Origin of the sequence: Methylobacterium marchantiae, from assembly GCF_042679825.1 — a bacterium.
Lineage (GTDB): Bacteria > Pseudomonadota > Alphaproteobacteria > Rhizobiales > Beijerinckiaceae > Methylobacterium > Methylobacterium marchantiae.
Genome location: NZ_JBHTND010000011.1, coordinates 54,092 through 109,869 on the forward strand (window position 1 = coordinate 54,092; position 55,778 = coordinate 109,869).

A 55,778-nucleotide genomic window follows, 5' to 3' on the forward strand; every position below is an offset into this window, starting at 1 on the left:
CGCCCTCGACATGGTGGACCGGGCGAAGAAGGCCCTGGTGCCGCCCTTCGCCAACCACATCGTCGCCGATCCCGCCGGCTCCTTCACCACGGGGGCGGCCATGGTCGCGGAGGTGACCCGCGCGCTGAAGTCCAAGTTCGGCACCGACCTGAAGGGCAAGCGCATCGTCATCTTCGGCGGCGCCGGCGTCGTCGCCTACGTGGCGGCGGTGATCGGCGCGCTGGAAGGCGCCAAGACCGTCATCGTCGGCCATGACGGCGAGGAGCGCGTCTCGAAGATCGCCTTCACCATGAAATGGCGCTTCGGCATCGATGTCGGCGCCGTCGACGGCTCCACCGCGGAGGCCCGCTGCGCCGCCATCGCCGAGGCCGACGTGATCCTGTCCGCCGGCCCGGCCGGCATCCCGATCCTGTCGGCCCAGGATCTGGAATGCGCGCCGAACCTCCTCGTCGCCTCCGACGTGAACGCGGTGCCGCCCGCCGGAATCGCCGGAATCGACGTGAACGCCAAGGACGTGGCGCTCCCCACCGGCAAGGGCATCGGCATCGGCGCGCTCGCGGTCGGCAACGTCAAGTACCAGACCCAGTCGCGCCTGTTCCGCCAGATCCTCGAGGCCGACGAGCCGCTCTGCCTCGATTTCCGCGACGCCTACAAGGTCGCCGTCGACGTCGCCGGCTGACGGGCGCTCGCCCGTCCGCTCGATCCCACCCATGACCTCATCCTGAGGTGGGTTGGGAGGAGGGCGAGGGCGTGATCCGAAGCGATCGCCGCGATGGCAGCATCACCCGAATGGTCCCCGCCCCGGGGCGACGCGATCCTCATCGCCGCCCAGTCCGGGCGGGCGCTGGCCCAGGCCGCGCGCCGGGCGGGTCTTCGCCCCTACGTCCTCGACCTCTTCGGCGATGGCGACACGCTCGCCCTCGCCGAAGGCCATCGTCCCGCCCGGGGCCGCTTCGGCGATGGGCTGAGTGGGGAGGGCGTCCTCTCCGGCCTTGATGCCCTCGCCGTCATGGCGAAAACGCCGCCGATCGGGATCGTGCTCGGAAGCGGCTTCGAGAACGCCACGGACCTGATGGAGAGGATCGCCCGGCGCCACAGGCTTCTGGGCGCCGGGCCGGAAACGGTCCGGGCACTCAAGGACCCGCTCGCCTTCGCGGCGCTCTGCGCCCGCCTCGCGATCCCGCATCCGGACGTCACGCGCGAGGCCGTGGCGGAGAGATCGGGATGGCTCCTCAAGCGCGCAGGCGGTTCCGGCGGCAGCCATATCCGACCTGCCGGTGCGGGGAGGGCGCCATCGGGCGCCTATTTCCAGCGCCGGGTCGGCGGCAGGGCCCGCGCCGTCGCCTTCCTCGCCGACGGGCGCGAGGCAACGGTCCTGGCCGTCACCGAGCAATGGAGCGCGCCGTCGCCCCTGCGCCCCTTCCGCTATGCCGGCGCGCTCGAACGCGCGGCCCGCGAGGCGCCGATCCTGCCGGCCTCGACCCTCTCCCAGGTGACGGCGGCCATCGCGGGGATCGTCGCGGAGACCGGACTTCGCGGCCTCGCCAGCGCCGATCTCCTCGTCTCGGACGAGGGCTGGTGGCTCACCGAGATCAACCCGCGCCCGGGAGCCACCCTCGACATCCTCGACCGGCGCGAGACGCCGCTGCTGACCGCGCATATCGATGCGAGCCTCGGCGTTTTGCCGCTCGTCGAAGCCGCACCGGTGGATGCGGCGGCCTCGGAAATCTGTTACGCGGCAGCCGGCTACGCGCCGATGCCGCCCCTCGACTGGCCGGATTTCGTTCGCGACCGCCCACAATCCGGCGCCTGCGTGCCACGCGATGCTCCCCTCTGCACCGTGTTCGCCGCAGGTCCGGACTCGGCCGCCACCCGAGACCTATTGCGCGTCCGGGCCGCCACTCTGCGGACCCTGCTCGCCACGACGGAGGAAGCCAGATGACCACCCATCCCCCCGCCACGCTTCGGACCACGCCGAGCCTGAACGCCCTCGCCAATCCCCTCGTGGAGAAGCTCGTGGCCGATGCCGAGGCCCTGCGCCTCTCCGTCACCACCGAGAACGGCGCGCGCATGGTCGATGCCGGCGCCACCGTGCGCGGCTCCATCGAGGCCGGCCGGCGCATCGCCGAGATCTGCCTCGGCGGCCTCGGCACCGTGTCGATCGCCCCCACCGGCCCGATCGCGGCCTGGCCCTATTCCGTGGTGGTGCATTCCGCCGATCCGGTGCTGGCCTGCCTCGGCAGCCAGTATGCCGGCTGGTCGCTGGCCGACGAGACCGGCGATTCCGGCTTCTTCGCCCTCGGCTCCGGCCCCGGCCGCGCCGTCTCGGTGGTGGAAGACCTCTACAAGGAGCTCGGCTACCGCGACAGCGCCAGCCGGACGGCGCTGGTGCTCGAAGCCGCCGGCGGACCGCCCGCCTCCGTCATCGCCAAGGTCGCCGAGGCCTGCGGCGTGTCGGCGGATGCGCTGACCTTCATCTACGCGCCGACCCAGTCGCTCGCCGGCTCGACCCAGGTCGTCGCCCGCGTGCTGGAGGTCGCCCTGCACAAGGCCCATACCGTGGGCTTCGACCTGCACAAGATCGTGGACGGCATCGGCTCGGCCCCGCTCTCGCCGCAGCATCCCGACTTCATCCAGGCCATGGGCCGCACCAACGACGCCATCATCTATGGCGGCCGGGTGCAGCTCTTCGTCGAGGCCGACGAGGCGGATGCCAAGCAGCTCGCCGAGCAGCTGCCCTCCACCACCTCGGCCGACCACGGCGCTCCCTTCGCCGACATCTTCGGCCGGGTGAACGGCGATTTCTACAAGATCGACGGCGCGCTGTTCAGCCCGGCCGAGGTCATCGTCACCTCGGTGACCACCGGCAAGAGCTTTCGCGGAGGCCGGCTGATGCCGGAGCTGGTGGACGCGTCGTTCAGCTGAGCCACATCACGCGACCCTCCCCCTCTGCGGGGGAGGGTGGTCGCGGAGCGACCGGGAGAGGGAAAGCCCTGTCCGGAACCGGCGCTCCCCTCTCCCGACCCGCTTCGCGGGCCACCCTCTCCCGCAAGGGGGAGAGGGATCGACGTCGAGGTTGCGAACAACATGCGCATCGGGCTCGCGGCCGATAACGGCAACTGGCACAAGGCCCGTCTGAGGGCCGCCCTCGAAAGCCTCGGCGCCGAGCCGGTGCTGTTCTCCCTGGCCGACGTGGCGGTGGTGACCGGCGGCGGCGAACCCCTGCGCGTCCCCGGATTCGAAGACCGGCTGCCCGACGGCGTCCTCCTGCGCACCATCGCCGGCGGCACCTTCGAGGCCACCACCATGCGGCTCGGCGTGCTGCACGCCCTCGTCGCCTCCGGGGTCACGGTGTGGAACTCGCCCGGCGCCATCGAGCGCTCGGTGGACAAGGCGATGACGAGCCTCCTCGTCGCCAGGGCCGGCCTGCCGACCCCCGACACCTTCGTCTTCTCCGGGCGCGACGCGGCGGCGGCCTGCGTCGCCCGCGAGGCGCGCCCCGGTGCGCCACTGGTGCTCAAACCGCTGTTCGGCTCGCAGGGGGAGGGGCTGCAGCTGATCGAACGGCCCGACGACCTGCCCGACGAGGCGGCGGTGTCCCGCGTCTACTACCTGCAGCGCTACATCGCCCGGACCGACGGACTCTGGCGCGATTACCGCGTCTTCGTCTGCGAGGGCAGGGCCATCGCAGCCATGATCCGCGAGGGCGACGGCTGGATCACCAACGTCCATCGCGGGGGCCGTCCGCTGCCCTGGGCGATGCCGGCGAAGGCCGCCGAACTCGCCGAGCGCGCGGCGGCGGCGGTGGGCGTCGATTATACCGGCATCGACCTCGTGGAGGACGGGGAGGGCGGCTATCTCGTCCTCGAGGTCAATTCCATGCCGGCCTGGTCCGGCCTGCAGCAGGTCACCGAGGTGGACATCGCCGGGGCGGTGGCGCGCGGCTTCCTCAACGCCGTGCGGGCGGTCAGACCGCCCCGGCTCGTGGCCGCCCTGGGATGAGCGGCCTCTCGCCGGAGACCATCGCCGAGGCCTATCGGGCGAGCTGTCTCGCCGAACTCGATGCCCTGAAGCCCGGCAACGTCCACGTCTTCGGCGACGGTCACCGCATGGCGGTGTCGGATTTCGTCGCCAGCGCCGACATTTCCGCCCCCCATCTGGCGGCACGAGGGGCGCGGGTCGGTCGGCGCGTGCTCGCCGCCATGGAGGCGACGCTCCACGCGGTGGGCCAGAACACCAATCTCGGCATCCTGCTCCTCTGCGCGCCCCTGGCACTGGCGGCCGAGCGCGGCGGCGGGTTGCGCGCGACCCTGGCCGACATCCTCGACGATCTCGATCCCACGGATGCCGCCGAGGTCTTCGCCGCGATCCGCGCCGCCGATCCGGGCGGCCTCGGCAGGGCCGAGCGCCACGACGTCACCGGGGCGGAGGCACCGGCCTCGCTCCACGCGGCCATGGCGGAGGCCGCCCCGCGCGATCGGATCGCCCGCGCCTACGTCACGGGCTTTGCCGACATCTTCGCCATCGGCCTGCCGGCCCTGGCGGCCGCACGGGACGAGGGGCTCACTCCTCCCTGGAGCACCACGGCCGTGTTCCTCGGCTACCTCGCGTCCGTCCCCGACAGCCACGTGGCACGCAAGCACGGCCCGGAACGCGCCGAATCCCTGCGGGCCGAGGCGGTGGACCTGCTCTCCCTCGATCTCGGGTCGCGCCCCGTCGCCGAACTCCTGGCGCGGGACCGCGCGTGGAAGCGCGAGAATCTCAATCCGGGCACCAGCGCGGACATGACGGTGGCCACCCTCTTCGCCGACCGCCTGCTGGCGCGCGGGGCAGGCCTTCCCTGAATTCGGCGGCCCGGCGATACGTAACACGCGCCTTAATCGGCGTGACGGTAGGTTCAACCCCCCGTTAGGCAAAGATTTTGCACGATTACGCCCCCCCTGCAGGGTTGTTACGGCCGAGGCCCCAGAGTAGGGTCCGCGCCGCGATCCGGGCAAACCGGTCCGGTCTCTATGGGGCTGGACGCCGTGAACAAGGATAGCTGCCGGCCGCGCCCATAAGCTCGGGGGCGGTCACGTCTTTTCAAGACTCCTGGGAGAAACCCCACATGGCGAAGATCAACAAGGTTCTGGTCGGCGAGGCTCTCGTCGGCGACGGCAACGAGGTCGCCCACATCGATCTCATCATCGGACCGCGCGGTTCGCCGGCCGAAGCCGCTTTCTGCAACGGCCTCGTGAACAACAAGCACGGCTTCACCAGCCTGCTCGCGGTCATCGCGCCGAACCTGCCCTGCAAGCCGAACACCCTGATGTTCAACAAGGTCACCATCAACGACGCCCGTCAGGCCGTCCAGATGTTCGGCCCCGCCCAGCACGGCGTTGCCAAGGCCGTGCAGGATTGCGTTGCCGAAGGCACCATCCCGGCCGACGAAGCCGACGACCTGTTCATCCTGGTCGGCGTGTTCATCCACTGGGAAGCGGCCGACGACGCCAAGATCCAGAAGTACAACTACGACGCCGTGAAGCTCTCCATCGAGCGCGCCGTCAAGGGCGAGCCCACCGCTGCCACCGTCACCGAGCAGCGCAACTCCGCTTCGCACCCCTTCGCGTCGAACGCTTAGATCGGGGACAGTCCTGGGCAGAGCGCGCCTCCGCCCGCACCGCGGGGCCTGCTCCAGCGACTGGCTTCCATCTTCCTCGGACGATGAAACATGAAACGGGGCGGCTTCGGCCGCCTCGTTTTTTTATGGCTGATGCGGGTCACCCGCGCAGCGTCCCGTCGTGGATCGCGGAGGCCACCAGCGCCCCGGCGACGCCGATCGCCTGGAGCGCGGCGACATCCTCCGGCCCGCGCACCCCTCCCGCCGCGTAGAGCCGCGTCGCCGGGCTGATCGCCCGGACCTCCGACAGGCGGGACAGATCCGGCCCGGCCCCGGCTCCCACGCGGCTCAGGGTCATCACGATGACCTCGGAGGGCCAGTGCGCCGGCTCGTCGTGCAAGTCCGGCGGCCCCATCCGTTCCGCTCCCCTGGTATCGAGGGAGAAGACCGCGCGATTCCCCAGCGCCTTCACCAGACCGGCATCGTTCTGGCTCTCGCTGCCGATCACCGGGCGCCCCAGCCCCTCCCGCAGGAAGGCATCGACGCCGGAGGCCTTCGCGAACCCCGCATCGACCCAGAAGGCGACGCCCGGGCAGGCGAGCGCGATTCGCCTCAGGCTGTCGAGATCGGGCGGCGTGCCGTCGATGATGGCGTCGAGATCGGCCACGTAGAGGATGCCGGCGGCGGTGGCGTCGATGAGTCCCCGCGCGACGTCCCCGGGCGACGATCCCTTTGCCAAGGGCGTCACGATCGGGGCATAGGAGGCGCGGTCCCCGGCCCTGGCCCGCACCACCTGACCGTGGCGCAGGTCGATCACCGGAACGATCCGAAACCCGTCCTTCATCCCGTTCCTCCCTGTACGGACCTGCCCGTGACGCCTGCCGCATCCACGCACGACCCGGTGATCGGCTGGGATCTCGGAGGGGTCCATGTCAAGGCGGCCCTGGTCCGCGGCGGCCGTGTGGAGGCCGTCGTCCAGGCACCGTGCCGCCTCTGGCGCGGGCTGCCCGCCCTCGACGAGACCTTTTCGCAACTGCCGGACTGGGCGCGCGCGCAGGCCGACCACGTGGTCACCATGACCGGCGAACTCACCGACTGCTTCTCCGACCGCACCGACGGCGTGGCGCAGCTCTCGGCCTGGGCGGAGGCGCATCTCTCCGGTCCGGTGCGGATCTATGGCGGGCGTGCCGGGCTCCTCGCGCCCGACGCGGCGCAGGCATCCGCCCTCGACGTCGCCTCGGCCAATTGGCACGCCACCGCCGCCCTCATCGGCCGCCACGCGGCGAACGCGCTCCTCGTCGATATCGGCTCCACCACCGCCGACCTGATCCCCATCGTCGGAGGCCGCCCGGCGGCAGCCGGCTACAGCGACGCCGAGCGCCTTGAGACGGGCGAGCTCGTCTATTCCGGCGTGGTGCGCACGCCCGTCCTCGCCTTCACCGCCTCGGCACCGTTCAAGGGCAGGCGGACCGGAATGATGGCCGAGACCTTCGCCACCACGGCCGACGTCTACCGCCTCACCGGCGACCTGCCCGAGGGCGCCGACCAGCAGCACAGCGCCGACATGAAGGGCAAGTCGATCCCCGAGACCGAGATCCGCCTCGCCCGGATGATCGGCCGCGACCATGCGGAAGGTACCTCTGCCGATTGGCGGGCGCTCGCGGCGCATTTTTCCGAATGCCAGCTCCGCCCGCTCCACGACGCGGCGGCGATCCTGCTCTCGCGTCCCGACATCGCGGCGGACGCGCCGCTCGTCGTCTGCGGGGCGGGGCGGTTCCTCGCCGAGCGCCTGGCCCGGCGCCTGGGGCGCCCGTCCGTGGCGCTCACCGACCTCATCGCCCCGTTCCTCGCCGAGGACGGTGCCGACTGGGCCTCGACCTGCGGCCCCGCCGTCGCGGTGGCGCTGCTGGTCGCCGATCCCGCCCGACTCCAAGGAGCCCCGAAGGAGACCTCATGAGCGCCACGCACAAACTCGCCCGCATCCTCGCCACCCGCTCCGGTCAGGGGATCGAACTGGCCCTGGCCACGGAGAGCGGCCAGACCCTCAAGGTGCTGGCGAGCCAGGACCAGATCGACATGCTGGTGGACGAGTTGGAGGACATCCTGAATTCGCCCGTCGAGCCCGGCGACGACGAGCCGCCGGCGGCGGCGTGATCGTTCTGTGACCCTTCCCCATGGACCTTGGGCTTGCCGAACCTGATGTGGGGGAAGTGGTCGCGCAGCGACCGAGAGAGGGGACGGCCTCTCTCGCCTACCGCAAGAAGTCCCCGAAGGACCGTGGACCGTCCGGCACGGGGATGTCCTTGAGCGGCTTCAGCGTCGTCGCGTCGATGACGCCGAGCGTGTTGGTGCCCCAGTTCGTCACGTAGATGCGGCTGCCGTCGCGGGAGGCGGCAATGCCCTCCGGGTGGTCGCCGACATCGATGGCGGCGACGTTGGTGAGGGTCTTCAGGTTGAACACCGTGACGGTGTTCGAATACTGGTCGGTGACGAAGCCCCGCGTGTCGGTGAGCGCCACCACATAGGGCCGCTCGCCGGTGGTGACCCGGCCGAATTCGCGGCGCTCGGCCACATCGATGACGGACACGTCGTTCGAGGTGACGTTGGCGGTGTAGGCCCGCGTTCCCGTCGCATCGAGGGTGATCCCGAACGGATGCTCGCCGACGGGAATCTTCACCGTCTCGGTGGCGGTGGCGGCATCGACCACGGAGACGGAATTGCCCTCGCGGTTGGCCACCAGGATCGTGGCGCCGTCGGGCGTCACCGCGATGCCGGACGGCGAAGCGCCGACTTGGATCTCGGTCTCGATCTTGGCACCGTCGGGCGAGATCACGAAAATCCGGCTGCCATACCAGTCGGCGACGTAGACCGCGCCGGATTTCGGGTTGACGGCGATGCCGAGCGGGCCGCCGGGGACGGGAAGGGTGCTCGTCACCGTGCGGGCCTCGAGATCGACGACCGCGATGCCGTGGCCCTCGGGCCGGGTGACGTAGGCCGTCCTGCGATCGGGCGAGAGGGCGATGCCGGCAGGCGCGCCGTCGACCGGAATCTGCGCGACCACCGTGTCGGTGTCGAGATCGACCACGGCGAGGATATTCGCCCCCTGCGCCGTGACGAGGGCTTCCTCGGCGAGGGCCGGGGACGCGGTCAGCGCGAGCGCGAGGGTGGCTGCACGCGCCATCCCGGCAATCCCCTCTCCCCGCCGGCAGGGAGAGGGCCGCGACGGCCCCGTCGTCGGGGCGGCGCGGCGGCGGCCGAAGGTGAGGGGGCGGAGCCGATGGCGTCTCATCCGGAATGCCTCCCTCACCGTCGCCGTGCCTTGGAAAACGCTCCGATCAGGAACCCTTCTCGGCCTTGGCCTTCAGGTTCTCCAGGCCGGCCTTGTAGAGGCCGAGGACGGCGGCCTTCGAGGCGTCGTCGTTCAGGTCCGGCGGCGGATCGTTGTTCATGTAGCCGCGGTAGAACGCACCGCGCCAGGTGACCTTGGTCTTGGCGCCGTCGCCCGAGAGTTCGATGGTCGAGGAATAGTCGTTCACCGGCAGGGTCTTCACGTCGACCTTGTCGATCCGGTACATGTAGGTCTTCTTCTCGGCATCGTACTTGGCGAGCTCTTCCTCGACCGTGGCGCCGCCCTTCAGCGTCAGCACGCGGGTGGCCTTCACGTCGTTGCCGCCCTTGCCCTCGGTCTTCTCGACCACCGGAATCCAGCTGGCATCCTGAAAGTTGCCGACCAGGGCCCAGACCTTGTCGGCCGGAGCATTGATCTCGATGCTCTCGGAGACCTTCTGGCGGGTCGGGCCGTGGGCCTGCGCCGCGTAGGACACCGTAGCGAGCGCCGCCACAGCGGCCAGCGTCTTGAATCTCATCAACCCTGTCTCCTCGGGAACGCACCTTCTAGGGTGCTTGGGGGGCTCGTGCGAGGACCGGCTCGTCGCGCCCGAGGGCGGCGGCGACCTTGTCCTCGATCCAGTCCCAGGCCTCGCGCTCGGCGGGCCCGGCTGTCTTGGATATCGCGATGGCGTGGTAGCGCATCTCCGTCAGGATCTTGTCCGGCTCCAGCATGTGCAGGCGCGTCGACAGGATCGCCGCCTCCAGCACCGCCGCCTGCGCCCGGTTGTAGCCGAAGAACGGCGTGTGGCTGGCGCTGTGTACCATGCGGGCGCGGTAGCGCGGGCGCGTCGCATCGTCCTCCACAGCGATCACCTCGAACTCGGCATGGCCGAAGCTCTCGGCGAGGCGCCGGCCGGAAATGCGGTCGCAGGGCAGGGTCGCCCAGTCGCGCCGCCCGGTCACCGCGCCGGCGATCACCCGCACGTCGCTGGGGCTCGATGCGGCGAAGACCGGGTTGGCGTCGAGGTTGAGGATGGTGGGCGAGGGCCGGAACGGGGCGAGCACCCACGCCTCGCCCTCCTGGATCAGGCCGAAGGGCACGAGGTGGAGGTCGCCGGCGGGCGAGGTCGTGGTGACGATGGTCTCGAGGATCAGCGGCATCGGATCAGGACTCGCCGCCGGGAACGAGGGTGCCGTTCGGGACGAACTTGCCGCAGACGATGCGGCCGCCCTCGTCCGCGAGCGCGTCGTCGCCCCGCGCTCGAGAAGGTTCGACGGTCTCGGGCCTGCCCGCCCCCGCCTCGGGCGACACGGCATCGCGGGTGGCACGCTCGGGCCCATCGGGACCGGAATGCCGCGTATGCCCGGCCTTCTTGAAGGCGGTGGTGTCCTCGACCTCCTCGTCGGCGGCGACGCCCCAGCGCAGGGGCTCGTCCTGGACGTAGCGCTTGCCGAGGCGCCAGGCCGTCTCGGCCTTGGTCAGCTCGCCGCCGAGATAGAAGGCATGGGCGCCGTCGCTGGCGACGTCCAGATCGGGAAAGAAGGCCATCGCGTCGGTGCCGATCGTGTGGACGTCGCGGTTGAAGGCGTGGATGCCGTCCTCGGCCACCGCGATGCGGTAGTTCGGGTCGCGCACCTCCGCCGCCTGGGCCACGATCTCCTCCGGGGTCTGCACGAAGGGGCGCTTGTCGTGCAAGGCCAGCAATTGCCGGCCGTAGCCCTTGGGCAGGGCGGAATCGGCCTTGGCCGCGAACATCACCCGGCGGGCGGCGTCGTGCTCCTCCACCGTACGCCGCGTGTGGTTGGAGACCTGCACGATCAGGACGTTGCGGATCGACAGTTCCGAGCACATGCCGACGAGAAGCGCGGTGACGCCGAGGCTGTCCGCCTCGGTGAGCTCGGTGAGATTGCCGGTGCCCATCATCATCTCGATGCCGGGCCAGCGCTTCCGCGTCTCGTGATAGCGGGTGATCGATTCGACGAAGCCGAAATGGATCGGCTCGAGGATCGGGTCGGCCATGTAGGGCCGGCCGGCCTTCTCCATGCGCTCGATGGCGCGGTCGAGGGAGGGCAGGTCGTCGGGCCGCATCGGCACGAGGATCGGCACCGCATCGGTCTCGAAGGCGAGATCGAGGGTCTCCTCGTTGAGGCTGAGCAGGTAATCGGCCCCGGCCTTCGCCCCACGGGTCAATTCGTCGAGGGAGAAGGAATCGACGCTGACCTTCAGCCCGGCCCCCTTCAAGAGGCGCACGCACTCCTCGAGATGCGGGAACTCGGTGTCGGGCAGGCCGCCGAGATCGATCACGTCGGCGCCCCTCCGCGCCAGATCGAGGCCCTTCGCCAGAATCTGGTCGGGAGTCATCTTCGAGGCGTCGACGATCTCGGAGAAGATGCGCAGATCATGCCGCGAGAGATCGACGGTGCGGCCGGCAAGACCGAGATAGGCCGGCAGGTCCACCACCTCGTCGGGTCCCCGCTCCACCGGCAGGCCGAAATGCGAGGCCAGCGCTTCCGGGTTGGCGCGGCAGCGGCCCGGCAGGACGATGCGGGTGGCCCCCTCGGGGATCGTCACGCGGCGGCGGATGATCTCCTCGGTCATCAGGGCCGCGACCTTCACCCCGGCATCGGCGATGCTCCAGGTGAAGCGCTCGGCCGGCAGGGTGGCGGCGACCTTCTCCAGGCGCGCCTTCGCCATCCGGCCGGTGATGAAGACGAGATGTTCGGGCGCGCTCACGCGGCGGCTCTTACGATGCCGGAACCGGGCCCCCGGATCACGATCTCGCCAGAATAGGCGGCGGCGAAACCGGGAAACCCCGCATCGACCACGCCTGTCCGGGCGAGATCGGACAGGCTCGCGCCCGCCGGTCGGTCCACGGATTTCACCAGGATGCAGCGCGACGCCCGCAATTCGGTGGCGAGCCAGAGGGCGAGACTGTCTGAGGTGACGTCCCAGGATTCGGGGATGGAAGGGTGCCCGTCTTTCAGCGCGACAGGGTCCCAGATGACAGGCGCCTCGGCCGAGCGGGCTTCCATCACGCTGCGCACGATGGCGAGGCGCGGCTCGGCTTCCGAAAGCACCTCCGCCATCCGGCCCATCGCATCGAGGGCGAGGCGGTGGGCGAGGGCGTCGGACAGGCCGAGCCGTCCCTGCGCCGTTCGCACCGCATCGGCGAACGGGCCGCCGCCCGGCACGACGACGCAGCGGCCCTCGTCGCCCTCCGCCAGGGCGGCGAGCAGGCGCCGGAGCCGCGCCGCGTCGGAGACGAGGCTGCCGCCGAGCTTCACGACGGTGAGGGGTGCGCCCGTCACGCCGCGTTCCGCCGGTCGAGCCCGCGAAGGGTGTGTATGGCGAGGGCGACGCGCTCCGGGTCGAGGCCGCGCGTGCGGTCGTTCCCGAAGCAGAGGCCGCCGCGGAACCCGAGATAATCCGGCCGGTGCGCGGACAGGACGGCGATGTCGGCGATCGCCAGCGATCCCGCGAGGCCGGAGAGCAGGCCATGGGCGCGCGCATCGGCGGTGAAGGCCGAGAGGCGAGGGGCGGGCAGCAGGTCGGTGAGGCGCCGGCCATCCTTGGCCGCGGTGTCGATCATCACCCCGGCAAAGCCGGCCTCGGCGAGGCGTCCGACTAGGTTCTCCGGAATCGGCGTTCCGGCGAAGAGGACCGCGATCAGGCGGCCGGGGGCGGCCCGCGCCGCGGCGGCAAGGGCGGCGGCATCGAAATCGGGCCTCACCGCGACCTTGACGTAGCCGATGCCGGTCCCGGCCATCGCCGCGACCAATCCCGGCAGGGCAGCCGCCTCCTGCGGCTCGCCCGCCACCGCGCTGCTCACGGCCCCGCCCGCGATCGCCGCGACGATGGCCCGCACGGTCTCGACGGGGAGCGCACCGAGCGCGCCCCGGTCGGGGTCCTTGGCATCGACGAGATCGGCGCCGGCCCCCGCCGCCATCGCGGCCTCGTCGGCGTCGCGGACGCTGACGAGGAGGCGAGGGCGCGGGAGCGCGTCGGATGGCATCGGCTTCGACACGGAATGCTTCGGCAACAGGAAACTCAGGATCGGTTGGGCAAGGGTTCGGCCAGAAGACGGTTCTTGACCACCCATCGCATGGCATGGGCCCACGTGTCGTCGGTATCGGCCCGGATCACCACCTGTCCACCCCGGACGACCTTGCCGGTCGCGGTATCCGAGATCAGGACGTAGAGATTGAAGATCTGGTTGGAGCCCTTCTCCACGTAACCGTTCACGGCGAGATCGGCTCCGAGCGTCTTGGCGATGGTGGCGGCGCAGCCGTCGCACTTGAACAGCGGCGCCTGCTTGGCGATCTCGGCGGCCTGGGGGGCCACGTCCACGGATTCGATCGCGTCGCCGGCGGTCAGCGCCTTGCGCAGCTCCTCCGTGACCAAGGCGAGACGGCGCGCCTCGTCCGGTCGGGCCTTGCGGCCGCCGACGACGCCGGGATCGTTGAGCTCGACCCCGAAGATCGCCGCCTTCTCCGGAGCGGCGATGGCCGGCCCCGCCAGGGCCGAGGCAAGGACGACGGCGGCACCGAAGGTAGCGGCGCGTCCGGTGGCCGCAGAGAACGTGGCTACGAAGGACATGGCGAAGAAGGACATGGCGAACCTGTGTCACGATCGACCCGGCCTGCGGCTTAGACCGCGCCCGTGCCTTCAAAGTCGAGCTCTGCCCGGATTTGGCAAGCCGTGCAAATGGGCATGCCCCGTAGATTCAGAGATGCGGGCGCATCGAGGGAACGTCGATCCGCCCGCTCTCCGAGCGCACGAGCCTCGCGCCGGACGCGCCGCCGGGCCTTAGCATTTCCTTATGCTTCCGTGATTGAGCGCGTCCACGCAATGTTGTTAGCGTGCCGGCCTCATGAACGCATCGCTCTTCTCCACATCCGCCGCCGTTGCTCTCCTGTTTGGCCTCGGCGGCACGGCGTGCCTCTCACTGCCCGCGGCGGCGCAGGAGCCGGCGGCCTCCGCGCAGGCCGCCGAGGGCTCCTCGGGCGACACCCATATCGGCCTGATCTACTGGCCCGAAATCGCGCCCTCGTCCTACGATGCGGAGGCCGCGCCGGAGGACGAGGGCGTCGCCGGCGCCCGCATGGCGGTCAAGGACAACAATACGACCGGGCGGTTCACCAAGCAGACCTACGCCCTCGACGAGGTCGCCCTCACGGAGGGCAAAAGCGCCGTCGACGCCGCCCGCGACCTCGTGGGCAAGGGGATCCGCTATCTCGTCCTGGCGCTTCCGGCCGACGACGTCCTGGCCGTTGCCGACGCTGTGAAGGGGGAGGGCAAGGGGAACGAGGTGACGATCTTCAACACCGCCGCCCCCGACGACCGCCTGCGCGGCGCCGATTGCCGCAAAAACGTCTTCCACGTCATCCCGAGCCGGGCGATGCAGACGGACGCGCTGGCGCAGTTCTTCACCCTGATGCGCTGGCGCAAGATGTTCCTGATCACCGGCCCCAACGACAACGACCGGCTCTATGCCGATGCGTTCAGGGCCTCGGCGAAAAAGTTCTCCCTGAAGATCACCGCCGAGAAGCCTTGGACCTTCGGGCCGCTGGCCAAGGCCCGCGGCGACACGCCGACCCGCTCGGAGGCGATGGTCTTCACCCGCGGCGTCGATTACGACCTCGCCATCGTCGCCGACGAGGCCAACGATTGGGGCGACTACGTCCCGTTCCGCACCGTCGATCCGCGCCCCGTGGCCGGGACGCAGGGTCTGATCGCGACGACCTGGCACCCGACCCTGGAGACCTGGGGTGCGGCGCAGGCGCAGAACCGCTTCCGGCGCCTCGCAGGCCGGCTGATGCGGCCCCTCGACTACCAGGTCTGGGCGGCGGTGCGCTCCGTGGGCGAGGCCGCGACGCAGAAGAAGACCGCCGACCCGGCCGTGCTCTCGGCCTATTTCGCCGATCCGGCCTTCAGCCTGCCCGCCTACAAGGGCGTCTCGCTGACCTACCGCCCCTGGGACCACCAGCTGCGCCAGCCGATCATCGTGGTGCAGCCCAAAGCCATGGTGACCGTGGCGCCGGAACAGGGATTCACCCATCAGCGCACGCCGCTGGACACCCTCGGGGTCGATCTTCCCGAAACGGCCTGCAAATTTTGACGATCCGCCGGTTTTCCTGAACGCCCTGCGGCAACACGCTTGCGTTCCGCATGCGGGCATGCGCTCCCCGTGGGGACAAACTGCACTATAATCACGGTCAATCGCGCAAAGAAGCGATGCCCAGGGAGAAGACGGAATGAGCCTCGGCTTCAAGGCAGGCGTGTGTGTGGCCGCCCTCGTCGGCGCGACGATGGCGCTGAGCGCATCGGCGCAGGCCTACACGGTCTACGTGACCAACGAGAAGGGCAATACCGTCAGCGTCATCGACACGGCGACCATGGCCGTCACCGGCACCTGGAAGGTCGGCCGGCGCCCGCGCGGGGTGACCACCAGCAAGGACGGCAAGGAGCTGTTCGTCTGCGCCAGCGACGACGACCGCATCGACGTGCTCGACACCGCCACCGGCAAGGTGGTGCGCTCGCTGCGCTCGGGCCCCGATCCGGAGCAGTTCATCCTCGGCCCCGGCGGCAACCCGCTCTACGTCGCCAACGAGGATGACAGCCAGGTCACGGTCATCGACATCGAGAAGAACAAGGTTCTCGCCGAGGTGCCGGTGGGAGTGGAGCCGGAAGGGATGGGCCTGTCGCCGGACGGCAAGATCCTGGTGAACACCTCCGAGACCACCAACATGGCGCATTTCATCGACACCACCACGTTCCAGGTGATCGACAACGTGCTGGTGGATGCCCGTCCGCGCTTCGCCGAATTCACCTCGGACGGCAAGTTCCTCTGGGTCTCGGCCGAAGTGGGGGGCACGATCAGCATCATCGACGTCGCTGCGCGGCGGGTCATCAAGAAGATCACCTTCAAGATCCCGGGCGTGAACGACGAGGCGATCCAGCCGGTGGGGATCCGCATCACCAAGGACGGCACCAAGGCCTTCGCGGCCCTGGGTCCGGCCAACCGCATCGCGGTGATCGACGCCAAGACCTACGAGGTCCAGAAGTACCTCCCCGTGGGCCAGCGCGTGTGGCAGCTCGCCTTCACCCCGGACCAGAAGTTCCTGTTCTCCACCAACGGCTCGTCCAACGACGTCTCGGTGGTGGATGTGGAGGCCGACAAGGTGATCAAGAGCATCCCGGTGGGATTGCTGCCCTGGGGTGTCGCGGTGTCACCGAATTGATTCTTGAGGGGCGTTCGCCGTCCCGCCCTGTTCCTCATCCTGAGGTGCCGGAGCGAAGCGGCGGCCTCGAAGGAGGGCTCCAGAACGCGGCGCGCTCACTGGAGCCCTCCTTCGAGGCCCTGCAGGCGATCGGTGATCGCCTGCAGGGCACCTCAGGATGAGGTGGTGAGTGGAGTGAGCACAGCGGATCCGACGAGACACCGACCGCCGAAGGCGGCGATACGGGAGGACGGAACTATGAAACGGACGACAGCCCTCGCCCTGGCGGCCCTGCTCGCCACCGGGCCGGCCTCGGCCCTCGATCTCACGAAGAAGCGCTCCAACCTGCCCGACCTCGTCCTCGGCAACGAGGAGGGCAACGACTTCGTGGTCGAAAACAAGGAGATCGAGCTCGAATCCGGTAAGGCCTATCGCCTGCGCATCGTCGCCAAGGGCCGGCAGGAATATAAGTTCTACGCCACCGAGTTCTTCCGCAACATCTGGTTCAACCAGATCGTGATCCAGCATCTCGAGATCCACGGCAGCGGACCGCCCGACCATCTCGAATTCGACGATCCGGGCGAGATCGCCATCGAGTTCGTCACGATCAAGCCGGGCGAATACCCGTGGTCGATCCACGGACTCGAGTCCAAGGGCATGACCGGCAAGTTCATCGTCAAGTAAGTCCGTCTCGCAACAGGGTAGGGCACTCGCATGCGTCTCCTCATTCCCGCCGCCGCGCTCTTTCTGACGGCCGGCCCGGCGCTCGCCGACGACAAGGCGGCCTGTGCCGAGGGCATCGCCATGATCAGGGACGCCATCGCCAAGGGCCCATCGGAGGCGGCCGCGCCGAAGCTGAAGAAAGCCCTGCGCGTGGCCGAGCGCGAGCAGGGCGAGGGCGAGTTCGACGAGTGCCTGGACGCCGTCGGCGACGCCAAGCGGGCGATGAAGCCGTGAGCGACGCCGCGGGCGCCAGCGCGGCCCTCGACGTGGCGGGCGTGAGCCATCGCTTCGGCACGCGCGCCGCCCTGTCCGACGTGTCGATCCGGGTGGAGCGAGGGCGGTTCATGGCCCTGCTCGGCCCCAATGGCGCCGGCAAGACCACCCTGTTCTCGGTGATCACCCGGCTCTACGCCAACCAGGACGGACGGGTCTCGATCTTCGGCCACGGCCTCGACCGCGAGCCGTCCCGGGCGCTCGCCCGCCTCGGCGTGGTCTTCCAGGCCCGCACCCTGGACACCGACCTCACCGTCGAGCAGAACCTCCTCTACCATGCCAGCCTGCACGGGATCGCGCGCCGGGCGGCCAAGGCCCGCATCGCGGTGCTGCTCGCCCGCGTCGGCCTGAGCGACCGGCGCGACGACAAGGTCCGCACCCTCTCCGGCGGCCAGTCGCGGCGGATCGAGATCGCCCGCTCCCTGGTGCACGAGCCCAAGCTCCTGCTCCTCGACGAGCCCACCGTCGGCCTCGATCTCGAATCCCGCGCCGATATCGTCGCCATCGTCCGCGCCCTGGTGCGGGAGGAGGGGCTGTCGGTCCTGTGGGCGACCCATATCTTCGAGGAGATCGACGGGGCGGACGATGCCGTCGTGCTCCACAAGGGCCGCATCGTCGCGCGCGGAACCGCCGGCTCCATCGCGCAGGGCGACGAGACCCTGGAGACCGCCTTCCGGCGTTTGGTCGCCGAACCGCCGAGGCAGGCCGCATGAGCGCAATGCCTGAAAACCTCCGATCCCAACCACGACCTCATTCTGAGGTGCTGCGCAGCAGCCTCGAAGGAGGGCTCCAGGGACCGTGGAGCGAACTGGAAGCCTCCTTCGAGGCCTTCGCTGTGCTCCGGCACCTCAGGATGAGGTCGGGGATGGGACGGGCCGATGGGCCTGTATCCCGGCCATCGATGGGTTCCTTCTCATGACAAAGACCGTCGCCACCGCCGCCGCGACGGCTGCGGCCTCGACTGAAAAACCCGTGCCCCATCTCGGGCGCCTCGACGCGGTCGGCTATCTGATCTGCCTCGGCGGCATCGTGCGCCGCGAGCTTCTGCGCTTCTTCAACCAGAAGGAGCGGTTCTTCTCGGCGCTGGTGCGGCCGCTCGTCTGGCTGTTCATCTTCGCGGCGGGATTCCGCAACACGCTGGGCGTCTCGATCGAGCCGCCCTACCAGACCTACGTGCTCTACGAGGTCTACGTGGTGCCGGGCCTCGCCGTGATGATCCAGCTGTTCAACGGCATGCAATCCTCGCTCTCCATGGTCTACGATCGCGAGGTCGGCTCGATGAAGGTGCTGCTGACGAGCCCCTATCCGCGCTGGCTGCTCCTGCTCGCCAAGCTGATCGCCGGTGTCACCGTCTCGGTGGTGCAGGCCTACGCGTTCCTGGCCATCGCCTGGTTCTGGGAGCTCGACATCCCGGCCATCGGCTACGTCGCGGCGCTGCCGGCCTTCATCGCCTCGGGGCTGATGCTCGGCGCCATCGGCCTGCTCCTGTCCTCGATGGTCAAGCAGCTCGAGAACTTCGCCAGCGTGATGAACTTCGTGATCTTCCCGATGTTCTTCGCTTCTTCGGCGCTCTACCCGCTCTGGCGCATCCGCGAGTCGAGCGAGACGCTCTACATGATCTGCATGGCCAATCCCTTCAGCCATGCCGTCCAGCTCGTGCGCTTCGCCCTCTACGGGCAGTTCGAGCCGATCGCCTGCGCCGTCGTCGTGGGCACCACCATCGCCTTCTTCACCCTCGCCGTGATCGCCTACGATCCCGGCCGCGGCATCATGGCCCGGCGCGGCGGACCGGCCGGAGACAATTCATGAGCTTTCGCATGCCCCTCGCCCGCACCCTCCTGCTGGCCGCAACCGCGCTCGGCGTCCTCTCCGGCCAGGCCCTGGCCCAGCCCAAGGCGGACCCAGACTGGCCCTGCGTCCAGCGCAAGGTCTCGACCCTGAGCCCCGGCACGGTCTGGACCGGGCCGGACCTGGAGGCGGCCGGCCCCTGGGGCGACGATTACGAGGCGGCCTCCCTCGCCCAGAAGATCGCCTCGCGCCGGACCGAGCTCGCCGAAGTCGATCCCCTCCTCGACGCGTTCGCCGCCAAGGCCGGCGACGAGAAGGCCAAGCGCCTGACCCGCGTCTTCGCCGGCGTGTTCGAGGTCGTCAACAACGAGCGCAACCGGGTGATCGGCGGCATCGCGCGCTACGCCCAGGGACAGCGGCGGATGGCCGAGCGCATCCGCCAGGAGGCCGACCAGATCAGCTCGGTGAAGGACAGCCCCAGCGCCAACGACGCCCGCGAGATGCCCAAGGAAGCCTCGGAGCTGGAGACGAAGTTCGCCTGGGATCGCCGCATCTTCCAAGAACGCAGCCAGTCCCTGAGCTACGTCTGCGAAGTGCCCACTCTGCTGGAGCAGCGTCTCGGCGAGGTCGCCCGCAAGATCCAGGCTCGCCTCTGAGCCGACATCTCCACCGGGCTTTCGCAGCGCAACGTCCTCTTCAGGCCCGCCGGCTCCTCCGGCGGGCTTTTTACTTGCCTCGGCCGCCCGGGATCGATGGCGCTCGATTCGTTCGACTTGGGTGAAGGTCCGCCACGTCCGAAAGCGCCCATCCAATCCCCGATCCGCGGAAAACATTCCGGCAGCGTCGATTGCCGAATCCTCCCGGTCTTGGTTCCTATTGATCCCGAAGTCCTTGTATTATCTGGCAAATCGTGTTGCCCGGAGATCACGCGGGGACACGATCTCCGCGCCATCCTTATTAGAATCGTCGAATCCTCTCGTCACCGGATTGTCCAGGCCCGATACGCCCCGCAACATTCAGCAACGAGCCGGGGAAAACCGGCCACGCCAGTAGAATCGAAGGGTCTCGGGACATGAAGAAGCGGACGCTGCGGAGCAGCCTCCTCGTTTCGGTGGCATTGCTGCCGAGCGTCGCCTACGCACAGGCGACGGCAGTCGTCGGCGGCCAGCAGGCCGTGACGCTGCAGGAACTCGATGTGGTCGCCACCACGCCGACCCCCACCCTGCGCAACGCGCAGGGCGTCCTGCTCGGACAGGATCGCGACAAGCTTCCCCAGAACACCAGCGTCCTGACCTCGGCCGACGTGAACCGGGTCGGCACCCCGAGCGTGCTGCGGGCGCTCGACGAGCGGATCGGCTCGATCAGCATCAACAACGCGCAGGGCAACCCCTTCCAGCCGACGATCACCTATCGCGGCTTCGAGGCCTCGCCGCTGGGCGGAAGCCCGCAGGGCGTCGCCGTCTACGTGAACGGCAACCGCTTCAACACCTCCTTCGGCGACACGGTGCAGTGGGACCTGATCCCCGACATCGCCGTCGACCGCATCGAGCTCGAAGGCTCGAACCCGGCCTACGGCCTCAACGCCCTGGGCGGCGCGCTGAGCGTGCAGCTCAAGAACGGCTTCACCTATCAGGGCACCGAGCTGAACCTCTCGGGCGGCTCCTTCGGCCGGTTCGGCGGCTCGTTCCAGCACGGCCAGCGCTCGGACAATGTCGGCCTGTACGTCGCCGGCACCGCGCTCTCCGAGAACGGCTGGCGCAAGCACTCGCCCTCGCGCCTGCGCCAGTTCTACGGCGATCTCGGCGTCCAGGCGGAGAGGGGCGAGTTCCACCTGAACTTCATGGGCGCGATCAACAGCCTCACCGGCAACGGCACCCTGCCGGTGGATCTGCTGGCGGCCCAGCGCAACGAGGTCTTCACCTATCCCGACAAGACGCTGAATTCGTTCGGCCGCATCGGGCTCTCGGGCACCTACGACATCACGCCCACCGTCACCCTGCAGGGCAACGCCTATTACGGCCGGTTCGAGCAGAACACCGCCAACGGCGACGCCGCCGAGGTGGAGCGCTGCGAGGAGAACGAGCGCTTCCTCTGCTCCGAGGGCGCCAACGAGGAACAGTTCTTCCTGCGTGACCGGCTGAACCGCCGCGTCCAGGCGGGCAACATCAGAACGGCGAATTTCGCCCGGCTGCCGGCCTTCGCCGAGCGGTTCGAGGAGGGCGGGCCCTACGCCTTCCTCAACTCGACCCGGACGAACACCGAGAATTTCGGCGTCTCGGTCCAGACCAACGTGCGTGAGACGCTGTTCGGCCTGCCCAACCGCTTCGTCCTGGGCGGCTCCTACGATGGCGGCCGCACCGCCTTCACCGCCGACAACGCCATCGGCGGCCTGACCTTCGACCGCGGCTTCTTCGGCCCCGGCGTCGTCGTGCGCAGCGACGACAACTCGATCACCCCGGTGAGCGTGAAGTCGAGCAACGATTACGGCGGCATCTACCTGCAGAACAACACCGACCTCACCGATCGCCTGACACTGACTCTGCAGGGCCGGTTCAACATGGCCAAGATCATCCTGCAGGATCAGATCGGCACGGCGCTGAACGGCAACCACTATTTCCAGCGGTTCAACCCGGGCGTCGGCGCGACCTACAAGATCGTGCCCGAATTCCTCACCGCCTATGGCGGCTATGTCGAGGCGAACCGCGCCCCGACCCCGGCGGAGCTCTCCTGCGCCGATCCGCTGGCGCCCTGCTCGCTCACCAACTTCTTCGTCGGCGATCCGCCGCTGAAGCAGGTCATCTCCCGCACCGTCGAGGCGGGTTTCCGCGGCAAGCTGCCCTCGCCGATCGAGTTCGGTGTCCTGAGCTGGAAGGCCGGCGTGTTCCGCGCCCGCAACGAGGACGACATCACCTTCGTGCCCTCCGACATCACCATCGGTCGGGCCTATTTCCAGAACGTCGGCTCCACCCGCCGCCAGGGCGTCGAGGCCAGCCTCGCCATCACGACCCCGGTCTGGAACGCCTTCGTCGACTACGCCTTCGTCGACGCGACCTTCCAGTCGCCCCTGACCCTCGCTTCGGGCGGCAACCCCTTCGCCACGCCGAACCCGGCCCAGCCCGACAATCCGGACGCCAACCAGATCTTCGTGCGCCGCGGGGACAAGCTACCCGGCGTCGCGCCGCACCAGGTCAAGGTCGGCGTCCAGTACAACATCACGCCGGAATGGCGGGTGGGCGTGCTCGGTCGCGTCGCCACCGGCAAGTTCCTGGTGGGCGATGAGTCGAACCTCAACAAGACCACGGGCAACTACGCGGTCATCGGGTTCAACACGAGCTACCGGGTGAGCGAGCATTTCGAGGTCTACGGCTACGTCGAGAACGCGCTGAACGCGAAATACGCCACGTTCGGCACCTTCTCGCCCGTCGGCGAGGTCCCGATCCTGGCTTTGCCCAATGCCAGCTCCAACCGGAGTCTCGCCCCCGGCGCCCCGATCGCGGCCTATGGCGGAATGCGCATCTTCTGGTAGGCATACCCGACCCCTTCGAAGGGCCACCGCTCCGGCAACGGGGCGGTGGCCTTTTTCGTTCTCGGGGCAAGGCGGCAGGGCACGGGAACCCGGCGAACGGGGCGCTTCGGCGGGCCGCTCAATCGGGCCGTTCGATGATGTCGCAGCAACACACGGGACGAACCGGACGTTGCCCCTGCATGAGCGACATCATTGGAAAGTCCCGCATGACCAAGGCCTCGACCCAGACCACGTTCAAGCTCCGCGCGCTGGCGCCGGCGCTCCTCCTCACCCTCGTCGCGAGCCCGGTCCTGGCTTCCGCCTGTTCCGATCAGATCGCCACGATCGAGCGCCGCCTCAACAGCTCCGGGGCAGTCTCCACGACGGGCACGGCCTCGGCCGACGGGACGGTGGCGTCGAACCCGTCCCAGGGTCTGAAGGCGCCCCCCGCGGGCAAGCCGACGGACGCGTCCACCACACCCAACAACGCGAGCGTCGACAAGGCCCGCGGCCTGATCGAGCAGGCGCGCAAGCAGGATGCGGCGGGCGACGAGAAGGGGTGCGAGAACACGATGACCGAGGCCAAGAAGGCCGCCGGATCGCTGCCGTAACGGGACAGCCCCGTCGCGCCGGCTATGGCGCAGGAACGACAAAGGCCGCTCTTCGCATGGCGAGGGGCGGCCTTTGTCGTCCCGGACGCATCCCGGCGGATATCGGATCAGTAGGCGTTCTTCGTGGTGACGAGGGAGAGCGGGGTCGCGAGCATGATCTGCACGTCGAACAGGATCGACCAGTTCTCGATGTAGTAGAGGTCGTGGTCGACGCGGCGCTGGATCTTCTCGTCGGTATCGGTCTCGCCGCGCCAGCCGTTGACCTGGGCCCAGCCGGTGATGCCGGGCTTGACCTTGTGTCGGGCGAAGTACCCGTCGACCACCTGATCGTAGAGGGTGGTATTGGTCTTGGCGTGCACGGCATGGGGGCGCGGCCCCACCAGGGACAGTTCGCCCTTGAGGACGTTGAAGAGCTGGGGCAGCTCGTCCAGCGAGGTCCTGCGGATGAACCGACCGAGCGGCGTCACGCGAGGGTCGCCGCGCGTGACCTGCTTGGACGCGGTGAAATCCGACTGGTCCGCATACATCGACCGGAACTTGTAGACCTCGATCGTCTCGTTGTTGAAGCCGTGGCGCTTCTGGCGGAACAGGATCGGGCCCGGCGAGGTCACGCGGACGGCGATCGCCAGGCCGAGCATGACCGGTGCCAGGACGATCAGCATGGCCGCGCCGACGACGCGATCGAAGATGGCCTTGGTGACGATGTCCCAATCGGCCATCGGCTTGTCGAACACGTCGAGGACGGGAACGGAGCCGAGATAGGAATAGGCTCTCGGACGCAGCTTGAGCTTCGTCGCCTTGGCGGAGAGCCGGATGTCGATGGGCAGCACCCAGAGCTTGGCCAGCATCTGGAGCAGGCGATCCTCGGCCGCGATCGGCAGCGTGAAGACCACGAGGTCGAGGCGGGTCGAGCGGGCGTAGTCCACGAGGTCGCTCACGGTGCCGAGCTTCGGGTAGCCGGCGACGACCGAGGAGGACCGCGTGTCGCCGCGATCGTCGAACACGCCGACGATGCGGATGCCGGACTCGGACTCCGCCTCGAGCGCGCGGATCAGCTCTTCCGCCAGGGGGCCGCCGCCGACGATGGCGGTGCGGCGGTCGAACTGTCCCCGACGCATGCGGGCGGTGACGAAGTGGAGCAGGGCGAAGCGCTCGAGGAGGAGCATGGCGAGCCCCAGCCCGTAGAACGTCGCGAGCCAGATGCGGGAATAATGGTCCGCGACCTTGGCGAAGACCATCACGGTGGCGACGACGAGGAAGGTCAGCGACCAGGCGGCGGTCAGGCGCAGGGCCGGCTTGAGGAAGCTGCGGAAGGCGGCGATGCGGTAACTGCCGAAGGCCTGGAACAACGCCACCGCGAGCACGGCCACGGACAGGATCGCCGCGGGATAGCGCCATCCCAGGCCGACCATGTCGGCGAGCTGGATGTGGTGAATGGCAAAGCCGAGGATGACGACGAGGACCAGGTCCGCGATCCGCACGCTGCCCGCCAGCACGACGGGGGACACCGCTCCGCCATGATCACGGGGAGCACCGACCTCGGCGGGAGGAATCGCGGACGTGGTCGGTGCATAATGGACCGCGTCGGCCGCCTTGAGCTGACCGGGATGTCCGGCCGCTTTCAGAAGGTCGCGGACGTCGAAGGCGCTCATCGTCTGCTCTCGTTCAGGCTTGCCGTCGTTGAGACGCGAGACGGTGCCATATCGAGGTCACGGAACATTTAACGAAGACCGAGCACCGGCAGGTCGTGACGCGGAGCGAGTCAGGGAGAGGCGCCGAGCGCTGTCAGCGCGACTTCGGCATCTCCTTCAGCGCCGGCAGCGATGCCCTGACGGTGGAGGCGGTCCGTGCCCGGAGGGCGGCGGCATAACCGGACAGCACGTCCGAGCCCATCCGCTTCATCGAGAACCGCGACTGAACGCATTCGCTGAGCGCCCGGGACCGGGCGATACCCTGGACGGGATCCTCGTCGAGCACGCGGGCGATGGCGCCTTTGAGGGCGGACGGATCCCCGGCCCTGACGAGGTCCACCGAGGCCGCTCCGAAGATTTCGGGGATGCCCCCGACATCGGTCGAGACGAGGGGCTGCTGCGCGGCGGCGGCTTCCAGAACCACGTAGGGCAGGGATTCCGCCAGGGACGGAACCACCATGATCCGCCCCTTCGCCAGCGCCGAGCGGATCGGCTGCGGCGGTTCGAATGCCACCGCATCGGCGAGACCGAGCTCACGGGCCCGCGTCGCGAGCTGATCGGCATCCGGGCCCGAGCCGACCATGAGCAGTCGCGTCGGACGCCCCTCGGCCCGCAGTGCCACCAGGGCATCGAGCAGCACCGGGAGGCCCTTCGCCTCGCGCAGCTCGCCGACATAGACGAGATCGTAGGCATCCGGCCGGTGCCGGACCGGCACGAACTCCGCCTCGTCGATGCCGTTATGGACGATCCTCACGCTGCGGGGGCGGCCTCCCACGAAGCGCCTGTGCCGGTCGGCCACGTACCCGCTCTCGAACAGGAACACGTCGGTGCGCGTCGCGAGCAGACGCTCGACGCCCATATACATCCGGTGGCGCAGGGTGCCGGGCTTATAATTGTAGCTGCCGCCATGGGGGGTATAGGCTCGGACCGGCGAGACCGCATCCGGCGGCAAGACGGCGATGCGGGCATAGGCCCCGCCCTTGGCGCCATGGCCGTGCAGGACGGTGGCACCGACCTCGCGCGCGCGCGCGGCGACCGCTCGCACCGAGGTGATGTCAGATCCGTGCGGGTTGCGCCGCATCGGCAGCCTGACGACGCCGAGTTCGAGGGAGGGCAGGAGGGCATCCAGAGCCTCCGCCGCGCGTTCGCCGCCGGTCGAGGCATCGCAGACGATCCCGACCCTATGACCGGCCGCGGCCTGCAGCCTCGCGAGGTCGCAGACGTGACGGAACAGTCCTCCCACCGGCGCGCGGAACACGTGCAGGATGCGATGGACCGTCTCGCCCTCCTCGGCGGAGGCGCGAACGGACAGGACGGAGGCGGACGCACTCACGACTTGGGAACTCCACGCGACGTTTCTGCGAACCGCGAGATGGTTCGTCGTCGGCGGAGACTGGCCTCCAGAGGTGGCGCGATCGTTAAAACGGACCGCCGCGACGGCGTTCCGCTCCCGGGGGAGGGGGAAACCCTCCTACGCGGTTAGGCAAGTCCTAACGGAATTCGACCATTACGATGCCCTTGCCTCCGCGAGGTCTTGCCTCCGCGAGGTTCGGCATACTCCGCATTCCGGATGGCCGACCGGACCTTTGCCCCGATCGGCGATGATCGATGGCTCGGACGGGCTCGCCGTCGCGCGACTCCTTCCCAGAAGACGCGTTCCCTGCTCAGAAGAAGCGCTCCTTGATCACGATCGTATCGCCGGGCCTGACCGGATAGGTCATCGGGACGATGCCGGAGACGAGGCCGTTCGGTCCTTCGCGGGTGAGGACGGCGTAGTCGCGCGCGGCCCGCGGCCCGAATCCAGCGGCGATCGCCACCGCCGTCTCGACGGCCATGCCGTTCACGTAAGGGTACTGCCCCGAGGTGGTGACCTCGCCGAGGATGTAGAACGGCCGATAGGCGTCCACCTCCACCGTGACGTGAGGCTCGCGCACGAACCCTGCCGCGAGCTTGGCCTCGATCGTCCGGGCGGCCTGGGCGGTCGACTGGCCGCCGACCTTCACCAGGCCGATGAGCGGCATGGCGATGCCGCCGGCACCGTCGATGGCATAGATGTTGGACAGGTTGTCCTGACCGAAGACGATCACGCGGAGCCGGTCGCCGGTGGAGAGCGTGTAGCGCCCGCCGATCGATCCGGTGCCGGTGGCATCGAGCTGTGCGGTCCTGAAATCGGGCCGCAGGCAACCACCCAGTGCAAGAGTGGAGCCGAGAGCGAGGAGAAGGGAGCGCCGGTTCATCATCCAAGCCGCTGAGAGCAAGTTCCTGGCTCTACCCGTAAGATCATATGGTTAACGAAAGCTGATGCCCCCGGGGGAATAGGTTGCGATGCGGCCGATCTTAACCGTCGATCAATCTTAACGAGTTCTAGTCTTCCGGCAGGCGCCCGATGCGCCGTCCTGCCTTGCGTAAAGATCGTCTCATGCCCCGCTCGCAGCAGACCGTTTCCCACATCGAGCCGATCCCGCAAGGGGACGAGGGCCTCGGCCTGTCGCAGTTGTTCGGGCTGCTGGCGCGTTCCTGGCGCTGGATCGTCGTTCCGACCATGGCGGCGGGGATCGGGGCCATCGTCTTCGTGCAGGTCGTGCCGCCCCGCTATACCGGCGAGGCCAAGATCCTGCTGGAGAATCGCGACGCGGCCTTCGCCCGCTCCGCCCAGGAACGCGGCGACCAGCCGCTCGCCATCGACGAACAGGCGGTGGCGAGCCAGGTCCAGGTGGTGATGTCCCGGGATATCGCACGGGAGGCGATCCGCCGCCTGAAGCTCGTCGGCAATGCGGAATTCGATCCGGAGGTCGAGGGAATCGGCCCGGTCCAGCGTCTCCTGATGATGATCGGCCTCGGCAAGAACCCGATGGAGCGGCCGCCCGAGGACCGCGTGCTCGACACCTATTTCGACCGTCTCCTGGTCTACCCGGCCGGCAAGTCTCGCATCCTGACGGTCGAGTTCCGTTCGCGCGATCCGGAACTGGCCGCCAAGGCCGCCAACACCATCGCGGAACTCTACATCGCCTCGCTCGAATCGGCGAAGGTGGACACCGCCCGCTATGCCTCGACCTGGCTCGGCGGCAACATCGACACCCTGCGCACCCGCGTGTCGGAGGCCGAGGCGAAGGTCGAGACATTCCGCGCCCGCAACGGCTTGATCGGCTCCGGCGGCAGCACCAGCCAGCCCCTCGGCACCCAGCAGCTCAGCGAATTGTCGAGCCAGCTCTCGCAGGCCCGCACCGTCAAGGCCGACCTCACCAGCCGGGCCAAGCTCATCCGCGAGATGATCAAGGACGGCCGCGCCTTCGAGATCCCGGATGTGGCCAACAACGAGGTCATCCGCCGCACGGTGGAGCAGCGCATCACCATGCGCGGGCAGCTCGCCCTCGAATCCCGCACGCTGATGCCGGCCCACCCCCGCATCAAGGAACTGACCGCGCAGATCGCGGATCTCGACTCGCAGATCAAGGCCACCGCCGACCGGGTGGTGCGGACGATGGAGAACGACGCCCGCATCGCCGAGGCCCGCGTCGACAGCCTCACCGCCGCCGTCGACGGGCAGCGCGAGATCGTCTCGAAGGGCAATTCGAGCGAGGTCCAGCTGCGCGCCCTCGAGCGCGAGGCCAAGGCCCAGCGCGACCAGCTCGAATCCTATCTCTCGCGCTACCGCGAGGCCTCGGCCCGCGATGCCGAGAGCGCCGCCCCCGCCGATGCCCGCGTGGTCTCGCGCGCCGTGGTGCCCCAGATCCCCTCCTTCCCGAAGAAACTGCCCATCGTGGCGCTCGCCATGGTCATGGCGATGCTGTTCTCCATGGGCGGCGTGGTGGCGCGCCATCTCCTCACCGATCCCGACAATACCCGCCGCAGGCGCCGGCCCGAGCAGGACGACCGGACCTCGGAGCCCACGCCCTTCGCCTTCCCGGAAGCTTCCCTGACCCTGTCGCGGACCGCCACCGCCGCCTCCCTCTACGAGGCTCCGCTCACCGCGAGCGTCGTCGTCTCCCGCCCCGCCGCTCCCCTCGACCCCACTCCGGTCCCGGATGCCGCACCAGAACCGGTGCAGGAGGACGCAGTCGAGACGGAGGCCGTGGCCCGTCCGACGGCCGTGTCCGGCTACGACCTCCAGGCTCTGATCCGCCGCCTGCGCGACCGCATCGGCCGCAATGGCGGAAGCATCCTGGTGGCGGAGACCGAGACGGCCGCCGACCCGCGATTCGCCGCGATCCTGGCGGAATCCCTGGCCGCGGGCGGGCGCGTCCTCTTCGCGGACGTCAACGGCCCGGCCTGCCCCTCGGACGATGCCGGCCTGACCGACCTGGTGGCGGGCGAAGCGGCGTTCCTCGACGTGATCCGCTCGGTACCCTCGGTTCGCCGGCTCCACGCCATCCCGCGCGGCTTCGTCGATTGCGACATCCTCATTGAGGAGCCGGAGGCCGTGGCCATCGCGCTCGATGCCCTGGCCCAGAGCTACGACTGGGTCGTCTATCGGCTGGGCGAGGCCCATTCGCAGGAGGCACGCGATCTTCTGGCAGCCATGGCGGGCCGGATGGATGCCATCGTCATCGCCTCCGACAAGATCGCCGAGGATGCGGACCTCGTCTCGCTCTACACTTTCGCAGAACAGGCCTGTGCCGGCCCCGTGCTGGTGGCCGGAGAACACGCGCCCACGACCGGCGAGAGCGCCCCTGCGGAAAGCTCGGAGACCGGCCTCAGGCTTTCGGCGGCGTAAGCGACAGCCGAGCTCCCGTTCGAGCTGATGCTCGGCCGGAGACAATCAGGACAAACGACTGCGTTGGCTGATTTTTTACAGGATCGCCCGCAATTCGGCAGTGTCTGCTGCAGGGCGGTTCCAGCGGGACCTGCCTCCCCCGCGCCGTCGATGATTCCTAGATCGTGATCTCGTCGCCGCTCCGCCCGGACCGGGCCGGACGGCGGATCATCTTCCGAACCGACTTCACCAGGCCCGCCAGACGCTTGTTGCGCTTGATCCGGCGCTTGAGGCGTGTCGCCGCGATCGCCGGAATGGCGAAGAGATGACCGCGCAGGGAGACGGCGATGGTCACCTCGCCGAGCTGGATCGTCTCGTCGCAGATATTGGCCTTGTAGCGGGCCTCTCCGACGCCGAGGTCGAAGCTGCGGCGCCCCCGTTCCGTCTGGTCGCGGATGAGATGATGCAGCAGGATGTCGCCCGGGCTCGACCGGCCGACGACGGGGTCCTGGTCGAAGGACGTCATCATGCCGCTGTAGCGCGCATCGCTCACGGCACCGGCGAAGGTCGCGAAGACCCGCCCTCCATTGCACGCGACCAGGGCGGAGACCTCGATCGGGGCACCGCGCACGTCGTCGGGATCGTCCTGCCGGCAGGCGCCGGCGGCGATGAAGCGGCAGATCGCCTCGTCGGCATAGGGATTGGCGATGCCCATGGCGGCGAAACGCGAGGCCTTCTGTGCGAAGAAGGCGGAGAGATAGGTCTTCACCTCCTCGGGATTCGCGGCCACGCGATATTCCACCGGGCCGAAGGCCTCGATCAGCTTCTTCTCCTTCGAGCGCATCTTCTTGCGCGCATCGGCGCTGAAGACGCGCTTGGCGGTGGTCTCGGGGTCGGGACCGAGGATCAGCCCGTAGGCGTCGCTCGCCGCCGGCGCGGCCCTGAGACTCAGGGGGTTGGCGGCCCCGTCCCAGAATCGCGGCTGATGTCCGAGGAGATAGACATCGATCCCGGCCTCGCGCCCGCTGCGGCGCAGGATGTCCACGAGGTCCTCGGCCCGCATGGCCGCGGCTTCCCGCGAGGCGAAGATCGGCATGTGGTAGTTGGCGTGCTTGCAGCCGATCACCCGTGCCACCCGGACGCCGCGCTCCCGCGCCACCTGAAGCGGCAGGATCACACGGGGCCGTCCGCCGGCATCGCGCAGGACCACGATGCGCAGGCACTTGTCCTGTTCGGCCGGCGTGCAGCCGACCTTGGCCGCCACGAAGGCGGCGACCCAGTCGAACCGCTGATAGGGGGTCGTCAGCGCGGCGGGATCGCTCTCCACGCTCCGCCACAACGCCTCGACGCTCGCCAGATCGCGGAACACCTCGGGAATCAGCTGTCCCCGGACGCGCTCCTGGATCATGCCCGCTCCGGTGAGATCGTGAACGAGAACCGCCATCACCGCCTCCCTGGCATCGGGCTCCCGAGCACCGCGCGCAGACTCAATCGTCAGCACCTAGCGCCCCCTCTCCTTAAGCGCCCGTGACGATGGGAAACGGCAAGGCATCATCTGGCGATGTGGGTAACGAAACCTTGCGGGTTGCCCCCCGACTATCCGTCAAATCCGACGTTCCGGTGCGAGGGATGCGGGTCGATGAGGATGCCGTGAGACCGATGCCGTCGCCGCATGTCCGCCACCGCCTGTTCGATGCGGGCTTCCGCGCCATCGCCGCCTCGGGCGCGGATCGCTGGCTGAAGGGGATCGCGCAAGGACGCGGCATCATCCTGACGTTCCACCACGTCGATCCGGCCCCGGCGAGGGCCTATGCCCCCAACGGCATCCTCACGATCACACCGGACTTTCTCGACGAGGTGCTGGTCACCCTGCGGGCGAAAGGGTTCGAGGTCGTCGGCCTCGATTCCGTGCCCGAGAGGCTGGCCCGGCCCGCCGGCGGCAGGCCTTTCGTCGTCCTGACCTTCGACGACGGCTATCGCGACAATGCACGGCATGCCGCGCCGATCCTGAGGCGACATCGCGTTCCCTGGACCCTGTTCGTCACCAGCGACTTCGCCCAGGGGCGGGGGCGATTGTGGTGGATCGAGCTCGAACGCGCGATCGGCCGCCTCGACCGGATCAGGCTCTCGCAGGATGGGGCACCGCCCCTTGATCTGCCCGCCGTCACCGCACCGGAGAAGACGGAGGCTTTCGCCGCGCTCTATCGGCGCCTGCGCGGCGGACCGGAGGAACGCCTGCTCGCCACCATCGCCGGGCTCTGCGAGGACGCCGGGATCGCGGCCGGGCGCGTGGCGAACGAGCTCTGTCTGTCGTGGGAGGAGCTACGCCACCTCGCCGCCGATCCGGACCTGACGATCGGAGCCCACACCATCGCCCATCCCATGCTGGCAAAGCACGGCGAGGAACGGGCGCGCCACGAGATCGGGGAGGGCAGGGAGCGGATCGCGCGGGCGATCGGGCGGCCGGTCCGGCACCTGTCCTACCCCATCGGAGATCCGAGTTCGGCCGGCGCACGGGAATTCGCCATCGCCCGCGAACTCGGTTTCGACACCGCCGTGACCACGCGGCCCGGCCACCTGTTCCCGGGCCATGCCGGCCATCTCCACGCCCTGCCGCGGGTCTCGGTGAACGGGCTGCATCAATCGAGGGCGGCGCTGGGCGCGCTGCTGTCGGGCGTCCCGTTCCTCGCCTGGAACCGCGGGCGGCGGCTCAACGTGGACTGAGCCTGCGCGGAATCCGTCGCTCGCTCTTCAGGCGAGGCCAGGCGGGTTCGCAGGGGCACGCCGACGCTGCACCTCGCTCAGGCCTTCGACGTGTCGCAGGTTCCGGGACCAAAACCGATGGCCACCTCCGCGAAATCTGCTCAGTGCCGCCGCCGGCGACGATAGGACGAGCGGCCCTCGCTCGCGCCCACGGTGAAGCTGGCGCTTTGCCGCCCGTGCCGGGTGTAGCGTCCGCGCCTTCCGCGCTGACCCTTCCTCGCCTCCGGGGCCGGGTCATCGGCGATGGGCAGCGCTTCGGTGTTGCCTGGGGGAATCGCAGCGAGCGCGGTCGCGACGGAGGAGGCCGATCCGCCGCCCCCCTCGCCGCCGCCGACATTCTTGGCGGCCGGTCCGAACATCGCGAGACACTGGTTGTAGGCGAGGTCGTTCTTGAGGCGCTCGCATTCCGACATCGAGCGCGGCGCGCCCTGGGCCGAGGCCGAGACGACGAGGGCCGGGGTCACGATGCAGCCGAAGCCTACGAGCAGGCAGGACGCGAGGAATCGGTTCATGGGTCGGCGGATCTCGGCCTGGATCTGACGGGATATCGAAGCGACGCCAAGCCTGTGACGGCCGAGTGCGGCGAAATCCCGACATCGGGCAGAATCCCGGGATCAGGTTCCCCCGTCGACGTCCTTCCGCTCCATCCAGCGGATCAGGGGCATCAGCGGGAAGATCCAGGCGATGCCGAGGAAGCCGTACAGGATGGCCTGCACCGCCGGCGGCGTCTGCGAGATTCGGCTGTCGGCCAGCGCCATGGCGAGCGGCGCGTAGAGGGCGACGAAGGCGAGCATGCCGATCGTTCCGATCAACGTGCGGGTACGGCGGCGCATGGGCGCTCTCCTGGCATACGCCCCGTCCTGGGCATCGATCTCTTTCCCGACAGGTCGGGCCAGCCGGGGTTAGGGCCAAGGCCCCGGCAAGGCAATTGCCGCCACCGCCACATCCCGCTCGCACATCCCCTCTGTCTGCGGCCCTGGGCGACGTTGCCCCCGTGCCGCCTCCTGCGTAACGCAGGGGAAAGATGCGGATACCCGCCTTTTCTCCCGAACCGCCACGCGAGCCCCACCGCGATGCCTTCAAGCGACACCGTCCCCCCCGCACCGGGCCGTTCCAAGAATCTGGTCCGTTCCAAGAATCTGGTCCGTGCCAAGAACCCGGTCCGCGTCTGGCTCTACACGCTGGCCGTCCTCGTCGTCGCCATGGTTGCGGTCGGCGGTGCCACCCGCCTGACCGGATCGGGATTGTCGATCACCGAGTGGCGGCCGGTGACGGGCGTGGTCCCCCCGGTCTCCGAACAGGCCTGGACCGCGGAATTCGACAAGTACAAGGGCACGCCGCAATACCGCATCCTCAACCAGGGCATGGGGTTGTCGGACTTCAAGGTCATCTATGCCTGGGAATGGGGTCATCGGCTGCTCGGGCGCATCCTCGGCCTCGTCTTCTTCGTGCCTCTCCTCGTGTTCTGGCTGCGCGGCCTCGTCGACCGGCGCCTCGGATACGGCCTCCTCGGATTGGGTGCCCTCGGCGGCCTCCAGGGAGCGATCGGCTGGATCATGGTCGCCTCGGGGCTCCAGCCCGGGATGACCGCGGTGGCGCCGCTCAAACTCGCGCTCCACCTCACCACGGCGAGCCTGATCCTGGCCGGGCTGGTCTGGCTGGCTGCCGGATTGCGGACGGGCGCGTCCGAGCCGGCACCGCGGCGCCTGCGGATCACGGCGGGCCTGCTGCCGATCCTGGTCCTGGTCCAGATCGGGCTCGGGGGCCTCGTCGCCGGATCGAAGGCCGGACTCGTGCACAACACCTGGCCCGACATGGACGGCGCCCTCGTGCCGAAGGCGTCTGACCTCTTCGCCGTCAGCCCGTGGATCGAGAACTTCGTCGACAACGTCACCCTGGTGCAGTTCAACCACCGCCTCGTGGCCTATCTGCTGGTCGCTCTCGCCCTGGTCCATGCCATCGATGCGCGCCGACGCCTGCCGGCGAGCGGGACGGCCCGACGCGCCACCGGCATCGCCGGCATGGCCGTGGCACAGATGGCCTTGGGCATCGTGACCCTTCTCCTCGCGGTGCCGCTATGGGCAGGATTGGCCCATCAGGTCTTCGCCATGGCGGTGCTGATGATGGCGACCGTCCACGCACGGCTCAGCCGCGGAGCCCCCCGGTCGACCGTAGCGACATCCGCCGCCGCCACTGCCGCGTTCGGGTTCGAGGGCATGCAGGGCCGCAGCGCCTAGATCGGCGGACATGCAGGGTGCGCCGTGCTGCGATGCGGCGCGCTCACGGCCGGCTGGCCGGAAGCTTGCTACCTCCTCCATGATCGCCGACGGACGAGCCCACGGCCGTCTTTTGCTGCATCGCAGCGAAACCAAGCTTGGGTTTGTACCGTTAGCTAGGTGCCGGTGACCCGGATGCCGAAGGCGGCGCGCAAGCGATACCCGCCTCGCCCGAGCCCGGCATCCTCATGATGAAACCGAAAGGCCGTCCCGCATGCACGACCAACGCCTCGTGTCGGAAGAGCAGGTCCCCGTGAAGCGCGTTGCGACGCGTCAGAATGCAGCCGTCGATATGGATGGAAGACGCCACCGGCGGACACGCCGGGTCGTCTTCGGCCTCACCGGGCTTCTCGGCGCGGCCTGGGCGGTCGTACTGGCGAGCCGCTTCACGAGCTTCTCGTTCTGAGGCTTCGAGGAAACGTCGGTAGGCGTCGATTCATCACGCTCGACGCTTCCGTCGACTACGCAGTCCAAACACGGAACGAGTTCGCCACTTCGTCGCTTAAGCTTCGATAGGAAAGTTCGGAGTCAGCAATGTTTCTGGCTGAGGACGGTAGACCCATCGGACTGACCTGGAACTACACGCGCAGAGAGCTGGTGGCGGATGCCGCCATCCATATCGCGGGCATCGCATTCGGCGTGGCGGGGGCGATCGCCATCGTCATGCTGGCGGCGATGGCGCCGCTGGATTGGACCGAGCGCGCATCGGTGGTCGTCTATGCGGCAGCGCTGGTCTCGATGCTCGGCGTTTCGGCCACCTACAACATGTGGCCGGTCGGACGGCGGAAATGGATCCTGCGCCGGGCCGATCACGCCATCATCTATCTCATGATCGCCGGCACCTATACGCCCCTCGTCGCCCTGGTCGGTCGCGGATCGACGGCCTGGATCCTCCTTGCGCTGATCTGGACATTGGCCGGGATCGGCATCGCCCTGAAGCTTCTCATGCCGGGGCGTTTCGACCGGGCCGCCATCGGCCTCTATCTCCTGCTCGGATGGAGCGGCGTCGCCACATACGAATCGGTCATAGGAGCGCTCAAGCCCGAGGCCCTCTGGCTGCTGGCGATCGGCGGCGCGCTGTACTCCCTCGGCGTCATCTTCCACGTCTGGCGCAGCCTGCCGTACCAGAACGCCATCTGGCACGCTTTCGTCCTGGCGGCGACCGCCTGCCATTACGGCACAGTCCTCACCAGCGTCATCGACGCGGGAACCTAGAGCCGTGATCGTCGGGTGAAGGCCGGCCCGGAGCTTCGTGGTCTGGCATAGGCGCGGAAGCGGACTTACGGTCGCCCCTGGCCGCGTCGCAATTCCGGTAGCTCGATGTTCCTGTCCTACGCACAAAACTTCGAGGACGTGCTGCTCTGGCGCGCCCTGAAGGGGGTCGAGCGCGGGTTCTACGTGGATGTCGGCGCCAATGACCCGACCGAGGATTCGGTGACCCTCGCATTCTACAAGCGCGGATGGCACGGCCTGAACATCGAGCCGAACGATGTCTATCACCGCCGGTTGACCGAGGCCCGCCCCCGCGACATCAACCTGAAGCTCGGCTGCGGTCCCGCCTCGGGGGAGAGCACGTTCTTCGTCGTCGACAAGGCTGGGCCGACCGGCCTGTCGACGATGCGGCGGGACCATGCCGAGCAGCACGAGCGGGACGGCTTCACCACCACCGCCTGCCGCATCGTCATCGAGCCGCTGGCGGCACTCCTCGACGCCCATGCTCCGCCGGACATTCACTTCCTCAAGATCGACGTGGAAGGCGCCGAACGCGAGGTCCTGCTCGGCACGGAACTGACGCGCCATCGCCCCTGGATCGTCCTCCTAGAGGCGATCGACCCGGCGAACCATGCGCCGAACCATGAGGAATGGGAGCCGATCCTCGTTGAATCGGGCTATCGCTACGTCTGGTTCGACGGGTTGAACCGCTACTACGTCTCCGAGGAGAAGCACGACGACCTGAAGCCGCACTTCCAGACGCCCCTCAACCTCTTCGACCGCTACGGCAAGGTCTCGACCGCAGGCGCCGCCTCGGCGTCGGATGGGATCGTCCGATCCGCCAAGCTCGCCGCCAGGGAGGCAGGGCCGGAGGCAGCCGACCTAGCCCGGCTCATCCTGAACCAGGCGATACTGTTTCGCTCCATCGGGCAGATCCCGGGTGCCCTCGTCCTGCTGGAATTCGGGGCGGAATTCTACCCCGCGATCCACGATGCGAGCCGGCACCCGATCTTCCTGAAGGAGCTGGTCCGCACCCATCTCCTCGACCCTGTCGTTCGAGGCGGCGCGCACGGTGCTGGACCGGCATCCGGCCGCCCTGCACGAGCGCTGGTCGGGAATCCTGTTCGCACGGGCCTACGAGGCCAACGGTTTCCCCGGGCAGGCACTCGACGCCTGGAAGGCGATCCTCGACGATCGACGGCTTTCGGGCTTCGCGCGGGAAGCGAAGGCCGCCCTCGCGCGCCTCGAAGCACGCGCCATCCCGGGCAAAGGCTGACGGATCGCCCCTACTTCTCGGTGCAGAGCCCCTGTCCGGCGAGCCGGACATGGTCGCGGGGATCGCAATCGGTGGAGAGGAACGAGGCCCATTCGGCGGTCGAGCCGTAGAACGCGTTGCGATCCACGTCGCCGCGCACGCCGGGGACCCGACCCGTGGAGGTGAACTGCCACAGCATCCACTTGCGCTTGGCGAAGCGCTGCTCGGGCTCGGCCGCCGTCGAGCGGACCCAGTGCGGGTAGTCGGGCAACTCGTCTTCGAGGACGTCCTTGTGGAACGTAATGTCGGTATAGATGATCGGGCGCTTGCCGGTGTAGCGCTCCATCTCGTCGAGCATGTAGCGCATCATCGCCAGCGCCTGGGCCTTCGGCAGCTTCTTGGGGCAGAGCTGCGAATGGCCGTTCCACTCCACGTCGAGGACGGGGGGCAGGGCGGTCGGATCGTTCGGAACGTTCTTCTTGAACCAGTCCATCTGGTCCTGGGCCGAACGGCACCAGAACACGAAATGGTAGGCGCCACGCGGCACGCCGGCCCTGGCCGCACCGTCCCAGTTAGCGCGGAAGCGCTCGTCCACATGGTCGCCGCCTTCCGTCGCCTTGATGAAGGCGAACTGCGTCCCGGCTCCGCGCACCGAGGCCCAGTCGATCGGGCCCTGCCATTTCGAGATGTCGATGCCCTGGATCGGATGCTGCTTGGCGCGTGCCACGCCCGGATGGGGCTTCACGTCGCCCTTGGTCGGATAGAAGTCGCTGTTGTTGCCGGCACAGGCCGCGAGGGTCGCGAGCAGGGCGGCGGTGAGCGAGCGCTTGGCCCAGCGCACCGCCTGGCCCCGTGGCGTCGCGTTCAGGTCTGTCGGGTCGATCCCGTTCTTCAGCGACATCGATGCCCGGCCCACCGTCTCTCACGCGCTACACTAATGGCTAAGGGATGACCCCTGCGCGGTTAACAGAGCTTTGACGGCAATGCGGCGGAATTCCGTAAGTCGTTGCGCTGGAGCCACATAAGGTGCATCCCGGCGCTTTGGCCGCAGGTCGATGGACAAGGCTAAGTCACGAGCCGCAAAGCCGTTTCGAAGGGGAGGGGAGACTGGACAAGGTTCTGTTCACCATCGGCTACGAAGGTCTGGATTCCGAACGCTTCGTCACGACCCTGAAGGATGCCGGCGTCGCGACGCTGGCCGACGTCCGGGCGGTGGCGAATTCGCGCAAACGGGGGTTCTCGAAGAACGCCCTCAAGACGAGTCTGGAAGAGGCGGGGCTCGCCTATGCCCATGCCAGGGAACTCGGCACGCCGAAGGCCGGCCGCGAGGCGGCCCGGGCGCACGACGCGGCACTGATGCGGAGAATCTACTGCGAAGAGGTGCTCGACACCGCCGATGGCGGCCTCGCCCTCGACGCTCTGTGCGAACTCGCGGCGCGGGCACCCACCTGCCTCCTGTGTTTCGAGCGCGACCCGGAGCGGTGCCACCGCCGCGTCCTGGCCGAGCGCCTGGAGGCGAGGGGCTTCCGGACGACCGACCTTTTCGGGTGACGGATCCCGGAAACCCGAACACGCGAACGTACCGAACCCGGAGAGTGCGTTGACAATCTAGAGTTATGCCACTCACATGATCGCCGATGACGGACGAGTGATCCCATCTCCCCGGAGAGAACGCGGGTGACGCGAAAATCTCTCGATCAGACCCTCGGCTTCCTGCGCTCGCTCGACCGGACCGCGAGCGGCGAAGACGTCGCCAGGGTCCTGGCCGCGGAACTGGCGGATCTCGGGGTCGTCCACATCATGGCGGCCACGGTGCCGGCTCGGGGCACGCCCGCCCGCCAGCAGCGCGGCCACGTCCTCCTCAACACCTTCCCGATGGAATGGGGCCGGCGCTACCTGACGCGCGGCTATGCCTATCACGACCCCACGGTGCAGCGCCTGGGCCACTCCACCGCGCCCTTCACCTGGAGCGACGCCACCGAGCGGCATGCCGACGATCCGATGGCGCGTCGGGTGATGGACGAGGCCACGGATTTTCGCCTGTGCGACGGCCTGACCATCCCGTTGATGACCCTGGACGGAGAGACCGCCGGTTTCAGCGTCTCGGGCGAGCGCCTCGCCATCGACCCGGCCGACCGGGGAATGCTCCAGCTGATCGCCACCTACGCGTTCGGACACCTGCTGCTTCTCAACGGCCAGAGCCCGGCGGCGGCCGCGCGCCTCGCCCCGCGCGAGCGCGAAGCCCTGCAATGGGCGGCCGAAGGCAAGACCGATTGGGAGATCGGCGAGGTCATGGGGATCTCGACGCACGGCGTCGACTTCCACCTGCGCTCGGCCCGCGCCAAGCTCGGCACTGCCAACCGCACGCAGGCCGTCGCCATCGCCCTCCGGCGGGGGTTGATCATCTAGTCGGCCGGGTCCGACGTTTGATATCCCTCTCTACGTTCGGATTCGCGTGACGAGGAGGCGACGATGTCGAAGGTCAGCACCTGCCTGTGGTTCGACAGCGACATCGAGGCGGCCGTCGCCCTCTACGTCGCCCTCGTGCCCGATTCGCGGATCGATCACGTGCAGCACTCGCCGGGCCCCTGGCCGGGCGGGGAGACGGGGGATGCGATCCTGGTGACCTTCACCCTCGGCGGCCAGAGCTTTCAGGCGCTGAACGGAGGAGGCGCCCCGGCCGATTACGGAACGGCCGCCTCCATCTCGGTATCCTGCGCCGACCAGGCCGAGGTCGATCGGTTGTGGACGGCGCTCACCGCGGATGGCGGCTCCGAGATCATGTGCGGCTGGCTCCGGGACCGGTGGGGAGTGCCCTGGCAGATCGTCCCCGCGATCCTCCCGCAATTGCTGGCCGACCCCGACCCGGCCGTGGCGAGCCGCGTCTTCTCCGCCATGCAGGGCATGGTCAAGCTCGACATCGCCGCGCTGGAGCGTGCCGCAGAGGGCTGACACGGGCGCAGGGATTCCGGTCTCAACCGCGACCGACTTCACCGGGCCGTTGGCGGCCGAAGCGCTCGGCGATGATGATGCCGCCGAGCACGAGGGCCAGGGCCAGGGCCTGGTACCATTGGAAGGGCTCGCCGACGACGAGGATGGCGAGGCCCGAGCCGAAGATCGGCACGAGATTCACGAACACGCCCGCCCGGTTCGGCCCGATCAGCTCGACGCCCCGCATGAACGAGAGCTGGGCAATGAGCGAGGGCCCCAGCGCCACGAAGGCGACGATGGCCCAGCCCTGCGGCGTCGGCCAGATCAGGCAGCCGGCGGCCTGTTCGAGGGCGAGCGCGGGGAGGGAGGTGACGAGAGCCGCCAGCGCCATCGCCGAGAAGAAGGTGAGCCCCGACATCTTGGGCCGGTCGGCGAGGGCGACGGTGTATCCGGCATAGAGCAGGCAGGCACCGAGCATCAGCATGTCGCCGACATTGAAGGACAGCGTCGACAGGATGTGCCAGTCACCGTGCGTCGCAGCCACGGCGGCACCACCGAGGGTGACGACGACGCCGAGGATCTGCGCTCCGGTGACGGCGACGCGGTGGACGACGTAGTTCAGCAGGATGACGAGGACCGGGATCGCCCCCTGGAACAGGGCGACGTTGACGCCGGTCGTGTAGATGCCGGCGGCGTAGAACAGGCTCGCATAGGCGGTGTAGCCGCAAGCCCCCATCAGCAGGACGTAGCGCCAGTGGCGGGCGATCAGGTGGCGCTCGGCGACGATGCCGCGCCATGCAGGCCAGGCGAGCGCGAGGCAGGCGAAGGCCCAGCGCAGGCAGGTGAGCACCTGGGGCGAGACCTCGCCCACGGCCCATTTGCCCGCGACCACGTTGCCGCCCCAGAGCAGGGTCGTGAACAGCAGGAGCGGATAGGCGGTAGCGGCGGCGCGGGTCTCGACGGACGACCCGGGCGAGGCGGACGGAGAGGTCATGATCCCTTCGCGGTGAGTTTTCGGTCGGGCGTTTCGCCCGGCGCGGCATCGTCCTTCTGTCCCGGCCGGGACGGATCGAGCAAGGCCGGAGACCGCAGGGCTGCGGCTCGGCGCCCGCACATCATGCCGTCCGGGGAGGGCGGCGCGGGCCGCGCTTGGTGGGAGAAGGATCGGCGGGAGAAGGATCGGCGGCCGCCATCCGCGCCGCGTCGCTCGCCCAGAGATGAACGGCGGCATAGGCCCGCCACGGGCGCCAGGCCTCTGCCCGCGCGAGGAGCTGCGCCGATGTCGGTCGACCTTCACCCGTATCGAGGGACCTGAGCAATGCGAGATCGGACGAGGGCAGCGCATCCGGCTCGCGCAGGATGCGCAAGGCGATGTACTGCGCCGTCCATTCGCCGATGCCGCTCAGCGCCTTGAGGGCGGTCACCGCCGGATCGAGGCCACGGCCGCGGCCGAACAGATCCGGATGCGCACAAGCCTCGGCCGCAAGCGCGCTAATCGCCCTGCCGCGTGCCCCGGGCATGCCGAGCGCGGCTGCCACGTCGACCTCGCGCAGGCGGTCTGGCGTCGGAAACAGATGGGTCAGGCCGGCCTCGGCGCGAGCCGGCTTCACCGGTTCGCCGAAGGCGGATACCAGGCGTCCGGCGAGGCGGGTCGCCGCACCCACCGAGACCTGCTGTCCGAGGATGGCGCGCACCGCGATCTCGAACCCGTCCCAGGCGCCCGGAACCCTCAAACCGGGCCGCTCGGCCACGAGCCGTGCGAGGTGGGGATCGCGCGACAGCGCGGCCGCGATGACGATGGGGTCGGCATCGAGATCGAACATCGGCCGCAGCCGGGCCAGAACCTGCGGCACGACCTGCCGGTCCGGATGATCGATCGTCGCCACGAGGGCGTCGCCGACACCCGGTGCCACCGAGACGGTGCCGTGACGGCCGCCGAGAAACACGGTCCGCGTATAGGCATTCCCCGTCACCACCTCGACGCCGGGAATGGCCCGGCCGCCGAGATAGGCCAGGATCGCGGGCCAGTCATAGGGCGGCGTGTAGGGCAGGGTGATCGTCTGGGTCACGACAGGCTCCGGCCTCCCCATGGATCGCATGCCGGCGCGCGACCAAGAAACCCAGACCAAGAAACCCATGCCGGGCGGGACAATTGGGTAGGCACGGTATCGGCTTGCCCGCCGACGCTGTATCCGTTCACAGAACGAACGCGGCTTGTCGACCGCGAGGCCGGGGAGGGCGGTTCTGGTGATGTGGCTACGGGTCGTGCTCATCGCCTGCGTCGTGGCCGGCCTCGGAATCTTCGCGGCGAGCGACCCCGGTACGGCCCTCCTCGCCGAATTGCGCGAACGGATCGCGCCCGCCCCGCCGGCACCGCGTCACCTCCCGGCCCAGCGCACCGCCATCGAGGATGGGCGCACCGTGGTCCGGCTGAAGCCGGAAGAGCGCGAACGCCTCGGCATCGAGACCCAGGTCCGATCCTCAGCTCCCCATCGTGAGGAACTCCAGGCCTATGGCAGCGTCCTCGACGTCGCCCGCGTCACCGACCTGACCAATGCCTATGCCAGCGCCAAGGCGCAGCTGCAGACGGCGCAGGCCCGCGTCGAGGTCTCCCGCAACGCCTTCCAGCGGGCGAAGAACCTCGGACCCTACGCCACCACGGTTCAGGTCGAGACCACCGAGGGCACGTTCCAGACCGATCAGGCCTCGCTGGCGGCAGCGGAATCCCAGGTCCGCACCCTCGCGGCCACGGCGCAGCAGGAATGGGGCCCGGTGATCGGCCGGGCCATCGTCGAGCGCTCGCCGGCCATCACCCGCCTGATCGAGCGCGTCGACTTCCTGGTCCAGGTCACCCTCCCCCCCGGAGAGAGCCTGAAGGGCCAGCCCTCCGCCGCCTTCGCCGAGGTGCCGCCGCAGAGCGTGCGCATCGCCCTGCGCTACGTCTCGCCGGCCACCCGCACGGACCAGCGCATCCAGGGCCTGAGTTTCTTCTACACGTTGCCCGGCGACAGCGGCTTCCTGCCCGGCATGAGCATGCTCGCCTTCCTCGGCTCCGACCGCACCGTCACCGGCATCAGCGTGCCCGAGGATGCCGTCGTGCATTGGCAGGGGGGCACCTGGATCTACCGGGCGGTGGCGCCCAACGCCTTCGCGCGCCACGCGCTGAAGGCCGACCCGCCGATGTCGGCGGATTCCTACGTGGTAGAGGACCTGCCCGGCGAGACCGAGATCGTGCTGACGGGAGCCCAGGCGCTCCTGTCCGAGGAGATGAAGAGCCTGCTCTCCGTCTCGGGCGGCGTGGACGACGACTGACGTGAGCGACCTCCCGACTGGCCCCCAGAGTGGTCCACAGGCGGCCCTCGTCGCCTTCGCGGTGCGCTTTCGCGGCATCGTCCTGGCGCTGAGCCTGGCGCTCGCCGGCTATGGCATCTTCGTGCTGGCGGATGCCAAGTACGATGTGTTCCCCGAATTCGCGCCGCCCTCCGTGGTGGTCCAGACCGAAGCGCCCGGCCTCAACCCCGAACAGGTGGAGGTGCTGGTCACCCAGCCGATCGAGGTGGCGGTGAACGGCCTGCCGGGCATCGAATCCCTGCGGTCGAGCTCGATCCAGGGCCTGTCGGTGATCACCGTCACCTTCGGCAACGGCAGCGACGTCTACCGCGTCCGCCAGCTCGTCACCGAGCGGCTCACCGCCCTTGCCGGCCGCCTGCCCCAGGGCGTGCTGCCTCCGGCGATGACGGCGCTCACCTCGGCCACCAGCACCGTGCTCCTCGTCGGGCTCACCTCGGAGCGGCGCTCGGACCTCGACCTGCGCACCCTCGCGGACTGGACCGTGCGCCTGCGGCTGCTGGCGGTACCGGGCGTCGCCCAGGTCTCGGTCTATGGCGGTGCCGTGCGCTCGCTCCAGGTCCAGATCCGCCCGGCGGACCTGATCCGCTACAATATCGGCATGAACGACGTGCTGGCCGCCGCCCGCAAGGCCACCGGCGTGCGCGGCGCCGGTTTCGTCGACACGATCAACCAGCGCGTCACCCTCCAGACCGCGGGTCAGTCCCTGAGCCCCGAGGAACTGGCCCGCACCGTCCTCATCAACGAGGGCGGGGCGAGCGTGACGCTCGGCGACGTCGCTACCGTGGTCGCCGCCGGCGAGCCGCCGATCAGCGCCGCGCTGGTGGACGGCAAGCGCGGCGTGCTCCTCATGGTCGGTGCGCAATACGGTGCCAATACCCGCGAGGTCACCGCCCGCGTCGAGGCCGCCCTCGAAGACCTGCGTCCGGCCCTCGACCGGGAGGGCGTCGGCCTGCGCGCGGACCTGTTCCGGCCGGCGAACTTCATCACCATCGCCAATGCCAACGTGCTCCAGGCCCTCGGCCTCGGCGGCATCCTCGTCGTCGTCGTGCTGTTCGCCTTCCTCTACGATTGGCGCACCTGCGTGATCTCGTCGGTGGCGATCCCGCTGTCGCTCATCGCCGCCGTGGTGGCGCTCCAGGCCATGGGCGAGAGCCTCAACACCATGACGCTCGGAGGCCTCGCCATCGCCATCGGCGAGGTGGTGGACGACGCGGTGATCGGCGTCGAGAACGTGGTCCGGCGCCTGCGCGAGAACCGGCGACGTCCGGCGCCCAGGCCGGAGGGGAGGGTGGTGATCGACGCCATCCTCGAAGTCCGCACGGCGGTGGCCTACGCCACCTTCGCGGTGCTGCTGGTGTTCCTGCCGGTGCTGGTCCTGTCGGGCATCGCCGGCAAGCTGTTCGCGCCGCTCGCCCTCGCCTACATCCTCGCGGTGGTGGCCTCGCTCGCCGTGGCGCTCACCGTCACCCCCGCCCTGTCGATGCTGCTCCTGACCGGGCGACGCGACACCGACACGCGCGACCCGCCCGTGATGCGCTGGTCGCGCGGCGGCTATACCCGCCTCCTGCAGCGGATCAACCGCGCGCCGCGCACGATCATCGCCTTCGGAATCCTGGTGACCCTGGCGGGAGCCGCGGCGACACCGTTCTTCGGCAACACCTTCCTGCCGGACCTGAAGGAAGGCCACCTGATCCTGCACATGGCGGCGTCTCCGGGCACGTCGCTCGGGGAATCCATGCGGCTCGGCGGCCGCATCACCGGCGAACTCCTGAAGATCCCCGGCATCCGCTCCGTCGCCTCGCAGATCGGCCGCGCCGAGGCCGGCCAGGACACGGCCGGCACCCATTACAGCGAGATCCATATCGACCTCGAGCCTGGCCTCGACGGCGCCGGGCAGGGCAGGGCAGAGGCGGCGATCCGCAGATTGATGGCAGGGTTCCCCGGCGCCGCCTTCTCGCTCAAGACCTTCCTCACCGAGCGCATCGAGGAGACGGTCTCGGGCTATACCGCACCCGTCGTCGTCAACGTCTTCGGCAACGACCTCGCCCGGATCGAGGCGGCGGCGCGCGACATCGCCCGCGAACTCGCCGAGGTGCGCGGGGCGGCGGACATCCAGCAGGCCTCCCCGGCGGGGTTGCCTCAGATCAATGTGGGTCTCCGACCCAACGACCTGCGCCATTGGGGCCTCTCGGCGGTGGAGGTGATGGAGGTGGTGCGCACCGCATACCAGGGCGACGTGGTCGGTCAGACCTACGAGGGCAACGCGGTCTTCAACGTCCTCGTCATCCTCGATTCCGGGGCGAGGGGACGTCTCACCGCCGTGGGCGACCTCCCCTTGCGATCGTCGAACGGCCGCTTCATCCGACTCTCCCAGGTGGCGGACATCTACGAGACCTCGGCCCGGTATCAGGTGCAGCACCAGGGTGCCCAGCGGGTCCAGGTCATCACCGCCAACGTCACGGGGCGCGACGTCGCCTCCTTCGTCGAGGCCGCGCGGCGCAAGATCGCCAAGGAGGTGGCCCTGCCGACCGGGGTCTATGTGAGCTTTTCCGGCTCGGCCGAGGAACAGGCGCGGGCCAAGCGCGACCTGTTGCTGTTCTCCGGCTTCGCCGGCCTCGGCATCGTGCTGCTCCTCGCCGTGGTCACCGGCAGCGTGCGCAACCTCATGCTGGTGCTGGTCAACCTGCCCTTCGCCTTCGTCGGCGGCGTGCTCGCCGTCTTCGCTACCGGCGCCGTGCTGTCGCTGGGCTCCATCGTCGGCTTCGTGACCCTGTTCGGCATCTCCTTGCGCAACACGATCATGATGATCTCGCATTACGAGCATCTCGTCGCCATCGAGGGCCGGCCCTGGGATCGCGACACTGCGGTGGAGGGCGCCGCCGATCGCCTCGTGCCGATCCTGATGACGTCGCTGGTCACCGGCCTCGGTCTGCTGCCCCTGGCCTTGGGGGCCGGCGAGCCCGGCCGCGAGATCGAGGGGCCGATGGCCGTCGTCATCCTCGGCGGCCTCGTGACCTCGACGATCCTGAACCTCATGATCCTCCCGACCCTGGCGCTCCGCTACGGCCGGTTCACCGCCGATGGGGGCAGGGCGCCGGACGACGCGGCGGGCTCGGCCAATCGGCGCGCCTATCCCTGATCACGGCGGTCCGAGGATCGGGAGCCAGAATGCGAGCGCGAGGAGCGTCGCCAGCAGCACCGGCGGGGTGATGACGAGGCCGACCTTCATGTACTGGCCCCAGCCGATCCTCTTCCCCTTGCCGGCCAGGACATGCAGCCACAGGAGCGTCGCGAGACTCCCGATGGGCGTGAGCTTCGGACCGAGGTCGCAGCCGATGACGTTGGCGTAGATCATGAGTTCGCGCATGAGCGGCGACAGGTCGGGGGCCTGCTGGATCGACAGCGCACCGAGGAGAACGCTCGGCATGTTGTTCATCACCGAGGAGAGGATGGCGGCGGAAAACCCCGTTCCCACCGTGGCCACCCACGGGCCGTGACCGGCGAGCCGGGCGAGACCCTGCGCAAGATGATCGGTGAGGCCGGCATTCTTCAGCCCGTAGACCACGAGATACATGCCGATGCTGAACAGCACGATCTGCCAGGGAGCGCCGGCCAGCACCGCGCGGATCGGGATGACGCCGCCATCGAAGCCGGAGAACCAGCGGCCGGCCAGAGCCAGGAGCACGAGGGCCCCTGCGCCCGTGACCACCGAAACCGGCACCTCGAACGGCGCGGTGACGAAATAGGCGGCGAGCAACAGGGCGAGAAGCGGGAAGGCCGCCCTGAACACCACCGGATCCTTCACGGCCGAGCGCGGGGATTCGAGATCGGCCACGGCGTAGGATCGAGGAATGTCGCGCCTGTAGAACAGCCACAGGACCAGCAGGGTTGCGGCGAGCGAGACGAGGTTCACGGGCACCATCACCGCCGCGTAGCGTCCGAACGAGATTCCGAAGAAATTGGCGCTGACGATGTTGACGAGGTTGGAGATCGCCAGCGGCAGGCTGGTCGAGTCGGCGACGAAGCCGCAGGCGATGATGAAGGCCATGGCGGCCGCCGGCTTGAAGTCGAGGCGGAGCAGGATGGCGAGCACGATGGGCGTGAGCAGCAGCGCCGCGCCATCATTGGCGAACACCGCCGCGATGGCCGCCCCGAGCAGGATCACCAGGGGGAACAGAAGCCCTCCCTTGCCGCCGCCGAACCGGGCGATGTGGAGCGCCGCCCAGTGGAAGAACCCGGCCTCGTCGAGGAGGAGGGAGATGACGATCAGGGCGACGAAGGTGAAGGTGGCGTCCCAGACGATGTGCCAGACGGTTGGGATATCGCCGGGATGGATCACCCCGACGGCCAGGGCGACGGCGGCGCCGACGAGGGCGCTCCATCCGATCCCGAGACCCTTGGGTTGCCAGACGACGAAGACGAGGGTGACGATGAAGATACTGAGCGCGAGCATCGGAACCGCTTCTTGTTCTTGACGGAGCGATGGGTCTCAGGCGGTGGCGACGCGGCGCCCGTGCTCGTCGAGGACGCGTTCTCCGTCCTCCTTGACGAACTCGCCCTGCTGGGGCGGGAGCAGGTCGAGCACCGCCTCGGACGGACGGCAGAGGGCGACTCCCTTCGGCGTGACGACGATAGGGCGGTTCAGCAGGATCGGGTGCCCCGCGATCGCATCGAGCAACCGGTCTTCGGACAGCGAGGCATCGGCGAGGCCCAGTTCGGAATAGGGCGTCCCTTTCTCCCGCAGGAGGTCGCGCAGGGTGATCCCGGCGCGCTGGGCGAGCCGGCGCACCATCGTCCGGGACGGCGGCGTCTTGAGGTACTCGATCACATGCGGCTCAATGCCGGCGTTGCGGATGAGCGCCAGGGTGTTGCGCGAGGTGCCGCAATCCGGGTTGTGATAGATCACGACGTCCATCACGCGACCTCCGAACGGGGCGAGGTGGCGCCGGCCTGATGGCCGATCTCGCGGACCCGGGCCGTCAGGGTGACGTCGTCGAGGCTCGACACCGGCAGGGCGAGGAAAGCCGAGATCCGGTTCCTGAGGTAGCGCTGGGCGGTGACGAACGCGGTCTTCCGCTCGATCTCGCTACCCTCGACCGCGGCCGGGTCCTCGATGCCCCAGTGGGCGGTCACCGGCTGGCCGGGCCAGAACGGGCAGGCCTCGCCGGCGGCGTTGTCACAGACCGTGAACACGAAATCCATGATCGGCGCGTCGGCGCCGGAAAACTCGTCCCAGGACTTCGAGCGCAGGCCTGTCGTCGGGTAGTCGCTCTCGCGCAGAACCTGGAGCGCCATCGGGTTCACCTCCGGCTTGGGCTGGCTGCCGGCTGAGAAGGAACGGAAACGTCCTTGTCCGTCCTTGGCCAGCATCGCCTCGGCGAGGATGGAGCGGGCCGAGTTGCCGGTGCACAGGAACAGGACGTTGTAGACGCGGTCAGGCATGGGCGGTGTCTCCGGTGGCGTGCAGCAGGCGGACAAGGCGGCGACGGCCGGGGCGCAGACCTCGTGACGCCCCTGGCAGCAATCGCGCATGAGGAACTGGATCAGGTCCGACAGGTCCGGGTAGGCGGCGCTGTAGATGATCGACCGACCCTCGCGGCGCGAGGTGACGAGGCCGGCATGGCTGAGCTCCTTCAGGTGGAACGACAGGTTGGTGCCGGACACGGCGACCGCCTCGGCCAGAATCCCGGCAGCCATGCCGTCCGGCCCGGCGGTGACGAGCTGGCGTACGATGCGCAGGCGATGTTCCTGACCGAGCGCCGCGAAGGCGGCGATGGCTTGCCGTTCGTCCATCATGATGTCAATATCTCAATCATCATTGAAACGTAGAGGACAGAAGCTCCTTGGACAAGCCCCGACAGCCCTTCACCGATGGAATGCCGAACCTGAGCGAGGCCCATTTCGCGGCGCCGACCACCGACCTTCTCGATGCCGTCGAGAGACTGCATCACGCCCCGCGCTTCCTCGTCCTGTACGGATCGCTCCGGGAACGGTCGTTCAGCCGGTTCCTCGCCTACGAGGCGGCGCGCCTGCTGGAGGCCATGGGCGGCGAGGTCCGGATCTACCACGCGCATGGTCTTCCGTTGCCCGACGACAGCACCGCCGACCATCCCAAGGTCCAGGAACTGCGCGAACTCTCGATCTGGTCAGAAGGTCACGTGTGGGTGAGCCCGGAGCGGCACGGCAACATGACCGGCGTGATGAAGAGCCAGATCGACTGGCTGCCCTTATCCGAGGGTTCGGTTCGCCCGACCCAGGGGCGGACGCTGGCGGTGATGCAGGTGTCGGGCGGATCGCAATCGTTCAACGCCGTGAACTCCCTGCGCATCCTCGGTCGCTGGATGCGCATGATCACCATCCCGAATCAGTCCTCGGTACCGATGGCCTACAAGGAGTTCGACGAGGCGGGCCGCATGAAGCCCGGCCCTCTCTACGACCGGGTCGTCGACGTCTGCGAGGAGTTGTTCAAGTTCACCCTCCTGACGCGAGGGTGCTCCGGCTACCTCGTCGACCGGTACTCCGAGCGCAAGGAGCGCGAGCCGGACCGATTGGGCGCGGTGGCGGCCGATATCGGATTCGTCCGACGCTGAACCCCGGCATGGCGGCAAGCCGAAGGAGGCGGGGAGGGGACGGATACGTCGAGCAGGTGAATCTGCATTATCTCCTGTCCCAGCTTCACGCCTTCACGCGACCTTCGCACGGCGACGCCCAGGATCTCCGCAACGCGCCAAAACACCTCTCTCGATCGCCGATCCGCCATTCGCATAAGATATATTATGGAACTTAATAGGTCCGAAAGTGGGGTGAGGGGGGTGCTTGACCGGGAACCTGGAATTCACCATTCCATGAAGTCTCACCGATAGATGCCGGCTTCACACCTCGCTCACCAAGACCCTTAAGCGATCCACCAGTTTCCAGGGCAATCGTCACAATCCTATCTCAAACCGCGTGTCTAACCCATCGCGGCGCGGCAACGGTCACGATGACCGCCCGCCCCGATCGCCCTCGAAGCGGATCCGATGCTGACCCTGCTCAAACCCTGCACCGCTCCGATTCTCGGCATCGCCCTCGCGGCTTTCGGCCTCGGCGCGCCGGCATGGGCGGACCCGGTGGCACCGAAGCCCGCGATCCCGGCGCGCGCGCTGGCGAAACTCTCCCACGTCGCGGCCCTGGTGAAGGCGGGTTCGGACATCCGTATCGTCGCCTTCGGTTCGTCGTCCACCGAAGGGTCGGGCGCCTCCTCGCCGGCAGCCGCCTACCCTGCCCAGTTGCAGGAAGATCTGCAGGGACGGCTCGACGTCGCGGGGGCGAATCACTCCACGGTCACCGTGCTCAACCGCGGCAAGGGCGGCGACGACGCCGAGGCCATGGCCCGGCGCCTCGATCGCGACGTACTGTCCGAGCGGCCCGATCTCGTGATCTGGCAGACCGGCAGCAACGACCCGATGACCGGCGTCACGGTGGAACGCTTCACCGAACTGACGCGCCAGGGCATCGCGGCCATGCGCGCCGCCGGCTCCGACGTGATCCTGATGGACCAGCAATGGTGCCGTCGCCTGAGCACGACCAACGGCGCCGAGCGCTACGGCGAGGCGCTCCACGCCCTTGCCGCCGACCTCGAAGTACCGGTGATCCGCCGCCATGCCCTGATGCGGACCTGGGCCGCCAGCGGCCTTCTCAGCCCGGCACAGATGATCGGGCCCGACGGGCTGCACATGACCGATGCGGGCTACGACCGTCTCGCCAAGGCCGCCACGGCGCAGATCCTGGTCAATGCCGGCCTGATCCCGGCCGATCCGCTGCGCAACTGAGGCGCCAAGCCCTTCCTTTCGAAGCAAGGCTTGCTTTTCGGAGCGAGCCTTCTTCAGAAATCGACGCTCACCGACAGCCCGTCATAGGCCGGCACCACGCCCGGCGGCAGCTTGGCCGCGAGGGTGGCGTAGTCGAGATCGGTGTGGAGGTTGGTGAGGATCGCGCGGCGCGGGCGCACCTCCTCGATGAGCGCGAGGGCATCCGAGACCGAATAGTGGGTCGGGTGAGGGGTGTCGCGCAGGGCATCGATGATGAGAAGGTCGAGGCCGTGAAGGCGCGCCTTGCTCGCCTCCGGCATCAGGCTCACGTCGGGCGCGTAGGCCGCGGGCCCGAAGCGGAAGCCGTGCGCGGTCTCGCTGCCGTGCTTCATGCCGAAGGCCACGGCCTCGATCGCGCCGCCCTCGCCCCGGATCGTCACCGGCTCCCCGGCCACCAGATCGTTCATGTCGAGGATCGGCGGATAGGCGCTGCCGGGCGGTGTCTCGAAACAGTAACCGAAGCGCATCGTGAGCAGAGCCCGTGTCTCGGCATCGGCATAGACCGGGATGCGCCGGTGCATATGGATCACCAGGGGCCGCACGTCGTCGATCCCGTGGGTATGGTCCGCATGGGCATGGGTGAACAGAACCGCGTCGAGGCGGTTCACCTTCGCCGACAGCAATTGCTCGCGCAGATCCGGCGAGGTGTCCACCAGGAGGGTGGTGGCACCGGCCTGCCTCTCCGACTCCCCTCGCCGCTCCACCAGGATGGAGCAGCGGCGGCGCCGGTTCCTGGCATCGGCCGGATCGCAGGCGCCCCAGCCGTAGCCCACGCGAGGAACGCCGCCGGACGAGCCGCAGCCGAGGATCGTCAGCGTCAGAGAACCCATCCGCACCTCCCGGTCCGTTGGTATCGGAGCGGCCGGGCGCCTGTCACGCCCCCTTGCCGCCGGACGGGGTCGCCTTGTCGAACAGGCGGTGGAAATTGGCCGTCGTGAGCGCGGCGAAGCTCTCGAAATCCATCTCCAGGGTCTGGGCGAGGGAGCGGGCGGTGTCGGCGGTATAGGCCGGCTCGTTGCTGCGTCCGCGATGCGGCTCGGGCGCCAGGAACGGCGCGTCGGTCTCCACCAGGATACGGTCCTGGGGCACGGCCAGGGCGATGTCCCGCAACGCGTGCGAGCGCCGGAAGGTGACGATGCCCGAGAACGAGATCGACAGCCCGAGCTCGACTCCCACCTCGGCCAGGCGCCGGCCCGAGGAGAAGCAGTGCAGCACCGCCCTGAAGGTACCGCGCTTCATCTCGTCGACGAGTACCGATTCCATGTGCTCGTCGGCATCGCGGGCATGGATGACGAGGGGGAGGCCGGTCTCGCGAGAAGCCGCGATATGCCGGCGGAACACCCGCTCCTGCACCGCTTCCGGCGCCGCGTCCTCGTAATGGTAATCGAGGCCCGCCTCGCCGATGCCGATGCAGCGCGGATGACGGGTGAGGGCGACGATCTCCTCCGTCGGTACGTCGGGCTCGTCCCCTGCCCCGTTCGGATGGGTGCCCACCGTGTGCCAGATCTGGGGATGGGCCTCGGACAGGGCCTCGTAGACCCGTGCCTTGGCGACCCGCGTCGAGATGGTGAGCATCCCGGTGACGCCCGCCGCCTCGGCGCGGGCGATCACGCCGGGAAGATCCTCGGCGAAATTCGGGAAATCGAGATGGCAGTGGCTGTCGACCAGCATGAAGGAACTCGGCAAGGAACTCGGCATGAATGCGAGGGTGGGCTCGGGCTTCAGGCGCCCGGAACTTCCGGCTCGACGAAGCGCGGGAAAAGCCCCACGGGCGACGGCAGGGCGGTGCCCGGCACGAGCCGACCGCCCTCCCCTATATCGGCGAGTTGCCGCCGGTCGGCCGGCACGGCCAGGAGGTCGAGGAGCTTGGCCCCCGCTTCCGGCATGAACGGCTGCACCAGGATGGCGATGGCGCGCAGGGTCTCCGCCACCACGTAGAGGGAGGCAGCCATACGGGCCGGGTCGGTCTTGCGCAGGACCCAGGGCTTCTGCGCGTCGAAATAGCGGTCGGAGGCCGTGACGACAGCCCAGATATCGGCGAGCGCCGTATGGAGGGCGAGCTTGTCCATCGCCACCCGCACCGTACCGGGCAGGGCGTCGGCCAGCGTCAGCAGGGCACGGTCGTCCTCGGTGAAATCACCATGCTCGGGGACCAGCCCCGAAAGGTTCTTGGCGATCATCGACAGCGAGCGCTGGGCGAGGTTGCCGAGACCGTTCGAGAGGTCAGCCGTGTAGCGGGCGATGATCGCCTCGTGGCTGTAATTGCCGTCGCCGCCGAAAGGCACTTCGCGCAGCACGAACTGGCGGACCGCATCGACACCGTAGGTCGAGATCAGGTCCATCGGATCGACGACGTTGCCGAGCGACTTCGACATCTTCTCGCCCTTGGAGAGCAGGAAGCCGTGGCCGAACACGCGCTTGGGCAGGGGCAGGCCCGCCGACATCAGGAAGGCAGGCCAGTAGACCGCGTGGAAGCGCACGATGTCCTTGCCGATGACGTGCAGATCCATCGGCCAGAACCTGCTGCGCGGGTCGGAGGCGTCGGGAAAGCCCGTCACGGTGAGATAGTTGGTGAGCGCGTCGACCCAGACATACATCACGTGGTCCGGGTGCCCCGGCACCGGCACGCCCCAATCGAAATTGGTGCGGCTCACGGAGAAGTCCTTGAGGCCGGAGCGGACGAAGCTCGCCACCTCGTTGCGCCGCGTCTCGGGACCGATGAAGTCGGGCTGGGCCTCGTAGAGCGCCAGCAGCCGGTCCTGGTAGGCCGAGAGGCGGAACAGGAAGTTCTCTTCCTCCATCCAGGTCACGGCCGTGCCGGTCTCCGTCGCGCGGCGTGTCCCGTCGGCGCCGGTCTCGGTCTCGTCCTCGTTGTAATAGGCCTCGTCGCGCACCGAGTACCAGCCGGCGTATTTCGACAGGTAGATGTCGCCATTGGCCTCCATGCGCCGCCAGAGTTCCTGGGCGGCGGCGTAATGGTCCGGCTCGGTGGTACGGATGAAACGATCGTGGCTGCAGTTCAGCGCCTCGGCCATGGCCTTGAAGCGCGCCGCCATGTCGTCGACGAGCTCACGCGGAGTGATCCCGGCCTTCACGGCGGTCTGCTGAATCTTCACCCCGTGCTCGTCGGTGCCCGTCGAGAACAGCACGTCGTAGCCGTCGAGGCGCTTGAACCGCGCGATCGCGTCCGTGGCGATCACCTCGTAGGCATGGCCGATATGGGGCGCGCCGTTGGGATAGGAGATCGCCGTGCTGATGCCGTAGGTCTTGTCGTCGGCGACGGCTTTGCCGCCCGACAGGGGTGGGCCTGAATCGTTGGCCATCGCGTCGAAACATCCTCGGATACGCGTTTCATCGAATCACAGGACGTGCCTGATCACGTCCCGGCGCGCACCGCCCCTGCGAGGTCGCCGAACAGCGAGAGGATCAGCGGCCGCCGGTCGAGATTGTAGGTCGCGGCCTCCCGGGCGGCGCGGGCGATCTTGTCACACACCTCCACCAGGGCCGCAAGGCGGACGGGCGGCTCGTGGCGCCGCCTGTCGAGTTCCGAGGATACGAAGCGGAACACCGTGTCGAGGCTCGCGGCGAAATGCTCGTCCGCATCACGGCCGGACAGCTTCTCGGCGAGCGCCAGGATGCGGCGCCAGTCGGGATGGTCGAGGCGCGATAGCAGAGTTTCCATCTCGCCGACGAGGCCGGACGTCGCAGGATCGAGCATGGCGAAGCCCTGCGCCACCGAGCCTTCGGACAAAGCGGCGGCGCGAGCCAGCGCCTCCGGGTCCGGCCGCAAGAAGGGGGGAGGGAAGCTCGCGAGAATTCGTGCCACCTCGCCCTCCCCTAGCGGACGCAGGTTGAGGGCGCGGCAGCGCGAGCGGATCGTCGGCAGGAGCCGGCCCGGCGCGTGGCTGACGATGAGGAACAGGCAGCGCGGCGGCGGCTCCTCCACCATCTTGAGGAGGGCATTGGCGCTGTTGGCGTTGAGATCCTCGGCGCTGTCGACGATGCAGATGCGATAGCCGTCATTGCCGGCCGTGGACCCGAACAGGTCGAGGGCGTGGCGGGCGGCGTCCACCGAGATCTTGGTCGCCAGCGTCTTCGCGTTGGCCGGTCGCGTGCGCCGCAAGGCCACGAGGTTTGGGTGGGACAGGGCCGCCACCTGTCGGGCCGCCGGATGCGTGGGATCGACGGCGAGGGTGTCCGGCATGCGGCCGGGGCGCGGGTTGGCGATGAGCCAGCGCGCCACCCGGTAGGCGAGCGTCGCCTTGCCGATGCCGCGCGGACCGCCGATCAGCCAAGCATGGTGCAGGCGGCCGGAACCGATTCCCTCGATGAAGGCGGCTTCCGCCTCCCCATGGCCGACGAGGTCCGCCTGCTCGCGCGGGCGCGGGATATCGGCGAGATCACCGGGCTCGACGTCCTCCGGGGCACGTTCAGGCCGCATCGTCGGTGGCCTCCGGATCGGCGAGACGGCGGGGCAGGCGTGCTGCCACGGCCGCCGCGACCGCAGCTTCCACGACGTCGGGGGGATGGCCGGCATCGATGACCATGCAGCGCTCTGGCTCCGCGGCGGCGATGGCGAGGAACGCCTCGCGCAGGCGGGTATGGAAACCGAGCGCCTCGGCCTCGAAACGGTCGGCCGCCTCGCCCTCCCCGGCCCGCGCCTTCGCCCTGGCGAGGCCGATGGCCGGATCGAGGTCGAGGATCAC

At 68.8% G+C, this 55,778-nt stretch carries 55 protein-coding genes and 1 pseudogene (2 of these 56 running past the window's edge); 30 read left to right on the forward strand and 26 right to left on the reverse strand.

Annotated features, from left to right (window positions below):
* From ACFQ4G_RS09990 to fae, 6 genes are all read left to right on the forward strand, one after another.
* Positions 1–679, forward strand: the 3' portion of a protein-coding gene (locus tag ACFQ4G_RS09990; protein ID WP_238202301.1) for an NAD(P)-dependent methylenetetrahydromethanopterin dehydrogenase. It extends 215 nt beyond the left edge of the window; the window shows 679 of its 894 coding nt (coding positions 216–894); its start codon lies beyond the left edge, outside the window; its stop codon occupies positions 677–679.
* A gap of 93 nt (positions 680–772) precedes the next feature.
* On the forward strand, positions 773–1,942 hold the full coding sequence (locus ACFQ4G_RS09995; protein WP_238202307.1) for an ATP-grasp domain-containing protein: 1,170 nt from the start codon (positions 773–775) through the stop codon (positions 1,940–1,942).
* The gene (gene mch / locus ACFQ4G_RS10000) at positions 1,939–2,925 is read left to right on the forward strand and encodes a methenyltetrahydromethanopterin cyclohydrolase (protein WP_238202308.1); all 987 of its coding nucleotides are present in this window, start codon (positions 1,939–1,941) and stop codon (positions 2,923–2,925) included. The genes ACFQ4G_RS09995 and mch overlap by 4 nt, the downstream gene beginning before the upstream one ends.
* Before the next feature lie 162 nt (positions 2,926–3,087).
* Complete coding sequence (locus ACFQ4G_RS10005; protein WP_238202310.1) at positions 3,088–4,002, forward strand: ATP-grasp domain-containing protein; 915 nt, start codon at positions 3,088–3,090, stop codon at positions 4,000–4,002.
* Entirely contained in the window at positions 3,999–4,844 is an 846-nt protein-coding gene (locus tag ACFQ4G_RS10010; protein WP_238202313.1) for a triphosphoribosyl-dephospho-CoA synthase, read from the forward strand. Before ACFQ4G_RS10005 ends, ACFQ4G_RS10010 begins: the two co-directional genes overlap by 4 nt.
* A 263-nt stretch (positions 4,845–5,107) precedes the next feature.
* Positions 5,108–5,620 carry a formaldehyde-activating enzyme gene (gene fae, locus ACFQ4G_RS10015; protein ID WP_238202315.1) on the forward strand — a complete coding sequence of 171 codons (513 nt, stop codon included), beginning with the start codon at positions 5,108–5,110 and terminating at the stop codon, positions 5,618–5,620.
* A gap of 139 nt (positions 5,621–5,759) precedes the next feature.
* Here the strand turns inward: fae and ACFQ4G_RS10020 are convergent, their stop codons facing one another.
* Positions 5,760–6,443 carry a HisA/HisF-related TIM barrel protein gene (locus ACFQ4G_RS10020; protein WP_238202324.1) on the reverse strand — a complete coding sequence of 228 codons (684 nt, stop codon included), beginning with the start codon at positions 6,441–6,443 and terminating at the stop codon, positions 5,760–5,762.
* 27 nt (positions 6,444–6,470) lie between these two features.
* On the opposite strand from ACFQ4G_RS10020, the gene ACFQ4G_RS10025 reads away from it, so the two are divergent.
* Positions 6,471–7,556, forward strand: a complete 1,086-nt coding sequence (locus ACFQ4G_RS10025) for a hydantoinase/oxoprolinase family protein (RefSeq protein ID WP_238202326.1) — start codon at positions 6,471–6,473, stop codon at positions 7,554–7,556.
* Entirely contained in the window at positions 7,553–7,753 is a 201-nt protein-coding gene (locus ACFQ4G_RS10030) for a hypothetical protein (RefSeq protein ID WP_238202328.1), read from the forward strand. The genes ACFQ4G_RS10025 and ACFQ4G_RS10030 overlap by 4 nt, the downstream gene beginning before the upstream one ends.
* 97 nt (positions 7,754–7,850) lie before the next feature.
* Here the strand turns inward: ACFQ4G_RS10030 and ACFQ4G_RS10035 are convergent, their stop codons facing one another.
* From ACFQ4G_RS10035 to ACFQ4G_RS10065, 7 genes are all read right to left on the reverse strand, one after another.
* Positions 7,851–8,780 carry a virginiamycin B lyase family protein gene (locus tag ACFQ4G_RS10035; RefSeq protein WP_238202330.1) on the reverse strand — a complete coding sequence of 310 codons (930 nt, stop codon included), beginning with the start codon at positions 8,778–8,780 and terminating at the stop codon, positions 7,851–7,853.
* A gap of 154 nt (positions 8,781–8,934) precedes the next feature.
* Positions 8,935–9,465, reverse strand: a complete 531-nt coding sequence (locus ACFQ4G_RS10040) for an SRPBCC family protein (RefSeq protein WP_238202332.1) — start codon at positions 9,463–9,465, stop codon at positions 8,935–8,937.
* 28 nt (positions 9,466–9,493) lie between these two features.
* The gene (locus ACFQ4G_RS10045) at positions 9,494–10,090 is read right to left on the reverse strand and encodes a DUF447 domain-containing protein (RefSeq protein ID WP_238202334.1); all 597 of its coding nucleotides are present in this window, start codon (positions 10,088–10,090) and stop codon (positions 9,494–9,496) included.
* Between the two features lie 4 nt (positions 10,091–10,094).
* Positions 10,095–11,663, reverse strand: a complete 1,569-nt coding sequence (locus ACFQ4G_RS10050) for a DUF6513 domain-containing protein (RefSeq protein ID WP_238202335.1) — start codon at positions 11,661–11,663, stop codon at positions 10,095–10,097.
* The gene (locus ACFQ4G_RS10055) at positions 11,660–12,238 is read right to left on the reverse strand and encodes an amino acid kinase family protein (RefSeq protein WP_238202337.1); all 579 of its coding nucleotides are present in this window, start codon (positions 12,236–12,238) and stop codon (positions 11,660–11,662) included. The genes ACFQ4G_RS10050 and ACFQ4G_RS10055 overlap by 4 nt, the downstream gene beginning before the upstream one ends.
* The gene (locus tag ACFQ4G_RS10060) at positions 12,235–12,942 is read right to left on the reverse strand and encodes a (5-formylfuran-3-yl)methyl phosphate synthase (RefSeq protein WP_238202543.1); all 708 of its coding nucleotides are present in this window, start codon (positions 12,940–12,942) and stop codon (positions 12,235–12,237) included. The genes ACFQ4G_RS10055 and ACFQ4G_RS10060 overlap by 4 nt, the downstream gene beginning before the upstream one ends.
* Positions 12,943–12,977: 35 nt before the next feature.
* Positions 12,978–13,526: a DUF3280 domain-containing protein gene (locus ACFQ4G_RS10065; RefSeq protein ID WP_238202546.1), complete on the reverse strand. Its 549-nt coding sequence runs from the start codon at positions 13,524–13,526 to the stop codon at positions 12,978–12,980.
* Between the two features lie 274 nt (positions 13,527–13,800).
* On the opposite strand from ACFQ4G_RS10065, the gene ACFQ4G_RS10070 reads away from it, so the two are divergent.
* The 9 genes from ACFQ4G_RS10070 (at position 13,801) to ACFQ4G_RS10110 (ending at position 23,050) form a co-directional block, all read left to right on the forward strand.
* A complete protein-coding gene (locus tag ACFQ4G_RS10070) occupies positions 13,801–15,048 on the forward strand; it encodes an ABC transporter substrate-binding protein (RefSeq protein WP_238202338.1) in 1,248 nt (415 codons plus the stop codon).
* 136 nt (positions 15,049–15,184) lie between these two features.
* Complete coding sequence (locus tag ACFQ4G_RS10075; protein ID WP_238202339.1) at positions 15,185–16,171, forward strand: YVTN family beta-propeller repeat protein; 987 nt, start codon at positions 15,185–15,187, stop codon at positions 16,169–16,171.
* A 237-nt stretch (positions 16,172–16,408) separates the two neighbouring features.
* Positions 16,409–16,834, forward strand: coding sequence for a hypothetical protein (locus tag ACFQ4G_RS10080; protein ID WP_238202342.1), 426 nt, complete (start codon positions 16,409–16,411; stop codon positions 16,832–16,834).
* A 30-nt stretch (positions 16,835–16,864) separates the two neighbouring features.
* Positions 16,865–17,107, forward strand: coding sequence for a hypothetical protein (locus ACFQ4G_RS10085; RefSeq protein ID WP_238202343.1), 243 nt, complete (start codon positions 16,865–16,867; stop codon positions 17,105–17,107).
* Positions 17,104–17,859, forward strand: coding sequence for an ABC transporter ATP-binding protein (locus tag ACFQ4G_RS10090; protein WP_238202345.1), 756 nt, complete (start codon positions 17,104–17,106; stop codon positions 17,857–17,859). The genes ACFQ4G_RS10085 and ACFQ4G_RS10090 overlap by 4 nt, the downstream gene beginning before the upstream one ends.
* 202 nt (positions 17,860–18,061) lie before the next feature.
* Positions 18,062–18,955, forward strand: a complete 894-nt coding sequence (locus ACFQ4G_RS10095; protein WP_238202347.1) for an ABC transporter permease — start codon at positions 18,062–18,064, stop codon at positions 18,953–18,955.
* An 8-nt stretch (positions 18,956–18,963) separates the two neighbouring features.
* Entirely contained in the window at positions 18,964–19,590 is a 627-nt protein-coding gene (locus ACFQ4G_RS10100; RefSeq protein WP_238202549.1) for a hypothetical protein, read from the forward strand.
* Positions 19,591–20,006: 416 nt separating this feature from the next.
* Positions 20,007–22,460: a TonB-dependent receptor gene (locus tag ACFQ4G_RS10105; RefSeq protein ID WP_238202349.1), complete on the forward strand. Its 2,454-nt coding sequence runs from the start codon at positions 20,007–20,009 to the stop codon at positions 22,458–22,460.
* A 179-nt stretch (positions 22,461–22,639) separates the two neighbouring features.
* On the forward strand, positions 22,640–23,050 hold the full coding sequence (locus ACFQ4G_RS10110; RefSeq protein ID WP_238202351.1) for a hypothetical protein: 411 nt from the start codon (positions 22,640–22,642) through the stop codon (positions 23,048–23,050).
* A gap of 107 nt (positions 23,051–23,157) precedes the next feature.
* On the opposite strand, the gene ACFQ4G_RS10115 is transcribed toward ACFQ4G_RS10110, so the two are convergent.
* The 3 genes from ACFQ4G_RS10115 to ACFQ4G_RS10125 all read right to left on the reverse strand — a co-directional run bounded on the left by ACFQ4G_RS10115 (position 23,158) and on the right by ACFQ4G_RS10125 (position 26,978).
* Positions 23,158–24,702 carry an undecaprenyl-phosphate glucose phosphotransferase gene (locus tag ACFQ4G_RS10115; RefSeq protein WP_238202354.1) on the reverse strand — a complete coding sequence of 515 codons (1,545 nt, stop codon included), beginning with the start codon at positions 24,700–24,702 and terminating at the stop codon, positions 23,158–23,160.
* A gap of 133 nt (positions 24,703–24,835) precedes the next feature.
* The gene (locus tag ACFQ4G_RS10120) at positions 24,836–26,074 is read right to left on the reverse strand and encodes a glycosyltransferase family 4 protein (RefSeq protein ID WP_238202356.1); all 1,239 of its coding nucleotides are present in this window, start codon (positions 26,072–26,074) and stop codon (positions 24,836–24,838) included.
* Positions 26,075–26,405: 331 nt separating this feature from the next.
* Positions 26,406–26,978: a polysaccharide biosynthesis/export family protein gene (locus ACFQ4G_RS10125; RefSeq protein WP_238202552.1), complete on the reverse strand. Its 573-nt coding sequence runs from the start codon at positions 26,976–26,978 to the stop codon at positions 26,406–26,408.
* Positions 26,979–27,160: 182 nt separating this feature from the next.
* Between ACFQ4G_RS10125 and ACFQ4G_RS10130 the strand changes: the two genes are divergently transcribed.
* Complete coding sequence (locus ACFQ4G_RS10130; protein ID WP_238202358.1) at positions 27,161–29,455, forward strand: GumC family protein; 2,295 nt, start codon at positions 27,161–27,163, stop codon at positions 29,453–29,455.
* A 157-nt stretch (positions 29,456–29,612) separates the two neighbouring features.
* Here ACFQ4G_RS10130 and ACFQ4G_RS10135 read toward each other — a convergent pair whose 3' ends face one another.
* Positions 29,613–30,878: a GNAT family N-acetyltransferase gene (locus ACFQ4G_RS10135; protein ID WP_379040134.1), complete on the reverse strand. Its 1,266-nt coding sequence runs from the start codon at positions 30,876–30,878 to the stop codon at positions 29,613–29,615.
* Positions 30,879–31,093: 215 nt separating this feature from the next.
* Here ACFQ4G_RS10135 and ACFQ4G_RS10140 point away from each other — a divergent pair, with 215 nt between their 5' ends.
* Positions 31,094–32,158, forward strand: coding sequence for a polysaccharide deacetylase family protein (locus ACFQ4G_RS10140; protein ID WP_238202361.1), 1,065 nt, complete (start codon positions 31,094–31,096; stop codon positions 32,156–32,158).
* A 140-nt stretch (positions 32,159–32,298) separates the two neighbouring features.
* Here ACFQ4G_RS10140 and ACFQ4G_RS10145 read toward each other — a convergent pair whose 3' ends face one another.
* The gene (locus tag ACFQ4G_RS10145) at positions 32,299–32,709 is read right to left on the reverse strand and encodes a hypothetical protein (RefSeq protein ID WP_238202362.1); all 411 of its coding nucleotides are present in this window, start codon (positions 32,707–32,709) and stop codon (positions 32,299–32,301) included.
* 102 nt (positions 32,710–32,811) lie between these two features.
* Positions 32,812–33,030: a DUF2842 domain-containing protein gene (locus ACFQ4G_RS10150; RefSeq protein WP_238202365.1), complete on the reverse strand. Its 219-nt coding sequence runs from the start codon at positions 33,028–33,030 to the stop codon at positions 32,812–32,814.
* A gap of 240 nt (positions 33,031–33,270) precedes the next feature.
* Between ACFQ4G_RS10150 and ACFQ4G_RS10155 the strand changes: the two genes are divergently transcribed.
* The 4 genes from ACFQ4G_RS10155 (at position 33,271) to ACFQ4G_RS10170 (ending at position 37,071) form a co-directional block, all read left to right on the forward strand.
* Positions 33,271–34,434: a COX15/CtaA family protein gene (locus ACFQ4G_RS10155; protein WP_238202373.1), complete on the forward strand. Its 1,164-nt coding sequence runs from the start codon at positions 33,271–33,273 to the stop codon at positions 34,432–34,434.
* A gap of 253 nt (positions 34,435–34,687) precedes the next feature.
* On the forward strand, positions 34,688–34,879 hold the full coding sequence (locus ACFQ4G_RS10160; protein ID WP_238202374.1) for a hypothetical protein: 192 nt from the start codon (positions 34,688–34,690) through the stop codon (positions 34,877–34,879).
* A 128-nt stretch (positions 34,880–35,007) separates the two neighbouring features.
* Positions 35,008–35,688 carry a PAQR family membrane homeostasis protein TrhA gene (gene trhA / locus ACFQ4G_RS10165; protein WP_238202376.1) on the forward strand — a complete coding sequence of 227 codons (681 nt, stop codon included), beginning with the start codon at positions 35,008–35,010 and terminating at the stop codon, positions 35,686–35,688.
* Between the two features lie 105 nt (positions 35,689–35,793).
* On the forward strand, positions 35,794–37,071 hold the full coding sequence (locus ACFQ4G_RS10170) for an FkbM family methyltransferase (protein ID WP_238202378.1): 1,278 nt from the start codon (positions 35,794–35,796) through the stop codon (positions 37,069–37,071).
* Here ACFQ4G_RS10170 and ACFQ4G_RS10175 read toward each other — a convergent pair.
* Positions 36,972–37,841 carry a glycoside hydrolase family 25 protein gene (locus tag ACFQ4G_RS10175; protein WP_238202380.1) on the reverse strand — a complete coding sequence of 290 codons (870 nt, stop codon included), beginning with the start codon at positions 37,839–37,841 and terminating at the stop codon, positions 36,972–36,974. The genes ACFQ4G_RS10170 and ACFQ4G_RS10175 overlap by 100 nt on opposite strands.
* Before the next feature lie 206 nt (positions 37,842–38,047).
* Between ACFQ4G_RS10175 and ACFQ4G_RS10180 the strand changes: the two genes are divergently transcribed.
* From ACFQ4G_RS10180 to ACFQ4G_RS10190, 3 genes are all read left to right on the forward strand, one after another.
* On the forward strand, positions 38,048–38,491 hold the full coding sequence (locus tag ACFQ4G_RS10180; protein ID WP_238202556.1) for a DUF488 domain-containing protein: 444 nt from the start codon (positions 38,048–38,050) through the stop codon (positions 38,489–38,491).
* A 126-nt stretch (positions 38,492–38,617) separates the two neighbouring features.
* Complete coding sequence (locus ACFQ4G_RS10185) at positions 38,618–39,349, forward strand: helix-turn-helix transcriptional regulator (RefSeq protein ID WP_238202382.1); 732 nt, start codon at positions 38,618–38,620, stop codon at positions 39,347–39,349.
* Positions 39,350–39,412: 63 nt separating this feature from the next.
* A complete protein-coding gene (locus ACFQ4G_RS10190; RefSeq protein ID WP_238202383.1) occupies positions 39,413–39,892 on the forward strand; it encodes a VOC family protein in 480 nt (159 codons plus the stop codon).
* 22 nt (positions 39,893–39,914) lie between these two features.
* On the opposite strand, the gene ACFQ4G_RS10195 is transcribed toward ACFQ4G_RS10190, so the two are convergent.
* Together ACFQ4G_RS10195 and ACFQ4G_RS10200 are read right to left on the reverse strand one after the other, a co-directional pair.
* Positions 39,915–40,865: a DMT family transporter gene (locus ACFQ4G_RS10195; protein WP_238202385.1), complete on the reverse strand. Its 951-nt coding sequence runs from the start codon at positions 40,863–40,865 to the stop codon at positions 39,915–39,917.
* 121 nt (positions 40,866–40,986) lie between these two features.
* Entirely contained in the window at positions 40,987–41,940 is a 954-nt protein-coding gene (locus tag ACFQ4G_RS10200; protein WP_238202387.1) for a DNA-3-methyladenine glycosylase family protein, read from the reverse strand.
* A gap of 181 nt (positions 41,941–42,121) precedes the next feature.
* Between ACFQ4G_RS10200 and ACFQ4G_RS10205 the strand changes: the two genes are divergently transcribed.
* Both ACFQ4G_RS10205 and ACFQ4G_RS10210 read left to right on the forward strand, forming a co-directional pair.
* On the forward strand, positions 42,122–43,183 hold the full coding sequence (locus tag ACFQ4G_RS10205) for an efflux RND transporter periplasmic adaptor subunit (protein WP_238202557.1): 1,062 nt from the start codon (positions 42,122–42,124) through the stop codon (positions 43,181–43,183).
* 1 nt (position 43,184) lies between these two features.
* Positions 43,185–46,361, forward strand: a complete 3,177-nt coding sequence (locus ACFQ4G_RS10210; protein WP_238202389.1) for an efflux RND transporter permease subunit — start codon at positions 43,185–43,187, stop codon at positions 46,359–46,361.
* Here the strand turns inward: ACFQ4G_RS10210 and ACFQ4G_RS10215 are convergent, their stop codons facing one another.
* The 4 genes and pseudogenes from ACFQ4G_RS10215 to ACFQ4G_RS10230 all read right to left on the reverse strand — a co-directional run.
* Entirely contained in the window at positions 46,362–47,675 is a 1,314-nt protein-coding gene (locus ACFQ4G_RS10215) for an arsenic transporter (RefSeq protein ID WP_238202391.1), read from the reverse strand.
* A 36-nt stretch (positions 47,676–47,711) separates the two neighbouring features.
* Positions 47,712–48,137, reverse strand: a complete 426-nt coding sequence (arsC, locus tag ACFQ4G_RS10220) for an arsenate reductase (glutaredoxin) (RefSeq protein WP_238202393.1) — start codon at positions 48,135–48,137, stop codon at positions 47,712–47,714.
* Positions 48,137–48,664, reverse strand: coding sequence for an arsenate reductase ArsC (locus ACFQ4G_RS10225; protein WP_238202559.1), 528 nt, complete (start codon positions 48,662–48,664; stop codon positions 48,137–48,139). Before ACFQ4G_RS10225 ends, arsC begins: the two co-directional genes overlap by 1 nt.
* Positions 48,665–48,775: 111 nt before the next feature.
* Positions 48,776–49,018, reverse strand: a pseudogene (locus tag ACFQ4G_RS10230) (ArsR/SmtB family transcription factor); the annotation flags it as partial.
* Between the two features lie 47 nt (positions 49,019–49,065).
* Here ACFQ4G_RS10230 and arsH point away from each other — a divergent pair.
* Both arsH and ACFQ4G_RS10240 read left to right on the forward strand, forming a co-directional pair.
* Entirely contained in the window at positions 49,066–49,812 is a 747-nt protein-coding gene (gene arsH / locus ACFQ4G_RS10235) for an arsenical resistance protein ArsH (RefSeq protein WP_379040130.1), read from the forward strand.
* Positions 49,813–50,241: 429 nt separating this feature from the next.
* Positions 50,242–51,033: an SGNH/GDSL hydrolase family protein gene (locus ACFQ4G_RS10240; RefSeq protein ID WP_238202395.1), complete on the forward strand. Its 792-nt coding sequence runs from the start codon at positions 50,242–50,244 to the stop codon at positions 51,031–51,033.
* Positions 51,034–51,086: 53 nt separating this feature from the next.
* On the opposite strand, the gene ACFQ4G_RS10245 is transcribed toward ACFQ4G_RS10240, so the two are convergent.
* The 5 genes in view from ACFQ4G_RS10245 to tmk are tightly spaced (at most 53 nt apart) and all read right to left on the reverse strand, a layout consistent with a single transcriptional unit that may run on beyond the window.
* Positions 51,087–51,902, reverse strand: a complete 816-nt coding sequence (locus tag ACFQ4G_RS10245; RefSeq protein ID WP_238202397.1) for an MBL fold metallo-hydrolase — start codon at positions 51,900–51,902, stop codon at positions 51,087–51,089.
* Positions 51,903–51,945: 43 nt separating this feature from the next.
* A complete protein-coding gene (locus ACFQ4G_RS10250; RefSeq protein WP_238202399.1) occupies positions 51,946–52,743 on the reverse strand; it encodes a TatD family hydrolase in 798 nt (265 codons plus the stop codon).
* Positions 52,744–52,793: 50 nt separating this feature from the next.
* Complete coding sequence (gene metG / locus ACFQ4G_RS10255; protein ID WP_238202401.1) at positions 52,794–54,395, reverse strand: methionine--tRNA ligase; 1,602 nt, start codon at positions 54,393–54,395, stop codon at positions 52,794–52,796.
* A gap of 53 nt (positions 54,396–54,448) precedes the next feature.
* A complete protein-coding gene (locus tag ACFQ4G_RS10260) occupies positions 54,449–55,513 on the reverse strand; it encodes a DNA polymerase III subunit delta' (RefSeq protein WP_238202402.1) in 1,065 nt (354 codons plus the stop codon).
* Positions 55,503–55,778: the end of a dTMP kinase gene (gene tmk, locus ACFQ4G_RS10265; protein ID WP_379040135.1), read on the reverse strand. 432 nt of this gene lie beyond the right edge of the window; 276 of the gene's 708 nt are visible here — the last part of the coding sequence; the start codon falls outside the window, past its right edge; its stop codon occupies positions 55,503–55,505. Before tmk ends, ACFQ4G_RS10260 begins: the two co-directional genes overlap by 11 nt.

Coding starts and splice junctions, on each gene's coding strand:
- ACFQ4G_RS10030 (WP_238202328.1), top strand. CDS start 7,553: ATGAGCGCCACGCACAAACTCGCCCGCATCCTCGCCACCCGCTCCGGT.
- ACFQ4G_RS10135 (WP_379040134.1), bottom strand. CDS start 30,878: ATGGCGGTTCTCGTTCACGATCTCACCGGAGCGGGCATGATCCAGGAG.
- ACFQ4G_RS10060 (WP_238202543.1), bottom strand. CDS start 12,942: ATGCCATCCGACGCGCTCCCGCGCCCTCGCCTCCTCGTCAGCGTCCGC.
- ACFQ4G_RS10260 (WP_238202402.1), bottom strand. CDS start 55,513: ATGCGGCCTGAACGTGCCCCGGAGGACGTCGAGCCCGGTGATCTCGCC.
- ACFQ4G_RS10005 (WP_238202310.1), top strand. CDS start 3,088: ATGCGCATCGGGCTCGCGGCCGATAACGGCAACTGGCACAAGGCCCGT.
- ACFQ4G_RS10105 (WP_238202349.1), top strand. CDS start 20,007: ATGAAGAAGCGGACGCTGCGGAGCAGCCTCCTCGTTTCGGTGGCATTG.
- ACFQ4G_RS10245 (WP_238202397.1), bottom strand. CDS start 51,902: ATGGGTTCTCTGACGCTGACGATCCTCGGCTGCGGCTCGTCCGGCGGC.
- ACFQ4G_RS10045 (WP_238202334.1), bottom strand. CDS start 10,090: ATGCCGCTGATCCTCGAGACCATCGTCACCACGACCTCGCCCGCCGGC.
- ACFQ4G_RS10100 (WP_238202549.1), top strand. CDS start 18,964: ATGCCCCTCGCCCGCACCCTCCTGCTGGCCGCAACCGCGCTCGGCGTC.
- ACFQ4G_RS10080 (WP_238202342.1), top strand. CDS start 16,409: ATGAAACGGACGACAGCCCTCGCCCTGGCGGCCCTGCTCGCCACCGGG.
- ACFQ4G_RS10070 (WP_238202338.1), top strand. CDS start 13,801: ATGAACGCATCGCTCTTCTCCACATCCGCCGCCGTTGCTCTCCTGTTT.
- ACFQ4G_RS10160 (WP_238202374.1), top strand. CDS start 34,688: ATGCACGACCAACGCCTCGTGTCGGAAGAGCAGGTCCCCGTGAAGCGC.
- ACFQ4G_RS10170 (WP_238202378.1), top strand. CDS start 35,794: ATGTTCCTGTCCTACGCACAAAACTTCGAGGACGTGCTGCTCTGGCGC.
- ACFQ4G_RS10145 (WP_238202362.1), bottom strand. CDS start 32,709: ATGAACCGATTCCTCGCGTCCTGCCTGCTCGTAGGCTTCGGCTGCATC.
- ACFQ4G_RS10075 (WP_238202339.1), top strand. CDS start 15,185: ATGAGCCTCGGCTTCAAGGCAGGCGTGTGTGTGGCCGCCCTCGTCGGC.
- ACFQ4G_RS10150 (WP_238202365.1), bottom strand. CDS start 33,030: ATGCGCCGCCGTACCCGCACGTTGATCGGAACGATCGGCATGCTCGCC.
- ACFQ4G_RS09995 (WP_238202307.1), top strand. CDS start 773: ATGGCAGCATCACCCGAATGGTCCCCGCCCCGGGGCGACGCGATCCTC.
- ACFQ4G_RS10065 (WP_238202546.1), bottom strand. CDS start 13,526: ATGTCCTTCGTAGCCACGTTCTCTGCGGCCACCGGACGCGCCGCTACC.
- ACFQ4G_RS10020 (WP_238202324.1), bottom strand. CDS start 6,443: ATGAAGGACGGGTTTCGGATCGTTCCGGTGATCGACCTGCGCCACGGT.
- ACFQ4G_RS10130 (WP_238202358.1), top strand. CDS start 27,161: ATGCCCCGCTCGCAGCAGACCGTTTCCCACATCGAGCCGATCCCGCAA.
- ACFQ4G_RS10225 (WP_238202559.1), bottom strand. CDS start 48,664: ATGCCTGACCGCGTCTACAACGTCCTGTTCCTGTGCACCGGCAACTCG.
- ACFQ4G_RS10125 (WP_238202552.1), bottom strand. CDS start 26,978: ATGAACCGGCGCTCCCTTCTCCTCGCTCTCGGCTCCACTCTTGCACTG.
- fae (WP_238202315.1), top strand. CDS start 5,108: ATGGCGAAGATCAACAAGGTTCTGGTCGGCGAGGCTCTCGTCGGCGAC.
- mch (WP_238202308.1), top strand. CDS start 1,939: ATGACCACCCATCCCCCCGCCACGCTTCGGACCACGCCGAGCCTGAAC.
- ACFQ4G_RS10215 (WP_238202391.1), bottom strand. CDS start 47,675: ATGCTCGCGCTCAGTATCTTCATCGTCACCCTCGTCTTCGTCGTCTGG.
- ACFQ4G_RS10010 (WP_238202313.1), top strand. CDS start 3,999: ATGAGCGGCCTCTCGCCGGAGACCATCGCCGAGGCCTATCGGGCGAGC.
- trhA (WP_238202376.1), top strand. CDS start 35,008: ATGTTTCTGGCTGAGGACGGTAGACCCATCGGACTGACCTGGAACTAC.
- arsC (WP_238202393.1), bottom strand. CDS start 48,137: ATGGACGTCGTGATCTATCACAACCCGGATTGCGGCACCTCGCGCAAC.
- metG (WP_238202401.1), bottom strand. CDS start 54,395: ATGGCCAACGATTCAGGCCCACCCCTGTCGGGCGGCAAAGCCGTCGCC.
- ACFQ4G_RS10190 (WP_238202383.1), top strand. CDS start 39,413: ATGTCGAAGGTCAGCACCTGCCTGTGGTTCGACAGCGACATCGAGGCG.
- ACFQ4G_RS10140 (WP_238202361.1), top strand. CDS start 31,094: ATGCCGTCGCCGCATGTCCGCCACCGCCTGTTCGATGCGGGCTTCCGC.
- ACFQ4G_RS10035 (WP_238202330.1), bottom strand. CDS start 8,780: ATGGCGCGTGCAGCCACCCTCGCGCTCGCGCTGACCGCGTCCCCGGCC.
- ACFQ4G_RS10040 (WP_238202332.1), bottom strand. CDS start 9,465: ATGAGATTCAAGACGCTGGCCGCTGTGGCGGCGCTCGCTACGGTGTCC.
- ACFQ4G_RS10205 (WP_238202557.1), top strand. CDS start 42,122: ATGTGGCTACGGGTCGTGCTCATCGCCTGCGTCGTGGCCGGCCTCGGA.
- ACFQ4G_RS10240 (WP_238202395.1), top strand. CDS start 50,242: ATGCTGACCCTGCTCAAACCCTGCACCGCTCCGATTCTCGGCATCGCC.
- ACFQ4G_RS10095 (WP_238202347.1), top strand. CDS start 18,062: ATGACAAAGACCGTCGCCACCGCCGCCGCGACGGCTGCGGCCTCGACT.
- ACFQ4G_RS10115 (WP_238202354.1), bottom strand. CDS start 24,702: ATGAGCGCCTTCGACGTCCGCGACCTTCTGAAAGCGGCCGGACATCCC.
- ACFQ4G_RS10175 (WP_238202380.1), bottom strand. CDS start 37,841: ATGTCGCTGAAGAACGGGATCGACCCGACAGACCTGAACGCGACGCCA.
- ACFQ4G_RS10155 (WP_238202373.1), top strand. CDS start 33,271: ATGCCTTCAAGCGACACCGTCCCCCCCGCACCGGGCCGTTCCAAGAAT.
- ACFQ4G_RS10250 (WP_238202399.1), bottom strand. CDS start 52,743: ATGCTGGTCGACAGCCACTGCCATCTCGATTTCCCGAATTTCGCCGAG.
- ACFQ4G_RS10085 (WP_238202343.1), top strand. CDS start 16,865: ATGCGTCTCCTCATTCCCGCCGCCGCGCTCTTTCTGACGGCCGGCCCG.
- ACFQ4G_RS10110 (WP_238202351.1), top strand. CDS start 22,640: ATGAGCGACATCATTGGAAAGTCCCGCATGACCAAGGCCTCGACCCAG.
- ACFQ4G_RS10195 (WP_238202385.1), bottom strand. CDS start 40,865: ATGACCTCTCCGTCCGCCTCGCCCGGGTCGTCCGTCGAGACCCGCGCC.